The 56,893-nt window shown below is 66.5% G+C and carries 53 protein-coding genes (2 of these 53 only partly in view); 26 read left to right on the top strand and 27 right to left on the bottom strand.

Translation table 11 applies throughout. The features are described from left to right. The 5 genes from GK109_RS10700 to GK109_RS10720 form a co-directional block, all read left to right on the top strand. Positions 1–628 carry the 3' portion of an ABC transporter permease gene (locus GK109_RS10700; RefSeq protein WP_157240320.1) on the top strand. 356 nt of this gene lie to the left of the window's left edge, so the window shows 628 of its 984 coding nt (coding positions 357–984); the start codon falls outside the window, past its left edge; its stop codon occupies positions 626–628. A 2-nt stretch (positions 629–630) separates the two neighbouring features. After that, the gene (locus GK109_RS10705; RefSeq protein WP_321214751.1) at positions 631–1,620 is read left to right on the top strand and encodes an ABC transporter permease; all 990 of its coding nucleotides are present in this window, start codon (positions 631–633) and stop codon (positions 1,618–1,620) included. After that, the gene (locus GK109_RS10710; protein WP_157240322.1) at positions 1,617–3,854 is read left to right on the top strand and encodes an ABC transporter ATP-binding protein; all 2,238 of its coding nucleotides are present in this window, start codon (positions 1,617–1,619) and stop codon (positions 3,852–3,854) included. Before GK109_RS10705 ends, GK109_RS10710 begins: the two co-directional genes overlap by 4 nt. A 52-nt stretch (positions 3,855–3,906) precedes the next feature. Continuing rightward, positions 3,907–5,610: an ABC transporter family substrate-binding protein gene (locus GK109_RS10715; protein ID WP_157240324.1), complete on the top strand. Its 1,704-nt coding sequence runs from the start codon at positions 3,907–3,909 to the stop codon at positions 5,608–5,610. A 178-nt stretch (positions 5,611–5,788) separates the two neighbouring features. After that, the gene (locus GK109_RS10720) at positions 5,789–6,853 is read left to right on the top strand and encodes a Gfo/Idh/MocA family oxidoreductase (RefSeq protein ID WP_157240326.1); all 1,065 of its coding nucleotides are present in this window, start codon (positions 5,789–5,791) and stop codon (positions 6,851–6,853) included. A gap of 69 nt (positions 6,854–6,922) precedes the next feature. Here GK109_RS10720 and ald read toward each other — a convergent pair whose 3' ends face one another. After that, on the bottom strand, positions 6,923–8,041 hold the full coding sequence (gene ald / locus GK109_RS10725; protein WP_157240328.1) for an alanine dehydrogenase: 1,119 nt from the start codon (positions 8,039–8,041) through the stop codon (positions 6,923–6,925). A 233-nt stretch (positions 8,042–8,274) separates the two neighbouring features. Between ald and GK109_RS10730 the strand changes: the two genes are divergently transcribed. Next, positions 8,275–9,495, top strand: coding sequence for a CdaR family transcriptional regulator (locus tag GK109_RS10730; protein WP_157240330.1), 1,221 nt, complete (start codon positions 8,275–8,277; stop codon positions 9,493–9,495). Between the two features lie 12 nt (positions 9,496–9,507). Here the strand turns inward: GK109_RS10730 and GK109_RS10735 are convergent, their stop codons facing one another. Further along, positions 9,508–9,915 carry a helix-turn-helix domain-containing protein gene (locus GK109_RS10735; protein ID WP_157240331.1) on the bottom strand — a complete coding sequence of 136 codons (408 nt, stop codon included), beginning with the start codon at positions 9,913–9,915 and terminating at the stop codon, positions 9,508–9,510. A gap of 48 nt (positions 9,916–9,963) precedes the next feature. On the opposite strand from GK109_RS10735, the gene GK109_RS10740 reads away from it, so the two are divergent. After that, positions 9,964–10,746: an alpha/beta fold hydrolase gene (locus GK109_RS10740; protein WP_157240333.1), complete on the top strand. Its 783-nt coding sequence runs from the start codon at positions 9,964–9,966 to the stop codon at positions 10,744–10,746. Positions 10,747–10,770: 24 nt separating this feature from the next. Here the strand turns inward: GK109_RS10740 and ptsP are convergent, their stop codons facing one another. Continuing rightward, positions 10,771–12,456 carry a phosphoenolpyruvate--protein phosphotransferase gene (gene ptsP / locus GK109_RS10745; RefSeq protein WP_370460536.1) on the bottom strand — a complete coding sequence of 562 codons (1,686 nt, stop codon included), beginning with the start codon at positions 12,454–12,456 and terminating at the stop codon, positions 10,771–10,773. A 161-nt stretch (positions 12,457–12,617) separates the two neighbouring features. On the opposite strand from ptsP, the gene GK109_RS10750 reads away from it, so the two are divergent. The 4 genes from GK109_RS10750 to GK109_RS10765 all read left to right on the top strand — a co-directional run bounded on the left by GK109_RS10750 (position 12,618) and on the right by GK109_RS10765 (position 17,246). Beyond that, on the top strand, positions 12,618–13,346 hold the full coding sequence (locus GK109_RS10750; RefSeq protein ID WP_157240335.1) for a TetR/AcrR family transcriptional regulator: 729 nt from the start codon (positions 12,618–12,620) through the stop codon (positions 13,344–13,346). 75 nt (positions 13,347–13,421) lie between these two features. After that, positions 13,422–15,413, top strand: coding sequence for a PTS mannitol transporter subunit IICBA (locus GK109_RS10755; protein ID WP_157240337.1), 1,992 nt, complete (start codon positions 13,422–13,424; stop codon positions 15,411–15,413). After that, on the top strand, positions 15,413–16,576 hold the full coding sequence (locus GK109_RS10760) for a mannitol-1-phosphate 5-dehydrogenase (RefSeq protein ID WP_370460537.1): 1,164 nt from the start codon (positions 15,413–15,415) through the stop codon (positions 16,574–16,576). Before GK109_RS10755 ends, GK109_RS10760 begins: the two co-directional genes overlap by 1 nt. A 178-nt stretch (positions 16,577–16,754) precedes the next feature. Then, positions 16,755–17,246 carry a GNAT family N-acetyltransferase gene (locus GK109_RS10765; protein WP_157242853.1) on the top strand — a complete coding sequence of 164 codons (492 nt, stop codon included), beginning with the start codon at positions 16,755–16,757 and terminating at the stop codon, positions 17,244–17,246. An 83-nt stretch (positions 17,247–17,329) separates the two neighbouring features. Here the strand turns inward: GK109_RS10765 and GK109_RS10770 are convergent, their stop codons facing one another. From GK109_RS10770 to rraA, 3 genes are all read right to left on the bottom strand, one after another. Continuing rightward, positions 17,330–18,769, bottom strand: coding sequence for a sugar porter family MFS transporter (locus tag GK109_RS10770; RefSeq protein WP_157240339.1), 1,440 nt, complete (start codon positions 18,767–18,769; stop codon positions 17,330–17,332). 203 nt (positions 18,770–18,972) lie between these two features. After that, positions 18,973–20,625, bottom strand: coding sequence for an MDR family MFS transporter (locus GK109_RS10775; protein ID WP_157240341.1), 1,653 nt, complete (start codon positions 20,623–20,625; stop codon positions 18,973–18,975). A gap of 117 nt (positions 20,626–20,742) precedes the next feature. After that, positions 20,743–21,234, bottom strand: coding sequence for a ribonuclease E activity regulator RraA (rraA, locus tag GK109_RS10780; protein ID WP_157240343.1), 492 nt, complete (start codon positions 21,232–21,234; stop codon positions 20,743–20,745). Between the two features lie 122 nt (positions 21,235–21,356). On the opposite strand from rraA, the gene GK109_RS10785 reads away from it, so the two are divergent. The 6 genes from GK109_RS10785 (at position 21,357) to GK109_RS10810 (ending at position 26,922) form a co-directional block, all read left to right on the top strand. Further along, complete coding sequence (locus GK109_RS10785) at positions 21,357–22,643, top strand: MFS transporter (protein ID WP_157240345.1); 1,287 nt, start codon at positions 21,357–21,359, stop codon at positions 22,641–22,643. A 129-nt stretch (positions 22,644–22,772) separates the two neighbouring features. Beyond that, positions 22,773–23,381: a TetR/AcrR family transcriptional regulator gene (locus GK109_RS10790; RefSeq protein ID WP_157240347.1), complete on the top strand. Its 609-nt coding sequence runs from the start codon at positions 22,773–22,775 to the stop codon at positions 23,379–23,381. Between the two features lie 284 nt (positions 23,382–23,665). Next, positions 23,666–24,865, top strand: coding sequence for an NADP-dependent malic enzyme (locus GK109_RS10795; protein ID WP_370460538.1), 1,200 nt, complete (start codon positions 23,666–23,668; stop codon positions 24,863–24,865). A 115-nt stretch (positions 24,866–24,980) separates the two neighbouring features. Beyond that, a complete protein-coding gene (locus GK109_RS10800) occupies positions 24,981–25,484 on the top strand; it encodes a DUF456 domain-containing protein (protein ID WP_157240349.1) in 504 nt (167 codons plus the stop codon). Between the two features lie 39 nt (positions 25,485–25,523). Beyond that, on the top strand, positions 25,524–25,898 hold the full coding sequence (locus GK109_RS10805; RefSeq protein ID WP_157240351.1) for a nuclear transport factor 2 family protein: 375 nt from the start codon (positions 25,524–25,526) through the stop codon (positions 25,896–25,898). A 46-nt stretch (positions 25,899–25,944) separates the two neighbouring features. Next, complete coding sequence (locus GK109_RS10810; RefSeq protein ID WP_157240353.1) at positions 25,945–26,922, top strand: hypothetical protein; 978 nt, start codon at positions 25,945–25,947, stop codon at positions 26,920–26,922. A 6-nt stretch (positions 26,923–26,928) separates the two neighbouring features. Here GK109_RS10810 and GK109_RS10815 read toward each other — a convergent pair whose 3' ends face one another. Next, complete coding sequence (locus tag GK109_RS10815; protein WP_157240354.1) at positions 26,929–27,576, bottom strand: LysE family translocator; 648 nt, start codon at positions 27,574–27,576, stop codon at positions 26,929–26,931. A 105-nt stretch (positions 27,577–27,681) separates the two neighbouring features. Here GK109_RS10815 and GK109_RS10820 point away from each other — a divergent pair, with 105 nt between their 5' ends. Further along, positions 27,682–28,137: an Lrp/AsnC family transcriptional regulator gene (locus GK109_RS10820; RefSeq protein ID WP_323058025.1), complete on the top strand. Its 456-nt coding sequence runs from the start codon at positions 27,682–27,684 to the stop codon at positions 28,135–28,137. A gap of 15 nt (positions 28,138–28,152) precedes the next feature. Here GK109_RS10820 and GK109_RS10825 read toward each other — a convergent pair whose 3' ends face one another. Then, positions 28,153–28,620, bottom strand: coding sequence for an Lrp/AsnC family transcriptional regulator (locus tag GK109_RS10825; protein ID WP_157240358.1), 468 nt, complete (start codon positions 28,618–28,620; stop codon positions 28,153–28,155). A 343-nt stretch (positions 28,621–28,963) separates the two neighbouring features. On the opposite strand from GK109_RS10825, the gene gluQRS reads away from it, so the two are divergent. Both gluQRS and GK109_RS10835 read left to right on the top strand, forming a co-directional pair. Next, entirely contained in the window at positions 28,964–29,845 is an 882-nt protein-coding gene (gene gluQRS / locus GK109_RS10830; protein WP_157240360.1) for a tRNA glutamyl-Q(34) synthetase GluQRS, read from the top strand. Between the two features lie 9 nt (positions 29,846–29,854). Continuing rightward, on the top strand, positions 29,855–30,532 hold the full coding sequence (locus tag GK109_RS10835; protein WP_157240361.1) for an HD domain-containing protein: 678 nt from the start codon (positions 29,855–29,857) through the stop codon (positions 30,530–30,532). On the opposite strand, the gene GK109_RS10840 is transcribed toward GK109_RS10835, so the two are convergent. The 4 genes from GK109_RS10840 to GK109_RS10855 all read right to left on the bottom strand — a co-directional run bounded on the left by GK109_RS10840 (position 30,510) and on the right by GK109_RS10855 (position 34,603). After that, on the bottom strand, positions 30,510–31,769 hold the full coding sequence (locus tag GK109_RS10840; protein WP_157240363.1) for a low temperature requirement protein A: 1,260 nt from the start codon (positions 31,767–31,769) through the stop codon (positions 30,510–30,512). The genes GK109_RS10835 and GK109_RS10840 overlap by 23 nt on opposite strands. 9 nt (positions 31,770–31,778) lie before the next feature. Continuing rightward, a complete protein-coding gene (locus tag GK109_RS10845; protein ID WP_157240365.1) occupies positions 31,779–33,095 on the bottom strand; it encodes an ATP-binding protein in 1,317 nt (438 codons plus the stop codon). 147 nt (positions 33,096–33,242) lie between these two features. Then, a complete protein-coding gene (locus tag GK109_RS10850) occupies positions 33,243–33,491 on the bottom strand; it encodes an SCO4226 family nickel-binding protein (RefSeq protein ID WP_157240367.1) in 249 nt (82 codons plus the stop codon). A 164-nt stretch (positions 33,492–33,655) separates the two neighbouring features. Beyond that, on the bottom strand, positions 33,656–34,603 hold the full coding sequence (locus GK109_RS10855) for an L-lactate dehydrogenase (protein WP_157240369.1): 948 nt from the start codon (positions 34,601–34,603) through the stop codon (positions 33,656–33,658). A 182-nt stretch (positions 34,604–34,785) separates the two neighbouring features. Between GK109_RS10855 and ggt the strand changes: the two genes are divergently transcribed. Continuing rightward, the gene (gene ggt / locus GK109_RS10860) at positions 34,786–36,624 is read left to right on the top strand and encodes a gamma-glutamyltransferase (protein WP_157240371.1); all 1,839 of its coding nucleotides are present in this window, start codon (positions 34,786–34,788) and stop codon (positions 36,622–36,624) included. Between the two features lie 107 nt (positions 36,625–36,731). On the opposite strand, the gene GK109_RS10865 is transcribed toward ggt, so the two are convergent. From GK109_RS10865 to GK109_RS10880, 4 genes are read right to left on the bottom strand one after another with little or no spacing between them, the layout of a single operon-like run. Next, positions 36,732–38,246 carry an amino acid permease gene (locus GK109_RS10865; protein ID WP_157240373.1) on the bottom strand — a complete coding sequence of 505 codons (1,515 nt, stop codon included), beginning with the start codon at positions 38,244–38,246 and terminating at the stop codon, positions 36,732–36,734. 16 nt (positions 38,247–38,262) lie between these two features. After that, entirely contained in the window at positions 38,263–39,684 is a 1,422-nt protein-coding gene (locus tag GK109_RS10870; RefSeq protein WP_157240375.1) for an aspartate ammonia-lyase, read from the bottom strand. 6 nt (positions 39,685–39,690) lie between these two features. Beyond that, positions 39,691–40,749 (bottom strand): asparaginase, encoded by a 1,059-nt coding sequence (locus GK109_RS10875; RefSeq protein WP_157240377.1) that lies wholly within the window; start codon positions 40,747–40,749, stop codon positions 39,691–39,693. A 30-nt stretch (positions 40,750–40,779) separates the two neighbouring features. Further along, complete coding sequence (locus GK109_RS10880) at positions 40,780–41,481, bottom strand: FadR/GntR family transcriptional regulator (RefSeq protein WP_321214728.1); 702 nt, start codon at positions 41,479–41,481, stop codon at positions 40,780–40,782. 89 nt (positions 41,482–41,570) lie between these two features. On the opposite strand from GK109_RS10880, the gene GK109_RS10885 reads away from it, so the two are divergent. From GK109_RS10885 to GK109_RS10895, 3 genes are all read left to right on the top strand, one after another. Further along, positions 41,571–41,984 carry a hypothetical protein gene (locus tag GK109_RS10885; RefSeq protein ID WP_157240379.1) on the top strand — a complete coding sequence of 138 codons (414 nt, stop codon included), beginning with the start codon at positions 41,571–41,573 and terminating at the stop codon, positions 41,982–41,984. A 110-nt stretch (positions 41,985–42,094) separates the two neighbouring features. Then, a complete protein-coding gene (locus GK109_RS10890; protein ID WP_157240381.1) occupies positions 42,095–42,367 on the top strand; it encodes a helix-turn-helix transcriptional regulator in 273 nt (90 codons plus the stop codon). Further along, on the top strand, positions 42,364–43,614 hold the full coding sequence (locus GK109_RS10895; RefSeq protein ID WP_370460539.1) for a type II toxin-antitoxin system HipA family toxin: 1,251 nt from the start codon (positions 42,364–42,366) through the stop codon (positions 43,612–43,614). The genes GK109_RS10890 and GK109_RS10895 overlap by 4 nt, the downstream gene beginning before the upstream one ends. 43 nt (positions 43,615–43,657) lie before the next feature. Here the strand turns inward: GK109_RS10895 and GK109_RS10900 are convergent, their stop codons facing one another. The 3 genes from GK109_RS10900 to GK109_RS10910 all read right to left on the bottom strand — a co-directional run bounded on the left by GK109_RS10900 (position 43,658) and on the right by GK109_RS10910 (position 47,386). Continuing rightward, complete coding sequence (locus GK109_RS10900) at positions 43,658–44,920, bottom strand: MFS transporter (RefSeq protein WP_321214725.1); 1,263 nt, start codon at positions 44,918–44,920, stop codon at positions 43,658–43,660. Between the two features lie 75 nt (positions 44,921–44,995). Beyond that, on the bottom strand, positions 44,996–45,613 hold the full coding sequence (locus GK109_RS10905) for a uracil-DNA glycosylase (protein ID WP_323058239.1): 618 nt from the start codon (positions 45,611–45,613) through the stop codon (positions 44,996–44,998). A gap of 312 nt (positions 45,614–45,925) precedes the next feature. Beyond that, positions 45,926–47,386, bottom strand: coding sequence for an HNH endonuclease signature motif containing protein (locus GK109_RS10910; RefSeq protein ID WP_157240382.1), 1,461 nt, complete (start codon positions 47,384–47,386; stop codon positions 45,926–45,928). Between the two features lie 113 nt (positions 47,387–47,499). On the opposite strand from GK109_RS10910, the gene GK109_RS10915 reads away from it, so the two are divergent. Next, positions 47,500–48,006: a hypothetical protein gene (locus GK109_RS10915; protein WP_157240384.1), complete on the top strand. Its 507-nt coding sequence runs from the start codon at positions 47,500–47,502 to the stop codon at positions 48,004–48,006. A gap of 12 nt (positions 48,007–48,018) precedes the next feature. Here GK109_RS10915 and GK109_RS10920 read toward each other — a convergent pair whose 3' ends face one another. The 6 genes from GK109_RS10920 to GK109_RS10945 all read right to left on the bottom strand — a co-directional run bounded on the left by GK109_RS10920 (position 48,019) and on the right by GK109_RS10945 (position 53,841). After that, complete coding sequence (locus GK109_RS10920) at positions 48,019–49,482, bottom strand: amidohydrolase (protein WP_157240386.1); 1,464 nt, start codon at positions 49,480–49,482, stop codon at positions 48,019–48,021. Then, positions 49,479–49,862 (bottom strand): RNA-binding S4 domain-containing protein, encoded by a 384-nt coding sequence (locus GK109_RS10925; RefSeq protein WP_157240388.1) that lies wholly within the window; start codon positions 49,860–49,862, stop codon positions 49,479–49,481. Before GK109_RS10925 ends, GK109_RS10920 begins: the two co-directional genes overlap by 4 nt. 57 nt (positions 49,863–49,919) lie before the next feature. Continuing rightward, positions 49,920–51,047 (bottom strand): sulfite oxidase, encoded by a 1,128-nt coding sequence (locus tag GK109_RS10930; protein ID WP_157240389.1) that lies wholly within the window; start codon positions 51,045–51,047, stop codon positions 49,920–49,922. Positions 51,048–51,164: 117 nt separating this feature from the next. Continuing rightward, on the bottom strand, positions 51,165–52,019 hold the full coding sequence (locus GK109_RS10935) for an SDR family oxidoreductase (RefSeq protein ID WP_370460540.1): 855 nt from the start codon (positions 52,017–52,019) through the stop codon (positions 51,165–51,167). A 7-nt stretch (positions 52,020–52,026) separates the two neighbouring features. Then, the gene (locus tag GK109_RS10940; RefSeq protein WP_157240392.1) at positions 52,027–53,031 is read right to left on the bottom strand and encodes an aldo/keto reductase family protein; all 1,005 of its coding nucleotides are present in this window, start codon (positions 53,029–53,031) and stop codon (positions 52,027–52,029) included. A gap of 27 nt (positions 53,032–53,058) precedes the next feature. Then, positions 53,059–53,841, bottom strand: a complete 783-nt coding sequence (locus GK109_RS10945; RefSeq protein WP_370460541.1) for a hypothetical protein — start codon at positions 53,839–53,841, stop codon at positions 53,059–53,061. 163 nt (positions 53,842–54,004) lie between these two features. Here GK109_RS10945 and GK109_RS10950 point away from each other — a divergent pair, with 163 nt between their 5' ends. After that, a complete protein-coding gene (locus tag GK109_RS10950; RefSeq protein WP_231754844.1) occupies positions 54,005–54,403 on the top strand; it encodes a YchJ family protein in 399 nt (132 codons plus the stop codon). Here GK109_RS10950 and GK109_RS10955 read toward each other — a convergent pair whose 3' ends face one another. Further along, entirely contained in the window at positions 54,404–55,243 is an 840-nt protein-coding gene (locus tag GK109_RS10955) for a YrzE family protein (RefSeq protein WP_157240394.1), read from the bottom strand. It abuts the gene before it with no gap. Between the two features lie 64 nt (positions 55,244–55,307). Continuing rightward, positions 55,308–56,893: the 3' portion of an acyl-CoA dehydrogenase family protein gene (locus GK109_RS10960; RefSeq protein WP_157240396.1), read on the bottom strand. Its footprint extends 460 nt past the window's final position; the window shows 1,586 of its 2,046 coding nt (coding positions 461–2,046); its start codon lies off the right edge, out of view; the stop codon is at positions 55,308–55,310.

Raw genomic sequence — 56,893 nt, forward strand, 5'->3', positions numbered from 1 at the left:
GGGGGTCTACTCGGCCGCACGCCAGTACAAGTTCCAGGACCGGGCCATCACTTCGTACAGCTACCTTGCCTACATCGTTCCCGCCCCGATTGCCTACTTCCTGGTGCAGCTGGGTGCCATTAACATCAACGAAACCGTGGGCGAGCGCATCTTCTTCGTCACCGGCATCTCCACACCCGGCATAGAGCCGGGCTGGGCCCAGTTCATCGACATGCTCGCGCACTACGCCGTTCCCACGGTGGCCATCACACTGGTGGGCTGGGGGTCCTACCAGATCGCCCAGCGCCAGTACCTCCTGGACAACGTTAACGCGGACTTCGTCCGGACGGCCCGCGCCAAGGGGCTCACCCGCAACCAGGCCATCTCCCGGCATGCACTGCGTGTCTCCTTCATCCCGGTGGCCCAAAGCATCGCCTTCACCATCCCGGCCATCTTTGCCGGCGGCTTCTTCGCCGAGAAGATCTTCGCGTGGCCGGGCGTGGGTTCGTGGAGCATCGACGCCATCTCGCTCCAGGACGTGAATGCCGCCACCGCCACCCTGGCGTACGGTTCGGTCATCTTCGCCCTGGGCGCCATCCTGGCGGATTTCGCCACCACCCTTGTTGACCCGAGAGTGCGGGTGCAGTAGCCGTGACCAACCTCAATGCAGTGGATCCGGCCGCCGTCGCGCAGGACGCGCACCTGGAGAACGCCGACGTCGTCATTGGCAAGAACACCATCATCTTCCGCCGCTTCATGCGGAACAAGACGGCCGTGGCGGGCCTTGGCATCTTCCTTGCCCTGACCCTCTTTTCCTTTGTGGGCGGATACTTCACCCAATGGGACAAGGAAACCATCGACCCGTTCAACATCGGCATGCCGCCGTCAGCCGAGCACTTCCTGGGGACCTCCCAGGCGGGCATAGACCTCTACGCGATGACGGTGGAAGGCACGCGGATCTCCATCCTGATCGGCCTGATTGTCGGTCTCGTTTCTGTCCTCGTCGCCGCCGTCTATGGCTGCACCATGGCCTACTTCGGCGGCAAGGTGGACAAGGTGATGCTCTTCATCCTGGAAGCGCTCATCATGATGCCGGCCCTCCTGGTAGTGGCGGTGGCCACCAGCGGCGGAGGTGAGGGGCTCAGGCGGAACCTGCCGTCGTGGCTGCTGCTCATCATCGTGCTGCTCGTCTTCAGCTGGATGGGCACGGCACGGCTGATCCGGTCCATGTCCATGTCACTGATGCAGCGGGACTTCGTCAAGGCAGCCCAGTACATGGGCGTCCCGGCGCGCAGGATCGTGTGGCGGCACCTGGTCCCCAACATCGGATCGCTGCTGGTCCTGGACATCACCCGCGGCGTTACCGGTGCCATCCTCGCGGAAGTGGCCTTCTCCTTCATCGGCATCGGCATCAAGGTTCCGGATGTGAGCCTCGGCGTGCTGATCGGCGGCGCAACGTCCCAGGTGCAGACCTTCCCCTGGATGTTCTGGGTGCCGCTGACCGTCATGTTCCTCCTCACCGGGTCCCTGGCCATGATGAACGACGGCCTGCGGGACGCCTTCGACCCCAGCTCAAGTTCATCCGGCAGCGCCAGGAAACGCACCGCCCTGAAAACCCGCGTAAAGGGGAACGCCTCATGAGCAGCGAAACTGCCGCCGGACCGGTTGGACAGCCCCAGTCAGCGGTGGAGCGGCTGCACGTCGCGGGCCTGCACGCGCCCACGGACGCAGTCCTGTCCGTCCGGGACCTGAACGTCCGCTTCAACACCGAGAACGGCGTGGTGCATGCCGTCCGGGGAGTGGACTTCGACCTGATGCCAGGAAGGACGCTGGGCATCGTGGGTGAGTCGGGCTCCGGCAAGTCGGTGACGTCCCTCGCCATCATGGGCCTGCTCCCTGCCACAGCCGAGGTCACCGGTTCGGTCCGGCTCAAGGGCAAGGAACTGCTGGGGCTCAGCGACAAAGCCATGTGCGGGTACCGCGGCAATGAGCTGGCCATGGTCTTCCAGGATCCGCTGTCTTCCCTGACGCCCGTCTACACGGTGGGCACGCAGATCATCGAGGCGCTGACCATCCACAACCCCACCTTGAGCAAGCAGGCGAAGGAGGCGCGCGCCGTCGAACTTCTTGCCATGGTGGGCATCCCCAGCCCCAAGGAGCGGCTCAGGGCCTTCCCGCACGAGTTCTCCGGCGGCATGCGCCAGCGGGTGATGATCGCCATCGCCATCGCCAACAACCCGCGGGTCCTCATCGCGGATGAGCCGACGACGGCCCTGGACGTGACCATCCAGGCCCAGGTGCTGGAGGTGCTGCATACCGCGCAGGAGGAGACCGGCGCCGCCGTCGTCATGATCACGCACGACCTCGGCGTGGTGGCCGGCATGGCTGACGACATCATGGTGATGTATGCCGGCAGGCCGGTGGAGACGGGTGCAGTGGATGACCTCTACTACAACCCGCGGATGCCCTACACCATGGGCCTGCTCGGCGCCGTACCCCGCGTTGATGTCGCGGAAAAGGCATCGCTGGTCCCCATTGAGGGAATGCCGCCCAACCTGGTCCACACACCCACCGGCTGCTCGTTCGCCCCCCGCTGCCCGCTCGCGGAGGACGCGTGCCTCGATGGCGAACCGGCGCTCCTCCCGGTACCGGGCAGCGCGTACCACAGCGCGGCCTGCATCAAATCGGAGTCCCTGGGCGGTGACGTTGATGCCCACGATGTCTTCGCCGCCCCGCCCGTGCCCGTCTCACGTTTCGACGCCATCCCGCGGGAGGAGCGCTCAACAGTCCTGCAGCTCAAGGACGTGCGCAAACACTTCCCGCTGACCCGGGGCGCGCTGCTCAAGAAGCGGATCGGCACCATCAAGGCAGTGGACGGACTGACCTTCGATATCCGCGAAGGGGAGTGCTTCTCCATCGTGGGGGAGTCCGGCTCAGGCAAGACCACCACGCTGCTGGAAATCATGGAATTCCACAAGGACCAGGATGGCGAAGTGGTGATTGGCGGCATCAGCAACAAGCAGGCCGCCGATGCCCGGACCAAGAGCGCCATGCGCCGTGAACTCCAGATGGTGTTCCAGGACCCCACCGGCGCACTGGATCCGCGATTCACGGTCTATGAAGTGCTCGCCGAGCCGCTCCAGAACGCGGGCATGGACCGGCAGGCCATCAAGAAGCGCATCATGGAGCTCATGAAGCTGGTGGGCCTGCAGCCGGACCACGTCAACCGCTTCCCCAACCAGTTCTCCGGCGGCCAGCGCCAGCGCATCGGAATAGCCCGCGCCCTGGCCGTGAACCCGAAGCTCGTTGTCCTGGACGAGCCTGTCTCCGCCCTGGATGTCTCCGTCCAGGCCGGCGTCATCAACCTCCTCGACAAGCTCCGCGCCGAACTGGGCCTCAGCTACCTTCTGGTGGCCCACGACCTCTCCGTGGTCCGGCACATCTCCAACCGGGTAGCCGTGATGTACCTGGGGAAGATCGTGGAGATCGGCGAGGTGGACCGCGTGTTCGACAACCCCCGCCACCCCTACACCCGCGCCCTGCTCTCGGCCATCCCGGTTCCGGACCCGCAGCTGGAACGCACGCGGGAACGCATCATTCTCCGGGGGGAGCTGCCCTCGCCGCTGGACGCCCCCAAGGGCTGCAACTTCGCCACGCGCTGCCCCGTTTTCGCAGCGCTGCCGGCGGCGAAGCAGGAAAAATGCCTGACTCTTGAACCACCCCTGGAGCTTGTACCGCCGTCGCCGGCGGCCCAGGCCTTGGCGGCGCACCCGCTGCCCGCCCTGGACCAACGCTTCGCCTGCTTCTTCCCCGACGGGGAGCTGGACGAGGACATGCTGGTGGTCCATGACGCGGCGGACCACCATGCATCCTAGGTTTTACCGGCCCATCACCAGCACCACCACTCGCACCAACGAAGGGAACACCATGAGGAATCTGAACAGGATCGGCGGAGCGGCGGCAATTGCCGCAGCTCTGGCGCTGACTGCCTGCGGCGGCGGTGGCGGGTCCACCGGGCCGGAAACGGCCAAGGGCCAGGAGGCAGGCAGCGACCTGACCAAGCTCATCAGCATCAATGAGAAGCCTGCGGCCGATCTTAAACAGGGCGGCAAGGTCACCCTTCCGCTGGGCAACATCGGCCCGGACTTCAATGGGTTCTCCAACAACGGCAACAGCGCGGACAACACCGCGCTGCACCGTCCCATCGACCAAGCGGGAACCTGGGGATGCTGGGACATTGCCTTCGACGGAAAAGTGACTCCGAACAAGGACTTCTGCGAGTCCGTGGAAAACAAGGTAGAAGACGGCAAGCAGACCATTACCATCACGGTCAATGAGAAGGCCGCGTACAACGACGGCACGCCGATTGACGTCAAGGCCTTCCAGAACACCTGGAACATCCTCAAGAGCCCGGACGCCGGTTACGACATTGTCAGCTCAGGAAACTACGAGTTCGTTGAATCCGTGGAGGCCGGCAGCAATGACAAGGAAGTCATCGTCAAGACGAGCCGGCCGGTCTACCCCCTGGACTCCCTCTTCACCGGACTGATCCATCCGGCCGTGAACAGCCCCGAAATCTTCAACGAGGGCTTCAACGGCGAACTGCACCCTGAATGGATGGCAGGGCCCTTCAAGGTGGACCAGTACGACGCCGCCGCAAAGACGGTATCCCTGGTTCCCAACGAGAAGTGGTGGGGCAACAAGCCGGTGTTGGAGAGTGTCGTGTTCCGACAGCTGGAAACCAGCGCCCAGATCGCAGCCTTCAAGAACGGCGAGATCGACGCCATGTCTGCCAACACCATCTCCCTCTACAAGCAGCTTGACGGCACCAAGGACTCCGAGGTCCGCCGCGGCCAGCGCCTGTTCGCCGGTGGCATGAACCTCAACGCCCAGCGCATCACCGACGTGGCTGTCCGCGAGGCGATATTCGCCGCCGTTGACCGCGAAGCCCTCCGGAAGGTCCGCTTCAACGGCCTTAACTGGGAAGAGCCCAGCTCCGGCTCCATGATGCTGCTGCCCTTCTCCGAGTACTACCAGGACAACTACCCCGTGAAGGAAACCGGTCCGGACGCCGCCAAGAAGGTACTGACCGACGCCGGCTACACCGCGAATGCAAACGGCATCATGGAAAAGGACGGCAAGCCTGCCGCCTTCAAGATCAGCAACTTCGGTGACGACCCCACCACCCTAGCCTTCACCCAGACCCTGCAGAAGCAGCTGCAGGCCGGCGGCATGGATGTTGGAATCGACCAGCGGGCTTCTGCCGATTTCGGCAAGGTGCTGGGTTCCCGGGAGTTCGATATGAGCGTTTCCGGCTACACCGTCAGCGCGGACGCCACTGAAGCCGTCAAGCAGTACTACGACTCCAAGACCAACGAGAACCAGTTGGGCGACGCCGAACTGGACAAGAAGATTGCCGACCTGGCTTCCATCGAGGACAACGCCGAGCGCAACAAGGCGGCCATGGAGGTGGAGAAGGAGCACATGGCGAAGTACTTCTCCATGGGCGTGGTCATGAACGGCCCGCAGATCTCCTTCGTCCGTACCGGCCTGGCCAACTACGGCCCGTCCCTTTTCCGCAGCCTGTCCCAGGTTCCGGACTGGACCGCCATCGGCTGGGAAAAGAAGTAGACCCCACCCGCTCTGTAGCGAAGGCCGACACTCCCTGGGGACAGGGGGTGCCGGCCTTCGCCGTCTGCCCGAACCCTCAACGCTCTCTCACTTAACGTGGGTTTCTTTGGGATGCTCTCTCACCTAAGGCCCCCATTTCGGCGCCTCGCATCCAGGCCTGCGGGAGTAGCGTAGGAATATGACCGGGGACCCAGCTTCGCAGCGCACCATCCGTACCGCCGTCGTGGGTTTCGGGCTTTCGGGAAGTGTGTTCCACGCTCCCCTGATAGCGGCGGACCCCCGTTTTTCGCTGGACCTCATTGCCACCTCCAACGCCGGAAGGGACGCCGCGGCAACCGCCCGGTATCCGGGGGTGAGGACAGTGCCGGACGGCCATGCGGTCCTTGCCCGCGCGGACGAAGTGGACCTCGTGGTCCTGGGAACGCCGCCTGCCACCCACTACCCGTTGGCCAAGGCTGCCTTGGAGGCAGGCCTGGATGTTGTGGTGGACAAGCCGTTCGCCGTGACCAGTGGACAAGGCCGGGAGTTGATCACGCTGGCAGGGGAGCTGGGGCGGGTCTTGACGGTGTTCCAGAACCGGCGGTGGGACGGCGACTTCCTGACGGTGCAAAAACTCCTGTCCGCTGACGCGCTGGGCAAGGTCACGCGGTTCGAGTCCCGCTTCGAGCGGTGGTCCCCGGCCATCGCGAAGGCTTGGAAGGCGCGTGCCACGGCGGCGGAGGGCGGCGGTACCTTGTTCGATCTAGGCAGCCACCTGATCGACCAGGCACTCCAGCTCTTTGGCCCGGCCTCCGTGGTCCACGCAGAGTTGAAGGCACGCAGGTCGGACGAGCGGGCGGACGACGACGTGTTCCTGGTACTTCGGCACGAATCCGGTGTTTTGAGCCACCTGACCATGAACATGATGTGCGCCCAGCAGGGACCGAGGTTCCGGGTGCTGGGTTCCGTTGGCGGATTCACCAAGAAAGGCGTGGACCCGCAGGAGCCGTACATTGCCGCGGGCGGCAGCCCGTTGGACGCCGAGTACGGCGAGGAGGCGCCGGAGTGGGCAGGACTGCTGGGCCGCGATGGCCACCTCGACCCCCTGCCCACCGAACGCGGCGCCTACCCCGAGTTCTACCGGATCCTCGCGGACAAGATCCTCGACGGCGGCACGGCATCAGCCCTGCCGCTTCCGGTGAAGCCGGAAGACGCCGTCGAGGCCCTCAAACTAATAGAAGAAGCACGGAAGCTCGCGCATTAAGCATCGATTGCTCCGTAAGTGTCGTTCAGGGGGTTCAAAACGACGCGTACGGAGCAATCGATGGACTACTTAAGCCGAAACCAGTTCGTGCCAGTCGGCGACGAGCGGCAGGTTGTGTGCCTCGGACACGGAGTGGTGTGCCACGTGGCCGGCGGCGATGTTCAGGCCTGCGGCCAGGGCGGGGTCGCGGTCGAAGGCGGCCTTGACGCCCAGGTTGGCCAGGGACACCGCGTAGCGCAGCGTGACGTTGGTCAGCGCGTACGTGGACGTGTTCGGCACGGCGCCGGGCATGTTGGCCACGCAGTAGAAGATGGTGTTATGCACCTTGTACGTGGGTTCCTGGTGCGTGGTGGGGTGGGTGTCCTCGAAGCAGCCGCCCTGGTCCACGGCGATGTCCACGAGGACTGAGCCGGGCTTCATGCGGGCCACGAGGTCGTTGGTGACCAGCTTGGGGGCCTTGGCGCCAGGGATCAGGACGGACCCGATCACCAGGTCGGCATCCACCACGGATTTCTCGATCTCGTACTTGTTGGACGCCACCGTCTTGAGCCGGCCCTGGTACTGGGCGTCCAGCTCGCGCAGGCGGTTGATGTTGATGTCCATGATGGTGACGTCGGCACCCAGGCCCAGTGCCATGGCTGCGGCATTGGTTCCCGCAACGCCGGCGCCCAGGACAACCACCTTGGCGGGGCGGACCCCGGGAACGCCGCCCAGCAGCACGCCCTTTCCGCCGGCGGGTGCCATCAGGGAAGCGGCGCCCACCTGGACGGACAGCCGGCCGGCTACCTCGGACATGGGGGCCAGCAGCGGGAGGGTCCGGCCTTCCTGGACGGTCTCGTAGGCGATGGCGGTGACGCCGGAGTTGATGAGCTCGCGGGTGAGTTCGGGCTCCGCGGCGAGGTGGAGGTAGGTGAAGAGGATCAGGCCCTTGCGGAAGCGGTGGTACTCGGCCTTGATGGGCTCCTTGACCTTCATGACCATGTCGGCGCGGGCCCAGACGTCGTCAGCCTCATTGACGATCTCGGCACCGGCAATGGCGTATTCCTCGTCGGTGATGCCGGAGCCCAGCCCTGCGCCGCGTTCCACCAGAACGGTGTGGCCGTTGCTGCGGAATTCGTGGACTCCGGCGGCGGTGATGGCCACCCGGAACTCGTTGTTCTTGATTTCTTTGGGGACGCCGATGATCATCGTGGGCTCCAGGTTCTCGGCTTGATAAGCCGGAAAGTGCGGAAGGATTTCGTGTATCAACGATAAATCCGGTTGTGAGCCAGCCGACACGAGACCAAGCAGCCGCCAGCGAAGAAACCGCGTATTTCCGGGAATTTTCCTCCTATCAGCTGGACATTTGTCGAGCCGTGGGGCGGCAGGTGTCGCCTCGTGTCCGTTCGTCCCGGAGGCTGCCCAGGCAGTAATGTTGGCCCATGCAGCAGCAGGGTGTGGAACAGCTGGTTGAACAGGTGGCTCAGAAGTTGGGCCGTGGCCTGTCACTGGAGGACCTGGACGGGGTGCTGCTGGCTTACAGCTCCAACCAGTCCCACGCGGACCGGGTGCGGGTCAACTTCCTGCTGAGCAAGAAAGTCCCGGCCGACGTCAGCGCCTGGCAGCTCTCGCACGGCATCGCCACCGCCGTCCGTCCGGTGGTGGTGCCGGCCAACCAGGACCTGGGCATGCTGGGCCGGGTGTGCGTACCGCTGATGGTGCGCGGCTTCCGGGTGGGGTACCTGTGGGTGCAGCAGGACTCCGCCGATGAGAATCCGACGGCGATCCTCACCCAGTTGCCGGCCGTCAACCACGAGCTTGAAACGCTCTCCGGGCTCCTGCTCGATTCGAACACGGCCGAGTCTGAATTCCGGCGGGGGCGTGAACGGGAGTTCCTGGCCGCCTGCGCCGGCGAGCCCAACGCCGTGGCCGCCATTGCAGGCTGGAAGGAAATCCAGGGCCGCGGTCCCTGGCAGGTGGTGACAGTGCTCGACGCCGATGGCTGGTCCGGCGGATCCGACCCCATCGCCTCCACCCTCATCCACCGCTCTGCCGCGCTCCAGGCGACCATCGGCGTCGACGCTGCCCTGTTCAGCGCCGGCACGGACACCCATTCCGTCGTGCTGTTCCGCGAATTGTCCGGCCGGGCCAACCACGCCCAGGTGCTGGTCCACTACCAGCTGGAGCTTGCCAAGCGCTCCGGCCGTCCGGTGCAGCGCATCATTCTGGGCATCAGCGAGGGCTTCGGCCGGCCGCGTGAGCTCGCCGCGGCGTACCGCCAATCCAAGCTGGCGGCCCAGGCTGCCGCCGTGGACCCGCAGCTCGGGGAACTCGTGGACTGCAGGGCCACGGGCGTCTACCAGCTGCTTGCGTCCGCGGGGGGAGGCGCGAGTGCCTGGGCTGACTCGGCGTCGGTCTACTTCCGCATGCTTGAGGACCAGGACCGGAACGGTGAGCTGCTTCCGGTCCTAGAACTCCTGTACGACAACGACGGCTCCGTCCAGGACGTGGCCACCAAGCTCCACCTGCACCGCAGCAGCATCTACAACCGGCTGGGCCGGATCCGCCAGCTGCTCGGCGTTGATCCGCTCAAGGGGATGCCCCGCCTGGAGCTCCATGCAGCGTTGAAGATGCGACGCTGGGCGGGCCGGCCACGGATCTAGGGCGGGCAGAACCTAGGCGTCCTTCCCGGGACCCTCCGCGTCGTCGCCCTGTTCGGACTTCTTCTGCCCCTCCAGCCAGGCCATGACGGCGGCCCGCGGTATCCGCCGGTGGGTGCCGCGATATTCCACCGGGATCTCCCCGCGGTCCGTCATGTTGCGCAGATACGTGTGGGAAATACCCGCCAGCTCGGCTGCCTTGGACGTGGTGAGCATGTCCTCCACGCTGCTGACGGTCACCGCTTCGCCGCGGCTGAAGCGGTGCAGGAGGTCGACGACGGCGTCCCTCGCCAGTGGCGGCAGCCGATGGACCGTGCCGTCCACGAAGACGGTGATGTCATCGCTGCCCGCAAGCGCCCGGCCCAGCTTCTCAGCATCCTCCGACGGGAGGGCGCCAGTTACCCGGGGAGCTATCAGTGCCATGCACCCAGCCTACCGGCGGCCACCCCGCCCCGGGGGTAAGCTCGGCAAATGGAACTTACTGGCGGCCGGGACGTGGAAGCGGGCGGACTCCGGGGCAGGCTGTACGCCTCAGTCCTCCCCGCGGGAGCCCCGAACCGGCCTGCCTACGTCCTGCTGCACGGCATCGGAGTTTCGCACCGTTACCTGGCCCGGCTCCATCTTGAGCTGGCCGAGGAGGCGGACGTCTATACGTTCGACCTCCCGGGTTTCGGCAAGGCTTCAAGGCCGCCCCGCCAGCTCCAGATCGATGATTTTGCGGAGTTCGTGGGCGCTGTCCTGGCTGACTCCGGCGTTTCCAGCTATGTGGTTGTGGGTCATTCCATGGGCACGCAGTTCGCAGTGGAACTGGCGCTCCGGGAACCTGCCAGGGCGGCCGGTGCCGTCCTGATGGGGCCGGTGGTGGATTCCCCCAGGAAGACCGTCACCAGGCAGGCGCTGGCCCTTACCCGCGATGCACTCCTGCGGGAGAGCCTGACATCGAACGCCCTCGTGTTCAGCGACTACTTCAGGGCGGGACCGCGCTGGTACCTCACGGAACTTCCGGTAATGATGGACTACCCCATGGAGGAAAGGCTGGCCGCCGTCAGCCAGCCCGTCCTGGTCCTTCGCGGCGCCAAGGATCCCATTGCGCGCCGCCCCTGGTGCGAACGCCTCGCCGCCATTGCGCAGCAGGGCACAATGGCTGAAATCCCGGGACAAGGCCACGTTTTGCAGCACACCGCCCCCGGAACGGCGGCCGAGACCATCAGCGGCTGGGTCCGTGCCCTGGATGGCTTCGGCGTGACCGCCTAGGACGGCACGAGCCGGACGGCGCCGCTAGAGCCCGAGTTCCTCCAGGACCGGCAGCTTCTCCCGGACCCAGGCCCGCGCTTCCGTGGCGCTGGGAGCGGACAGTGCCAGCTTGGCCAGCTGCTGGGCTTCCTCGAGTGTGACGGTCTTCAGCACTGCTGCCACGGCAGCAAGGGAGCGGGCCGTCATGGACAGGGTGCTTACGCCCAGGCCGGTAAGGACGACGGCGAGGGCAGGGTCGGCAGCCGCCTCACCGCACACGCCCACGGGTTTGTTGTTCCCTTCCGCGCGGGATCCTTCAACGGTCAGGCCCACGAGGCGCAGGACGGCCGGCTGCCAGGGCGTGTTGAGGTTGGCGAGCGGGCCGAGCTGGCGGTCTGCGGCCATGGCGTACTGGGTGAGGTCATTGGTGCCCAGGCTGGCGAAGGCAACTTCGCGAAGGATGGCCTCGGCGGTCAGGGCGGCGGAGGGGACCTCCACCATCACGCCGGGGGTCTTGATGCCGGCGTCCGCGCACATCGCGGCAAACCGGGCGGCCTCTTCCGCCGTCGAAATCATGGGGGCCATGACCCAGACGTCCGCTTCGGACTGCTTCTCCGCAAGTGCGATCGCCTCCAGCTGGCGGTCCAGAACACCGGGGGTGGTGAAGTCCGTGCGGTAGCCGCGGACACCCAGGGCAGGATTCGGCTCGGTGGAGTCGGTCAGGAACGGGAGCGGCTTGTCGGCCCCGGCGTCGAGGGTGCGCAGGACCACCTTCTTTCCCGGGAAGGCGTCAAATACGCTCTTGTAGGCCGCGGCCTGCTCTTCGACGCTGGGTTCGGTGTCGCGCTCCAGGAAGCAGAACTCGGTGCGGAAGAGGCCTACGCCCTGGGCGCCCAGCTTGGCGGCCGCCTCGGCATCCTTGCCCCCGCCCACGTTGGCGAGCAGCGGCACCAGGTGGCCGTCCGCCGTCGCGCCCGTGCCGCTGAACTCGGCCAGCAGGGAAGCCGTGGCCGCCCACGCCTCCGCTGCTGCGCGCAGGGATTCGTCCGGTTCGGAGGTGATGTTGCCGGCGGCGCCGTCCACATAGACTTCGGTGCCGTCGGGGAGCTCATCAACACCCACGGCGGCAACAACGGCGGGGAGGCCGAGGGACCGGGCGATGATGGCCGTGTGGGACTGCGGGCCGCCGCCTGCGGTGACGAGGGCGAGGACCTTGTTCGGGTCCAGGGTGGCGGTGTCCGCCGGGGCCAGGTCCTCCGCCACCAGGACGAACGGGGTGCTGGATGCCGGGATGCCGGGTGCCGGCACGCCCCGCAGCTCGGCGACAATCCGGGCACGGACATCAAGGACGTCAGTGGCGCGTTCTGCCATGTAGCCGCCCAGGTTGTGGAGCATTTCGGAGACCGACGAGCCGGACTCCCAGATGGCGCGCTCGGCGGATGTGCCGCGGGCAACCAGCTTGGCGGCACCCTTGATCAGCATGGTGTCCTTGGCCATCAGTGCGGTTGCTTCGAGGACGGCCTTGCCGTCACCGGTGGCGTGGGCTGCACGGTGCTTCAGTTCATCGTGCACGGCCTGGGATGCCGCCTTCAGGGCTGCGGTTGCTTCCTCCGCGGTGGTCCCTGCCGCCAGCTGCTCGCCGGCAGGAGGTTCGCTGATGGGTTTGGGCATCTGCCGGATGGTGCCGATGACGCGGCCTGGGCTGACGCCTACTCCTGGGAAGTTCTGCACTGAAGGTCCTCATTCTCTGCCGGTTGCCAGGCCCGCCGATACGTCCGGCGCCATGCCGGTCCGCCGGAGGACTGCTTAGTCCGGAGGCGGGAAACGTGCCTGAAAAAAATTGTATGTGATTCAGTTCATATAGCAATGCTATAGGTGCTAGGGTAGCGGTTATGAGTTTGGATGGCCAGCTTCCCCCCAAAATGCGACTGCTCCGTGCTGCCGCGGAGCTGCTGGCAAACTCAGGGGGCGCTCCCGTCTCCACGCGCCAGATCACGCAGCTGGCGGGGGTTACAGCACCCACCCTGTACCACCACTTCGGTGACAAGGAAGGTCTGTTTGACGCCGTCGTCACCGCAGGGTTTGAAGAATATGTAGCGGGCGAAAGGGACTTCGCCCCCTCCGGGCAGCCGCTTGAGGACATCCGGAGAATGTGGGACAACCACGTGCAGTTCGGGCTGAAACAGCCGGAACTGTACTTGGTCATGTTCGGCAACATCCGACCGGAAAGCCGCCCGGCAATCGTCGCAGATGCCGAGGCGCTCATGGAGGAGATGCTGAACAAGGCAGCGGCGGCAGGCCAGTTGAACGTCCAGCCCAGGGAAGCGGCCAGGTCAATCCTGGCGGCCAACGTGGGGGTGACGCTGATGCTGATTGCGGAGCCCGCCTCCGAACGGAACCTCGAACTGTCCACCATGACCCGGGACGCCATGATCTTTGCGGTGTCAGCCGAGCCCGCCAGCGGCCCGGCCCCGGGCGACGCCGGGAAATCCTCGGTAGTGGTGGCAGCGATCGCCCTGAACGCCGCACTTCAGGCCTCGCACTCTGACCAGCTTTCAAGCTCGGAACTCAAGCTTTTCCTCGAATGGCTCCACCGCATCTCCACCAGCCCGGCCGGCTGAATCCAGGCCGGCACTACGTCGTCGTAAGTATCGGACCATCCTGCGGAGCAGCAGGAATGACGGTTAGGAAATCACATGGCAACAGAGACAGTTGCAAAGCCCCGCACCAGCGCGCGCGTGCACGTCCAAAAGTTCGGGACCTTCCTGTCCGGAATGATCATGCCCAACATCGGCGCTTTCATTGCCTGGGGCCTTATCACCGCCCTGTTCATTGAAAAGGGCTGGCTGCCCGTGCCCCAGCTGGGCGGTTTTGGCGAGACTGGCGGAAAGCCGAACACCGGCCTCGTCGGGCCGATGATCACCTACCTGCTGCCCCTGCTGATTGCGTACACCGGCGGCCGGATGGTCTACGACGTCCGCGGCGGCGTGGTGGGCGCCATCGGCACCATGGGCGTGATTGTGGGTGCCGGCATCCCCATGTTCATCGGGGCCATGATCATGGGCCCGCTGGGCGGCTGGACCATGAAGAAGATCGACTCGATCTGGGACGGCAAGATCCGTCCCGGCTTTGAGATGCTGGTCAATAATTTCTCGGCCGGCATCTGGGGCGCCCTGCTGGCCATGCTTGGCTTCTACGGCATCGCCCCCCTGGTTTCGGCGTTCAGCACAGGCGCCGGAAACGTGGTCCAGTTCCTGGTGGACAACGGCCTGCTGCCGCTTACCAGCATCTTCATCGAACCCGCCAAGGTGCTGTTCCTCAACAACGCCATCAACCACGGCGTGCTCACCCCGCTGGGCGTCCAGCAGTCGCTGGAGCAGGGCAAGTCCATCCTGTTCCTGCTCGAAGCCAACCCGGGCCCCGGCCTGGGCATCCTGCTCGCCTACATGTTCTTTGGCCGTGGAGCCGCAAAGGCTTCCGCCCCGGGTGCCGCAATCATCCACTTCCTGGGCGGCATCCACGAAATCTACTTCCCGTACGTCCTGATGCGCCCGCTGCTGATCCTTGCTGCGATCGCAGGCGGCATGACGGGCATCGCCACGCTGGCCATCACCGGTTCGGGACTGGTGGCGCCGGCCGCCCCCGGTTCCATCTTTGCCGTGCTCGCCCAGACCTCCCGCGACAGCTACCTCGGAGTGATTCTCGCGGTCCTGCTGGCCACGACGGCCTCCTTCCTGGTGGCCTCCATCATCATGAAGACCACCAAGCACAGCGACGAAGTGGACCTCAGTGACGCCACCTCAAAGATGGAACAGATGAAGGGCAAGAAGAGCTCCGTGGCCTCCACCCTGACCGGCGCCGGTGCGGCTGCCGGCGCGGGCGGTGTGGCCGTCCTGGCCGGTCCGGTGCGCAACATCGTGTTCGCGTGCGACGCCGGCATGGGCTCCAGTGCCATGGGCGCCTCGGTGCTGCGGAACAAGATCAAGGCGGCCGGGTTCCCGGACGTCAAGGTCACCAACGCGGCCATCGCCAACCTTCGCGACGACTACGACGTCGTGATCACCCACCAGGACCTGACCGAACGCGCCAAGCCGGCCACGTCCAGTGCCGTCCACTACTCGGTGGACAACTTCATGAGCAGCCCGCGCTACGACGAGATCGTGGAACTGGTGCGGGAGAGCAACACCGAGGGCGGCCAGGCGGGCGGTGCCGAGGCAGCCGAGGCTCCGGTGGCAGCCGCCCCCGGTGCCGGCACCCATGAGATCCTGGCCCGCGAGAGCGTGGTGCTGGAGGGATCGGCCACCACGCGCGACGCCGCCATCGACGAGGCCGGCCGGCTCCTGCTGGACCGCGGTGCCGTGGACGAGGGCTACATCGCAGCCATGCACGAGCGGGAGCAGTCGGTGTCCACGTACATGGGCAGCTTCCTGGCCATCCCGCACGGCACCAATGCCGCCAAGGACCACATCCGGAAGTCTGCGGTGTCCGTGATCCGCTACCCGGAGGGCATCGACTGGAACGGCAAGCAGGTCAAGTTCGTCGTCGGCGTCGCAGGAGTCAACAACGAACACCTGCACATCCTGTCCTCCATCGCAAAGGTCTTCACCAACAAGGAACAGGTTGCCCGGCTTGAGGCTGCCACCTCCGTGGATGAAGTCCTGGAGCTCTTCGGAAAGGTCAACGCATAGTGAAGGCTGTACATTTCGGAGCTGGAAACATCGGCCGCGGCTTTGTTGGGCTGCTCCTGCACGACGCCGGCTATGAGGTGGTGTTCGCGGACGTTGCCGAGGACCTCATCAACCAGCTCGCTGCAGCGGACAGCTACGCGGTCCACGAGGTGGGGGAAAACCCTGCAGTCCGGACAGTCACCAATTTCCGGGCGCTGAACTCCACCACGCAGGAAGCGGAGCTCGTCGCGGAAATCGCGACGGCGGACATCGTCACCACCGCGGTGGGCCCGCACGTCCTGAAGTTCGTGGCACCCGTCATTGCCAGGGGCATCGTGGCACGGGAACCCGGCCTACCGCCGCTGCAGGTCATGGCGTGTGAAAACGCCATCAACGCCACGGACATCCTTGCCAAGGAGGTGGCCTCCCAGCCGGGGGCCGCCGCCGGGGCGCTGGACGGGAAAGCCGTGTTCGCCAACACAGCCGTGGACCGGATCGTGCCCAACCAGGAACCCGGGCAGGGCCTGGACGTCACCGTGGAGACCTTTTACGAATGGGTCATCGACCGCTCCGCCTTCGGTGATTCCGCACCGGTGATCCCGGGCGCCACCTTTGTGGATGACCTCTCGCCGTACATCGAGCGGAAGCTGTTCACCGTCAACACCGGCCACGCCTCGGCCGCCTACTTCGGGTTCGAGGCGGGCCTGGAGAAGATCTCCGACGCCATGGCTGACCAGGACGTGGCCGAGGATGTCCGGGCAGTGCTGGAGGAAACCAAACAGCTCCTGGTCAGCAAGCACGGCTTCAGCAACGACGAGCAGGAAGCCTACGTCCAGAAAATCCTGGTCCGGTTCTCCAACCCCTACCTGCCGGACACCGTCCACCGGGTGGGCCGTGCCCCGCTGCGGAAGCTGAGCCGGCACGAACGGTTCATCGGCCCCGCAGCAGAACTCGCGGAACGTGGCATTGTGCCCGAGGCGCTCCTGGGCGCCATCGCGGCGGCACTGCGCTTCAATGATCCCGCCGACGCCGAAGCGACGGAACTCGAGGGGATCCTGGCGTCCTCCAGCCCGGCGGAGGCCACCGCCCGCATAACCGGCCTGGAACCGGACCATCCGCTGTTCAACGCCGTGGCAACGCTGGTGGAAGAGCGGCAGGCAGAGGCGGCCAACGCCCCGGCCTGAACGCTCTCGCACTTCCTGCGGCCTTTTCGCCAACCCTCTCGCAGATAACGCGGGTTTTCCCCCAACCCTCCTGCAATCACGACGCCGACACTCACCCGAGTGCCGGCGTCGTGATTTGTACTGCCCCCACCTGTGGAATGCTGGTCCGGTGATTCGCAACCCAGGTGCCCAGCCCTTCCTGTTGACCGCCGGCGTCGACGGCGGGACCTTCCGCCTCCGCCCCGCCGCACCCGCAGACCTTCCCGCCATCGTGCAGCTGCTCGCGGATGATTCGCTGGGCGCAGGGCGGGAGCGCCGGGAAGACATGGCGCCTTATGGGCGCGCCATGGAAGCGATCGACGCCGACCCCTGCCACCTGCTGGTCGTGGGGGAGTTCGTGCCGGACGGCGCAGCGGACGGTCCCCTGGTGGCCACCTTCCAGCTGAGTTTCCTCCCGGGTATGTCGCGGCAGGGCGCCTGGCGCTCGCAGATCGAGGGCGTGCGGGTGGCCGCGGGCCTCCGTGGCAAAGGTCTCGGGAACCTGATGGTGCGGTGGGCCATCGATGAATCCCGGCGCCGCGGCTGCACACTCATGCAACTGACCACCCACAAGACGCGGACAGGGGCGCACCGGTTCTACGAGCGCCTCGGCTTTGAAGCCTCCCATGAAGGCATGAAGCTTCCGCTCTGATCGCTGCGCACCCACAAACGGGCATTGCACCCGGGCGTTCCGGGGTGCAATGCCCGTTGAAGGGTGCAGAACGGGGGCGGGCGCTAGGCCTTCTTCGAGCCCTTGGCCACGAACAGGGTCTCCGCCTGCTCCAGGGACATGCCGTTGGTCTCCGGCACCTTGAACATGACAAAGAAGAACGACGCCGCGGCGAACAGCGCGTACATGGCATACGTCAGCGGCAGCGAGCCGGCGGCCATCACGGGGAAGCTGAGCGTGATCACAAAGTTCGCCACCCACTGCGCGGCCGCAGCCAGGCCAAGGGCGCGGGCACGGATCCTGGACGGGAAGATCTCGCCCAGGAGCACCCACACCAGCGGTCCCCAGGACGCGCCGAAGCTCACCACAAAAACATTCGCAGCCACCAGGGCCACCGGACCCCACGCGCCGGGCAGGGAAATCTCGGAACCGGAGCCCACGGCGGTGGAGAAGGCAAGGGCCATGGCGCCCAGTGATACGGCCATGCCCACGGAACCGGCCAGCAGGATGGGCCGGCGGCCGATGCGGTCCACCAGGGCAATGGCCACCAGGGTGACGAGGATGTTGGTGACGGACGTGGCCACCGAGATGGCCAGGGAGTCCTTCTCCTCGAAGCCCACGGCCTTCCACAGGGTGGTGGAGTAGTAGAAAATCACGTTGATGCCCACGAACTGCTGCAAAACAGACAGGACGATGCCCACCCATACCACTGCCTGCAGGCCAAAGGTCCTGCCGCGCAGGGAGCCCTTCTGGCCCGCCAGCTTGTCCTCCTCGATGGCGTCCTGGATCTCCCGGATGTGCCGGTCTGTGTCCTCTGCCGGAGCAATCGAATCAAAGACCGCACGCGCTTCATCCTCCTTGCCCAGGAACACCAGGAAGCGCGGGGACTCGGGAAGGGTGAAGGCGACCCAGCCGTACACCACGGCGGGCAGGGCTGCGGCCAGGAACATCCAGCGCCAGGCCTCGATCCCCAGCCAGTAGGGCTGGTCCGCGCCGCCGGCGCTGGTGGCCAGGAGCGCATCGGACAGCAGCGCTGCGAAGATACCCGTGGTGATGGCCAGTTGCTGCAGCGAGGCCAGCCGGCCCCTGACGTGCCGCGGGGAGATCTCCGAGATGTAGGCGGGGGCGATCACCGAAGCCAGGCCGATTCCGAGCCCGCCCACCAGGCGCCAGAAGATCAGGTCCCAGACGCCGAAGGCAAAGCCGGTGCCCAGTGCGCTGACCAGGAAGAGCAGCGCACCAAGCTTCATGGCGGGGATGCGCCCGTAGTGGTCCGCCACCTTGCCCGCAAGGAACGCGCCGGCAGCGCACCCCAGCAGGGCGATGGCAACCGCGAAGCCGGTCACGGCCTCGGACAGTGCGAACTCGTCCTTCATGGCATCCACCGCGCCGTTGACCACCGACGAATCGAAGCCGAACAGGAATCCGCCCACCGCCCCTGCGAGCGCCAGCCAGATCACCCGCTGCGGTATCCGTGCGGTTGTCTGCTCCTGTGCAGTGGGCATGGTTCTCCCTTGGTCTGGGTTTAGGTGGATGCGGTGCGGACGTCGTCGGCTGCGGTACCGGCCGAGACGGCCGGCGCACACGCGCTACACAGTGTGGCACGTCACCGCCCGCGGTTCCACTTACGGACTGTCGCCCTCCGAAACAGAAGACGACGACGGCGGTGCGCGCCGCCGTCGTCGTCCCCTGTTTGGTGCGGGTCAGCTTAGTGGACCGCCGCGGGCTCCTGCGGGGCAGCCAACTGGTCCGTGAGCTTCTTGTCGGGCAGGGCGAAGCTGATGAGGAACGCGACGCCGGTGAGCACCGCCGCGGTGAGCATCACTGCGTCGATGGCGTAGGCGAAGCCCTCCGTGATGGGACGGGTCAGCGTGCTGTTGGCGGTGTGGAGCCAGCTGGTGTCGTTGAGGGACTCGTTGGACGCGCCGTTCCGGAAGAATTCGTACAGCTTGGCGTTGGCGGGGTCGGCTGCGACGGACGGGTCGCGGAGCACTGCCTGGTAGTCCGGGCTCTCCATGGCGGCCCGCATGCTGTCCGCGATCCGGCTCGCCGCCAGGCTGAACAGCATGGAGATGAACACGGCAGTGCCCACCGCGCCGCCCATGGAGCGGAAAAACGCCGCTGAGGAGGTGCCCACGCCCATGTCGCGGCGCGGCACGGACACCTGCATGGCCAGGGTGAGCGGCTGCATGCAGAAGCCCAGGCCCATGCCGAAGAACACCGCGATCACGCCGGGAACCCACAGTCCGGTGTCCACCCCGAGGGACAGTCCCATGACCGTGGCGGCAGCCGTGAGGATGGCCGTGCCCAGGATGGGGAAGATCCGGTAGGTCCCGGACGAGGAGATGGTGCGCCCGGCCGTGATGGACCCGGTGAGGATGCCCACGGTGAAGGTGATCATCATCAGGCCGGCCTCGGTGGGGGTGAGGCCCTTCACCAGCTGCAGGTACATCGGCAGCATGGCGATGGCGCCGAACATGCCGATGCCGATGATGAAGTTCAGCAGCGAAGACAGGCCAAACGTGGCATTCCGGAAGAGCCGCAGGGGAATCAGGGCGTAGTCGCCGGCACGCTTTTCGGCCAGCAGGAACCAAGCAATGCCCACCACACCCAAGCCGTAGCAAAGGAAGGAGTTGAAGGAAGCCCAACCCCAGCTGCGGCCCTGCTCCGCCACCAGCAGCAGCGGCACGATGGCCAGGGTGATGGCCGCCGCGCCCCAGTAGTCGATCTTCTGCTTCACGTGCTTGGCCGGCAGGTGAAGGAAGAGGAAGACCACTGCCAGCGCTGCCAGGCCGATGGGCAGGTTGATGAAGAACACCCAGCGCCAGCCGTCGAACCCCAGGATGGTGGCGGAACCGGCGAACGCGCCGCCCACCACAGGGCCGAGCACGGAGGAGATGCCGAACACGGACATGAAGTAGCCCTGGTACTTGGCACGGTCCTTGAGGGACACGATGTCGCCGATGATGGTCAGCGCGAGGGCCAGCAGGCCGCCGGCACCCAGGCCTTGGACACCGCGGGCGATGGCCAATTCTGTCATCGAGTGCACTGAGCCGGCGTACAACGAGCCGGCCAGGAAGATCACGATGGCGATCAGGTACAGCGGGCGGCGGCCGAAGATGTCGCTCAGCTTGCCGTACAGCGGGGTGCTGACCGTGGAGGTGATGAGGTAGGCGGTGGTGGCCCAGGCCTGGAGCGAGAGCCCGTCCAGGTCGTTGGCGATGGTGTAGATGGACGTGGACACGATGGTCTGGTCCAGCGACGCCAGGAACATGCCCAGCATCAGGCCCACCATCACAGTGACAATCTGGCGCTGCGTCAGGGTTTCTCCGGCGGCGCGCGCGGCGGGGGTTTTGGACATGGCTGCTCCAAGGGTAAGGAAGAGGATCAAGCATTGATAGTTGCTTTCAGTAACTATCTTACGCCGGGTCCTATTCCTGGCAGCCGAAAAAACTTCCTGCGCCCGGGGCCCGGGACGCTACCGTTCGACCAAAATGCCGTCAGGGTCGCACCAGATCATGGCGCCGGTCCGGATCGTCACGTCGCCGATCTTCACATCCACGTCAACTTCGCCGGCTCCTGCCTTGGCGCTCTTGCGGGGGTTGCTGCCCAGGGCCTTTACGCCGAGGTCCAGCCGGGCGATCGCTTCCCGGTCACGGATTGCCCCGTTGATGACGACGCCGGCCCAGCCGTTGGCCACCGCGCTTTCTGCGATCATGTCCCCCATCAGGGCCGTGCCCAGCGAGCCGCCGCCGTCCACCACCAGCACGCTGCCGTTGCCCGGCGTGGCCAACGTGGATTTCACCAGCGCGTTGTCCTGGAAACAGCGGATGGTCCGCGCCCGGCCACTGAAGTGCGAGCGGCCGCCCAGGGACTGGAACTGCAACGAAATCGATGCCAGTTCGTCGCCGCGTTCGTCGTAGAGGTCTGCGGTGTTGATGGCCTCCGCGGGCGTGGACGCTTTGCTCATGTGGTTCTCTCCCTGATCCTCGGTGAAGCTTGTGGCGCCGTTCCGGTGTAAGGCACGGCCGCACGCTTACGCCCACGATAGTCTGATTCCGTCGCCTGTCAGCCGTCCCCGGGGAGCACGTCATGAGCCTGTCCGATACTCCCGCGCCGCTGGATCAGGGCGCAGGGACGCAGAGTACGACGGCGGCGCTCGCCGAGCCAACCCAAAAGGTCACCGCGCGCTGGGTCGCAGGGCTGGTGCTGGTCAACGTCGGTATCAACGCCGCATTCTTCGGCCCCATTAACGTCTTCATCGGGCAGCAGGCCATCAGCATCGATGCGCCCAGCAAGGAAGCCATCCTTTCCCTGGTCACTGCCTGCGGCGCTGCGGTATCCCTGGTGGCCAATCCGCTCTTCGGCGCGTTGTCGGACCGGACCACGTCGCGGTTCGGCCGCCGTTCACCGTGGATCCTGGCCGGTGCCGTGCTGGCTGCCGCCGCACTCCTGGCCATGTCCGGAGCCCCCACCGTGGCGCTGATGGTGATCTTTTGGTGCCTGGTACAGCTCGGCGCCAACGCCGCGTACGCCGCCATCACCGCCGCTGTGCCGGACCGCGTGCCGGTCACGCAGCGCGGCGGAGTGGGCGGTCTGGCCGCCATGGGCCAGACGCTGGGAATCCTGACCGGCGCCGTCTTCGGAGCTGTTGTGGCCGGCAACTTCATGGTGGGCTACTGGCTGTGCGCTGTGGCATTGCTGCTGTCCGTGCTTCCCTACCTGTTCCACCGGAACGATCCCGCGCTGCCACGGGGGGAGCACCCGGAGTTTCGGCTGCGGCAATTCCTCCGGGGCTTCTGGATCAGCCCGCGGCTGTATCCGGATTTCGCGTGGGCCTGGCTGACCCGCTTCCTGGTGAACGTGGGCAACCAGCTGACCATCGTCTACCTGCTCTTCTTCCTTCGCGACATCATCAGGCACGAGGACCCGGCGGCGGGAGTGCTGGTCCTCACCGGCATCTATGCCGCGATGGTGATAATCACTGCGGTTGTGGCCGGGCCTTGGAGCGACAGGGTTGGCCGGCGCAAGCCGTTTGTCATAGGTTCCTCAGCCGTCATCGCCATGGCCGGCATGATCCTGGCCTTCTTTCCAGTGTGGCCCGGAGCGCTGGTGGGCGCGGCTGTCTTGGGAATTGGCTTCGGAGCGTACCTTGCGGTGGACTTCGCGCTGCTGACCCAGGTCCTGCCCCAAGCGGCCCACCGCGGCAAGGACATGGGAGTCATCAATGTGGCCGCCTCGCTGCCCCAGGTGGTGGCACCGGCGCTGGCGTTCGTGGCGGTACGGTATGCCGGCGGCTACGTCTCGCTGTTCATCACTGCAACCGTCATCGGGCTGCTCGGGGCCGTCTTTGTAGTGAAGATCAAGAGCGTCCGCTGACGTTCTGACGGGCCGGAAGTAAGGCACCTGACTGATTAGGGCATATTGGTGTGCCGTATAGTTGAACCGGACTGCAGGCGGTCCGGCATGGGGAGGACCGCACCATAGGAACACAACCCCGGAATGCTGATGCCCGAGATTCTTCCAGACCATCCGCCCATGGCCCCCAGGCCCACCGCACCGCGCCAGCGGTTCCGCTACGCCAAGATCCTGGAAGCTGCAGGAGGCTTCGCGCGCAAGGGCCTGGACTCGGTTGACCTTCCTGAGGTGGCCGCCAAGGCCGATGTCCCGCTCGGCACGCTTTACCGCTACTTCCCTTCCCCCACCCACCTGATGCTCGCCCTGTACCGCCACCAGCTGGAGGAACTCCAAGGGCCGGCCGGGACCAGCGCCGCCCGTTTCCGCGGCCGGGCGCTCGCCGGGCTGGTGATGGAGATCTTCCACATGCGCGTCATGCAGCCGGCTGTGGAGCAGTGCCTGACCCGCGGCGTCTACCTCCCGGACAGGGACACCACCGGCCTCCTCCGTGAGATCGATGCCTTGGGGGAGAAGGCACTGACTGCGGCGTGCGGTGATGCCACGGCCGCCCGGGTGCTGCTGCTGACTGTCACTGGTCTGGTCCAGTCCGTGCGAAACCGGCGGCTGTCCCTCTTCGAGGCCGAGGAAGACCTCAAAAAAGCCTGTGCACGCCTGTCCGGAACCGGCCAGCCCGGCTACACACTTCACCAAAGCGCGTAACAGGTCTAGACCAATCCGCCATTAAATCAGCCATATTGGCGTGGCGTACCTCACAAAAAGCCGTGCTAAAACGTTGTGGCACTGGTGTCTTGCCGTCAAATCGGATCGGCGTCCCTTCTGTCCCGCCTACCATGGTTCAAACGGAGCAGCAGGGACCATCCCCCAAGCTCCCACGGACCCGCCACCCCTTGGGTTTCCTGCCGCACCATCGCCACTGCCTCGAGCCGTTCCGGACTTGAGCCCCACGTGCCGTGCGCCCACGGCCAGCACCAGGAGACAACGACGTGTCCATTGACGCATTTGCAGCCACTGACAATTCCGCAGCCACCGCCCTGAGCGAAGCCGAGATCTTCGACGCCCACCAGGGCGGCAAGCTCTCCATTGCCAGCACCGTTCCGCTGTCCAACAAACGCGATCTTTCCATCGCCTACACGCCGGGAGTGGCCGAGGTCAGCCGCGCCATCCACGCCAAGCCCGAGCTCGCCCGCACCCTCACCTGGGCCCAGCGCCTGGTGGTGGTAGTCAGTGACGGCACTGCCGTCCTGGGCCTGGGCAACATCGGGGCCAGCGCTTCCCTGCCCGTCATGGAGGGCAAGTCCGCCCTGTTTAAGACCTTCGGCGACCTCGACTCGATCCCCCTGGTCCTCAACACCACCGATGTGGACGAAATCGTGGAGACCCTGGTCCGCCTGCGCCCCAGCTTCGGAGCCGTCAACCTCGAGGACATCTCCGCGCCCCGCTGCTTCGAGCTGGAAGAGAAGCTCATCGAGGCCCTGGACTGCCCCGTCATGCACGATGACCAGCACGGCACCGCCGTCGTCGCCCTTGCTGCCCTGACCAACGCCGCCAAAGTCACAGGCCGCGCCCTGGAGGGCCTGCGCGTTGTGGTCTCCGGCGCAGGGGCAGCCGGCATCGCCGTCGCTGAAATCCTGCTCGCAGCCGGGATCTCGGACGTCGTCCTGCTCGACTCCCGGGGCGTCATCAACAGCGGCCGCGCCGACCTCGCCGCGGACACGGCCAGCAAGAAGGCTGACATCGCGGCCCGCAGCAATCCCCGCGGGGTGGAAGGCGGCCCGGCCGAGGCCCTCGCCGGCGCGGACGTGTTCATCGGCGTCTCCTCCTCCAAGCTGGACGAGGAACACCTGAAGCTCATGAACCAGGACGCCATCGTCTTCGCGCTCTCCAACCCGGACCCCGAAGTCCTGCCCGAGGTGGCAGCCAAGTACGCTGCCGTCGTCGCCACCGGCCGCAGCGACTTCCCCAACCAGATCAACAACGTGCTTGCCTTCCCGGGCATCTTCCGCGGCGCCCTGGATGCCGGCGCCCGGCGCATCACCCCCGCCATGAAGCTGGCCGCGGCGTACGCCATCGCCGAGCTCGCGGCGGAGGACCTGTCGGCCGACTACATCGTGCCCAGCCCGCTGGACCCGCGCGTTGCCCCGGCGGTCACCGCCGCCGTCGCAGCTGCGGTGGAAGCGGAGTAGCAGCCCTTCCGCTGGCAGACCTACCCCTTAGTGGAATGTACGACGGCGGTGCCTCCCCTGCGCGGGAGGCACCGCCGTCGGGGGTTGACAGGGCGCCAACCATAGACTGGAGTCCATGACCTCCGAAACTGTCGTGACCATCCTGTGCGGCCTGGCTATCCTCGTAGGCGTGGCGGGGACAGTCATTCCGGTGCTTCCGGGCAGCATCCTGATTGGCGCAAGCCTGCTGGCCTGGGCAATCTGGGGCGGCGCCGGCACCGCGGGCTGGGTGGTGTTCGCGATTGCCATGATGTTCGTGGTGGCGGGCATGGCTGCCAGCGCTGTCCTTACCGGCAGGAAACTGAAGGAACATTCCATCCCCAGCCGAAGCATCGTGGCCGCGCTGGTGGCCGGCGTGGCGGGAATGTTCATCATCCCCGTGGTGGGACTCTTCGTGGGCTTCGCCGCCGGACTCCTGCTCAGCGAATTCCTCCGCACCCGGAACGTGGGTTCCGCCGCGACCTCCAGCTGGGCAGCCCTCAAGGCCACCGGCCTGGGCATGCTCGCCGAGTTCGGCCTGGCATGCCTGGCGGGCAGCACCTGGGTGATCGGCGTGTGGATCGCTGCCGCAAGCGGCTGAGCGCTTGCGGGCCGGGACTGCGGGGCGTAGAACGGCACCATGACTGAACCAACTTCAGCACGCGAGCACGTGCAGGGCTGGATGGACAAGTACCAGGCCGCCTGGACCAGCAACGAGCCCGAGGACATCCGGGCCCTGTTCACGGAAGATGCGCGGTATGAAACGCGGCCGGGCGATCCGGACCCGTGGCTGGGCCAGGACGGCATTGTGGAGGGCTGGCTCGCCGCCCGGGACCAACCGGGCGACTGGACGTTCAGCTGGGAGCTGGCGGGGGCCGACGCCGACACCGCTTTCGTGCAGGGCGTCACCGTTTATTCGGGCGACCGCCCCAGCTACGACAACCTCTGGGTCATCCGGTTCGACGGGGCAGGCCGCGCCGCTTCCTTCACCGAATGGTACATGGAGCGGGCCTAGGCGCTGGCGGCATCCGCGCGGGGCAGCCGCCGGTTAGCATGGAAAGATGACCGCCGGGGATACTGCACCGATCTACTGGGACAGCCGGGACCTCACCCCCTTCGGACAGCCGCAGCTGCGCACGCCGGTCCATGAACTTGCCGGGGGAGTGGGCGACATTCTCAGCGGCGTGCTGGGTGGACGCCACCCGGCCCTGCTGTCTGTGGACGGGGAGATCCCCCGGCTCAAGCGGATGCTGCCCAAGCCCGCCAAAATAGTTCACGAGGCCATCTTCACCAGCCGGGAGCCCGAACGGCTGATCACCCTGGCGCGTGCCTATCCCGGCTGGGCCGGGATCTGCTACCTGATGTCAGGCCTGCTCGTCTACAAGCACGGCGGCTATCTCCGGGCTTCGGAACTGCTGCAGCGCGGGCTGACCACCAGGAACGACGACGACGCCAACCGCTACTCGTCCACGTACCTGACGCGGATTGTGACCCGGATCGAACTCGCCGAACGCGTGGAGGTGCCGGTCCTCTTCAGCGAGGAGTCGGTGTTCCTGGCACTCGCCCATGCACTGCGCGAGACGGGCCGCGCCGAAGCCGCACTGGACGCACTGGGCGGACTGCCGCCGTCGCTCCCCATGGCATTGGCGCGCTGCTCGCTGGCGCTGAGCCTGGGCCGCAGCCGTACGGTGATCGACTGGACCGAAGGCCTCCTGAACGCGGACGACCTCTCGGCAGCGTTGCTGCTGGTCCGGGCCCGCGCCCTGCGCAGGGAAGGCCGGCTGGAGGCTGCCCACCAGGCGATCGCCGAGGTGCTGCGCCGGCGCAAGACCCATATGGTGCTGCGCAATGACGCCCTCACGGACCGCGCGCTGCTTGTGCTGGATTCCAGCAGGCGCTCGCTCAACCCGCGCGACTGGGGGCGTCGCCGCGAGGACCCGGTGCCGCAGAAGGAGATCGCCGCACCCGTGCCCATCCGCAAGGACGAAGAGATGCGCCGGATCTGGGAACAGGACTGGAAAAGGCTCAGCGACGAGTAGCCCGGCCTAGCCGGCGGCCGGGCCGGCGAGCACCGGCAGCAGCTGTTCACCCAGCAGCACCACGCCCAGGGCCACCATGATCACCCCGCTGGCGAGCGTCACCGTGCGGGCGGCGCCCGGCCGGCTTTGCAGCAGGGTGCGGGACAGCAACGCGACGGCGGTGTACACGAGTCCCGCGAGCAGCACGAAGGTCATGCCCAGCAGGCCGGACTGCACCGGCACGGGCAGCGGCGCCTCTGCGCTCACGAACTGGGGGACGAGCGCCACATAGAAAAGCAGGCCCTTGGGGTTGATGCCGCTGGTGCCCATACCCTGCAGGAAGGTGCGGAGCCGCGTCTGGCCGTCACGGCCCGGCCTGGCCGTGAAACTCGCCCCGCGCCAGGAGCGCAGCGTATTGATGCCCAGCCACATCAGGTAGCCGGCGCCGGCCAGGGTTATCCAGCCCAACACCCCGGGCGCTCCCGTCAGGACGGCAGCCAATCCCGCCACCAGCAGGACCGTGTGGAGCACGTACCCGCCGCACAGCCCTGCCACCGCGGGGACGAAGCTGCGCTGCCGGAGGCCCGCCGCGATGGAGTACGCCCAGTCCACCCCGGGCGTGCAGGCCAAGGCGGCCGCCACCAGCACAAAGGCCAAAAACAGCTCCGGGTTCATTCTTTCTCCTGCCACGAGGTCCGACAGAAGAAACCCTAGATACTTCGGCTCCGGAAGTGCTGTCCTTTTTCGCCCGCTAAAGCACCAAGAATGTAAGATTCTTGCGTGATAGACCATATCGACAGAAATATCTTGCGTTACCTCAAGGAGGACGGCAGGATGACGGCCACCGCGCTCGCCGCCAAGGTGGGCTTGACTGTGGCGCCGTGCCACCGGCGGCTCCGGGACCTGGAAAAATCGGGCGTCATCCGGGGCTACAAGGCGGACATCGATCCTGCCGCCGTGGGGCTGGGGTTTGAAGCGATTGTTTTTGTCACGCTGCGCCAGGTGGACCAGGCCACCATGGCGATTTTCGAGAGCCGCGTGGCGGAGAACCCCAACATCGTGGAGGCCCAGCGCCTCTTCGGCTCGCCTGATTACCTGCTCAAGGTCATCGCCGAGGACCTGCCCGCGTACCAGCGTTTCTACGACGCCGAGCTTACGTCCCTGCCCGGCGTTGAGCGCCTGACGTCCACGCTGGTGATGAAGAACCTGAAGTCCAACGCTGGACCCCCGGTGTAGCGCGCCGGATTGCTGCTAGTCCCTGAGCAGCCCGGTGGTGCGGTAGGGGATGACCTCGCGCAGGAACATGCTGGTGGAGGTGCGCACAATGCCGGGGCAGAGCCTGATTTCCTCCGACACGCGGTAGAGGTCGTCCGGACTGGTGGCCACCACCCGGATGAGGAGGTCGGTGTCGCCGGCCGGCGCGTGGCATTCCAGGACTTCCGGGATTTCACGGAGGGCGGCAATGGCCTCGTTGAGGTGGCTCTGGTCCAGTTCGGCACTGACGGCCGCCGCCACCCCGCGCCCGAGCGCTCCGGGAACCACCCTGCTGCTGTTGGGCCTTAACGCCCCGGATGAGGACATCCGCTCGAGCCGGGACTGCACCGTGCCCCGGGCCAGCCCCAGCCGCTGGGCCAGCACCATGATGGGAACGCGTGGATCCTCGTCCAGGGCCCTCAGGATCCGCTTGTCGGTGGAGTCCAGTTGCTGCAATCTGATCATTTCCTGTCGGTTCGGGGGGCGGCGGGTGGTCAAACTGATCAATAACGCGCCTGCCGGTTGCACCAACTGTAGGTCTGCTGGTCAAATGTTGGCAACGGTCAGGCTACCGCCGGCCCCGTAGGCTACCGCTTCCCGGCACACCACCCGGACGGCGGAACATCGTTTCCCGCAAGGAGACTGCCCTGATTGACTCTTGTTCACACCATGGTCACTCTGCATACACGGCAAGAGCCCCTGAGCTACCGGCGTCGGATTCCCGAAAGTCATCGGTAGCTGAGGGGCTCTTGTGCTGTCCCCGACACCGCGCCGCCCGCATAGTGTGCCGCCCGCATAGTGTTGAGCCATGACCCCAGCCGGCCGCTTTGCCCCCAGTCCCTCCGGCGAGCTGCATGTAGGCAACCTCCGGACGGCCGTCCTTGCGTGGCTGTTTGCCCGCTCCACCGGCCGGAGGTTCCTCCTCCGGGTGGAGGACCTGGACCGTGCGAGGGCAGGTGCGGAGGCGGTGCAGCTGCGCGACCTGACAGCCGTCGGCGTGACCTGGGACGGCGGCATCGTCCACCAGACGGGCCGCGGAACCCTTTATGCCGCGGCGATCTCCAGGCTGCAGGATGCAGGCCTCACCTACGAGTGCTTCTGCACCCGCAGGGAAATACAGGAGGCCCCGTCCGCTCCGCACGCGCCCCAGGGGGCGTACCCGGGGACGTGCCGGAACCTCGGCCCGGCAGAGCGGGAATTCAAGCGCTCCACCCGCCCCGCTGCCATCCGCCTGCGTGCCGACGTCGCGGAGTACCGCGTACATGATGTGCTGCATGGGGAGTTCACCGGAATAGTGGATGATTTCGTGCTGCGCCGCAACGATGGAGTGACCGCCTATAACCTCGCCGTGGTGGTCGACGATGCCGAGCAGGGCATCGACCAGGTGGTCCGCGGCGACGACCTCCTGCCCTCCACTCCCCGCCAGGCGTATCTGGCGTCGCTGCTGAATATTCCTTCTCCGGAATATGCCCACGTGCCGCTGGTGGTGAATAAGGACGGCGCCAGGCTGGCAAAGCGCGACGGTGCGGTTACGCTTGCAGACCTTGCGGCGTTGGGTGAGGATGCGGCCGCCGTGCGGGACCGGCTGCTGGAGTCCCTTGGCCTGCCTTCGGGTCCGCTGTCCACGGCGTTGGCCGCATTTGATCCGGCTGCCCTGCCCAAAGCGCCTTGGGTTTGGTCCGGCCCGTAGGCTGGAGTCATGCCAGAAACCACGGAACAACCGCCCGCCAGCAGTTTCACACCCGAGACGGCCAAGGTGCTGGCCGAGGTGGCGCACAACCGCCAGAAGGACAAACTGAAGCGGCCCTACAAGGACCACGTACTGGCGGTGGGGGACGCTCTAGCTGATTTTGACGACGACATCCGCATCGCAGGCTATCTCCACGACATTGCCGAGGACACCCCAATGACCAGGCAGGCCCTGCTGGACATGGGCGTCTCCGACCGGGCCGTGCAGATCATTGAACGGGTCACCAGCCGCCTGCACAGCAACCCGGACGACTACCAGGCCGTCATCCGCGAGATCGCCGAGGACCATGACGCTGCGTTGGTCAAGATTGCGGATAACGCGCACAACTCGCTGCCTGAGCGCGTCCAGGCGCTGGCCGAGAAGTGGCCGGACAAGCCGCCGGTTACCAAATACCGTGACGCCCGCCCAGTACTCTATGCCGCCGTCGAGGTTGACGAGGTGCGGAAGATCCTGGCCCGGGTGAATCCGTGGCTGCTGGCGGAATTCGACGACCAGTTGGATGAGGAAGACACCACGGACTACGAGAACCTGTCCTATGAGGAGCCGGATGCCGCCGGCGGGGCTGCTCGGCAGGCGGACGCAGGGGAAAGGGAGGCTCCCGGCGCTACGCCCTCCGGGGAGCGGTAGTTCCTGCCTCCAGCTTCTGAAGGGCAAGGTGTAGCCGTTCGGAGCCGTGGCGTTCGTCGATCACGATAGAGGCGCCGAGCGCCAGCACAATCACGAAGAGGCTGACGGGGACTGAGGCGCCCGCCGCGGCCAGGCCAACGGCAGCAGCCATTGCTGCCAGTACGCCGCCGGCCACAGTGATCACGGTGCGGTCTGCTCCCACCATGACGCTGTACAGCCATGTTATGGAGCCCTTGAACAGTGCCACCGGAATGGCAATGCTGGCCACGGCCGCGGCGGCGCTGATCCGGGCCTCGTGGTCAATATAGTAGGCGGCCACGTGGAGGCCGGCGCCGGTGGCTGCGATGGCGGCGAAAACGGGGATGTGGCCGTAGCCGAAGAGGAACGACCGGTGCCGGCGCAGGTGCAGGGCGCGTCCGGCCGGCAGCATGAAGTAGATCCACCACATGGCAAACGCCAGGGCCGTGCCGCCGAAGCCCACCAGCGCCGCATCAACACTCCAGCCGTGGTTGGCCACGATGGCCCGAAGCGTTTCAATGGCGCCGATCAGGCATTCGCCCAAGGCAATGATCGCCAGCAGCCCGTACCGTTCGGCAATGTGGTGTGCGTGCCAAGGGGTCCTGGTTTTCCGTTCGGCGGCGAAGGGGGTGGCCATCTCCAGGGCAACCAGCGGGACGATCATGAGGAACGAGGTCAAAACGTCCGCCTCGATCACGGCCACCGCGATCCACCCCAGCTGCACCAGTGCCAGGTATCTGGCGTACCGCAGGCAGGTGTCGCGGTGGGCAGGATCCTGCCGCGCGGCCCGGAGCCACTGCGACACCAGGGCCAGCCGCATGATCACGTAGCCTCCCACAATCACCGCGTTGTCCACGTGCTTGCCCTCCACCAGCGAATGGAACATGGGCTCAATGCCCATGGCGAGGATCAGGACCCCCACGATCTGGACCATGGTGACCACCCGGAAGATCCAGTCATCGGTGTCGTAGGCGCTGGCAAACCAGGTGAAGTTGATCCATGCCCAGACCACGGCGAACATCGCGAAGGAGAACCCCAACAGGCCGGGGACGACGTGGGCTGCCGCGATCTCGTGGGCAAACTGGCTGCCCGCCACACCGAACGCGATCACAAACGTCAGGTCGAAGAAGAGTTCAAGCGGGGTGGCGGCGCGGTGCTTCTCATGCGGGTCGCGGCCGCCCATCCGCGCCATGGCATGACGGAGGGGGTTGGAGGACATACATAAAAGCTACACGCGCCCCAAAGCGTCGATGTCCTCCAGGAAGTCCTGGTGCACTTCGGCGCTGACGGTGGTCCGGGTGTCGGCGATGGCGTCGAGGTAATCCTGCGTGGAGGGCCCCTTCCGGACCGCCTCGCGGACGGAGGCCGTGCCGCCGGAAGCCAGCCCGCCGTCGTCGTACACTGCTTTTTCCAGCGCACGCTGGGACGCGCTGCGGGCCGCATACTCGATATCCGCGGGGGAGAAGCCTTCGGTTTTGTCCACCAGCAACTCCACGTCCACGGCGTCCACCACGGGGGCAGGGATGAAGCGCTGCCACATGGCTTCGCGGGCCTGCCGGTCCGGCAGCCCGATGGGAATTACGTAGTCGAACCGGCCGTGCCGCAGGAAGGCGGAATCCAGGGCGCGGATAAAGTTGGTGGCGCACACCAGCAGCCGGCCGGGCTGTTCGCGGAAGGCCGGGATGATCTTGAGGAGCTCGTTGGTGACGCCCTGCAGGGGTGACGGCGGCTCGCCCGAGCGCTGGGCGGCGATCTCTTCCACCTCGTCGATGAACACCACGGCGTGCTCCAGCTCGGCGATTTCCAGGAATGTTTCGCGCAGTGCCCCGGCCAGGCCCTGCGGGTCGGCCGCGAGCCGGGAGGGGAACACCTCAACGAAGGGCCATTCCAGGCGGGAGGCGATGGCTTTGGCGAAGGTGGTCTTGCCGGTGCCGGGCGGGCCGAAGAGGACGACGGCGCGCGGCGGCACTACGCCGAATTCATCGGCTAGATCGGCCTCGGCCAGGGGAAGGACCAGGCGGCGTTCCAGCAGTTCCTTCTCCTTGCGCATGCCCGCCACGTTTTCCCACAGGTCCCGGGCCAGCACGCGTCCGCCGAGCTGGCCCAGCGCGCCGAGTTCCTGCCGCTGGACGGGAATGGTGCGCTCGAAGTAGCGCAGGTTCTTCTTCAACGCGAAGCCCCGGCTGAGGAATGCCTCCACCCGGGTTTCCGATTCCGGCATGAGGGCCGAGAGCTTGTTCAGGCCGTGGGGCGCCATCCGGTTTTCGACGGCGGCGAGCAGCGAGGTGCCGATGCCCCGGCCGCGGTACTCGGGCAGCGTTGCCAGGAAGACAATCCAGCCCTGGTCGTGGGCGGCGCGTCCGACCGCGGCGCCCACCACCTGCTCGCCCTGCACCGCCACCACGGCATGGTCCTTCTCACAGGAAGCCAGCACCTCGGAGAGGGCATAGACGGGTTCCACATTGTTCGCTTTGAGGGTCTCCCACAGGTGAAGGATCCCGTCCAGGTCCGCCGAGTGGAAGTCCCTGATCCGCCAGTTGGTCATGCCGTGTCTCCCGGGTGGTTCGTCGTTGAACTGCGTCGCTGGCTTGCACAGAGCAGCAAGGTAAAGCGCTCTGCTGAGCATAGGCGATCAGCCCGCGACGAAGGGTTGCGGGGACGTTGCATTACATGGCGGCCAACGGGCCAGTGGTCAGACCTTGATCGGAACAGGATGTACTTCGTCTGCGGGGTGGCCCGCGCGCTCATGGATACGACGCACAGCGTCAGCAGAGGGGGCTTCTGACAGGCAGTAGACATAACCTGATTCGGGATCGGCCCAGGCCGATTTGAAGTCAACGCTCTCGTCGCCTTGGATGGCAAGGTCCGCGTTGTGGGCCTCCTGGAGGGCCTCCTTGGTGATTCCGACCATATTGTGGTGGACGTCCATGAATTCCGGCATGCTGGCTGTGCTCCTTAACTAGGTTCATCGTTGAAACAGCAGGATGTGCCCGAGGCTAGACCTAAGCCCGCGGGCCGTCAACAGGGTGGACGTGTTGACTCAAAGAATGCCTCTGGCACGAGGGCCTCTTGGAGGACAGGGAGGGGGCAGGCCGGTCAGATCCCTCAGATCCCCAGGGTGCCCAGCGTGTTCCGGAGGGTATCCGCGGAATGCTGCAGGGCCGCCACTTCACCGTCGTCCATGGGCATTTCGAGGACGGTGCGGACGCCGCCGCGTCCCACGATGCTCGGCAGGGAGAGCGCCACCCCTGAGATTCCGTGCTGTCCCGCCAGGACCGTGGACACGGGCAGCACCGCGTTCTCGTCCCGAAGGAGCGCTTCCACGATGCGTGCGCCGGAGAGGCCGATGGCGTAGTTGGTTGCGCCCTTTCCGGCAATGACCTTGTAGGCCGCCTGCGTCACTTCGCGTGCCGTTTCGGCAAGGTAATCGGGGGTGAAGACGCGCTCGCCGTCCACCTTCCAGTCGCGGACCGGGATGGGGCCGATGGTGGCGGTGGACCAGGCCGGGAACTCCGTATCTCCGTGCTCGCCAATAATGCTGGCGTGGACGCTGGCCACGGCCACGCCGGCACGGCGTGCCAGCAGCCACCGCAGTCGGGAGGTGTCCAGGACGGTTCCTGACGAAAAGATGCGTCCCGTTGGAAGTCCGGAGATTTGCTGCGCTGCCACCGTGAGCACATCGCAGGGATTGGTGACCAGGACGTAGACGGCGTCCGGGGAGCGCTCGAGCAGCCGCGGCATGAGGTCTTCCAGGATCCGGACGTTGGTTCCGGCCAGGTCCAGGCGCGTCTGGCCCGGCGCCTGCTTGGCCCCGGCGGTGATGACGACGACGTCCGCACCCTCCGTCACGGCGATGTCACCGCCGCCGGTCACGGACGCAGCGGCAGCAGCGAACTGGGTGCCGTGGGCGAGGTCCAGGACTTCGGCGTCGGCCTTGGCGGCGTTGACGTCGAACAGGGCGATGTTGCCGGCTGAACCGCGGATGAGGGCGGCGTACGCCAGGGAGGTGCCGACGCTCCCCGCGCCGACGATGGCGAGTTTCGATCCTGACATGGAGTACCTCGTCTTCCCCGGCCCTGTGGCGCGCCGGCGCTGATGGTCCTGCTGCCCGCAATGGCTTTCATGCTACCGAGCGCGGCAGCCTGCGGGGCAAGAGCGTGGGCGGCACCGTTGAGAGTGTCATGCCCGAGGAGTAGCGTGTGACCCACCTCACCCACACCCATTCAGGAGCAACCATGCCATATCCGGGACGCCGGCTCGCTGCCGTAACCGCAGCGCTGGCGATGAGCGTGACCACCGGCGCCATCATGAGCCCCGCCGCTTCCGCTGACGAGCGGCAAACCCAAAAACAACCCGTGGCCACCGGCTACGGCGGTGCGGTCAGCACCGTGGACCCTGAAGCCTCGGCGGCGGCCATCGAAGTCCTCCGCGAGGGCGGCAACGCCGTCGACGCCGCCGTCGCGGCAGCAGCCACCCTGGGAGTCACGGAGCCGTACAGTGCCGGTATCGGCGGCGGCGGCTACTTTGTGTACTACGACGCCGACAGCGGCAAAGTCAGCACCATCGACGGCCGCGAGACGGCCCCGGCCGCCATGCCCCGGGATGCATTCATTGACCCTGTCACGGGTGCGGCATACCCGTTCCGCAAGCAGGCCACGAGCGGCATGTCAGTGGGCGTTCCCGGCACGCCTGCCACATGGGAACGCGCACTCGAGCGCTGGGGGAGCGTCAGCCTGGAGGAGGCCCTTGAGCCGGCCATCGAGGTTGCCACCAGGGGCTTTGTTGTAGACGCCACATTCCAGCAGCAGACGCTGGACAACAAGGACCGGTTCCAGCCCTTCACATCCACCAGTGAGCTCTTCCTGCCGGGTGGCGACGCACCGGCCGTGGGGACAATCTTCAAGAATCCCGGCATCGCCGATACCTACCAGCTCCTGGCCAAGAAGGGCATGAAGGCCTTCTATAAAGGTCCCCTTGCGAAGGAGATCGCGGAGACAGTCCAGAACCCGCCGATGGTTCCCGGTTCCGCCCTGCCCGGCCCGGCGGGGGTCATGACCACCAAGGACCTCAAGGACTACGAGGCGCTGGACCAGGAGCCCACCCATGTGAACTACCGCGGCTACGACGTCTATGGGATGGCCCCGTCCAGCAGTGGAGGAACCACGGTGGGTGAGGCGTTGAACATCCTGGAGGTGTTCGATCTTCCGTCCCTGAAGGCTGACGTGCCCAAGGTGCTGCACCACTACCTCGAAGCCAGCGCGCTTGCCTTCGCGGACCGCGCCAAGTACGTCGGCGATCCCGCCTTTGTGGACGTTCCCACGAATGCGCTCCTGGACCCGGTGTTCGGCAAGGAACGGGCCTGCGAGATCAATCCGCTGGCGGCGGCCGTCAAGCCGCTGCAGACCGCCGGAGACGTCACGTCGTACGACGGCGTGTGCCCGGTGAAGCCGGCAGCGCTCGCCGATGAGAAGGACACCGAGAACATCTCCACCACCAACCTGACCGTTTCAGACAAGTGGGGCAACGTGGTGGAGTACACCCTCACCATCGAGCAGACCGGCGGTTCCGGCATCGTGGTTCCCGGCCGGGGATTCATCCTCAACAACGAGCTCACGGACTTCTCGGTGGTGTACAGCGAAACGGATCCCAACCGGATCCAGCCGGGCAAGCGGCCCCGCTCGTCCATGTCGCCCACCATCGTCCTGAAAGAGGGCGAACCTTTCGTGGCACTCGGCTCGCCGGGCGGTTCCACCATCATCACCACCGTCCTGCAGACGCTCATCAACCGTATTGACCTGGGGATGACCATCTCGGAGGCCCTGGCTGCTCCCCGCGGCACCCAGCGGAACACGGAAAATGTTGTGGCTGAACAGGCCTTCATCGATGCGTACGGGCCCGTCCTGGCGTCGACGTACAAGCACAAGCTTGTGGCAGCGGGCGCCCCCGGAACCTCGGCGGCAGAAATTGGCGCCGCCACGGCGATTGAGTTCCTGGATGACGGACTGGTGGTCGCCGCGGCCGAGCCGGCAAGGCGCGGCGGCGGATCGGCGATGGTGGTGGATCCCGCCAAGTAACTGGTCCGCCGGCCGCCTCAAGCGTCGAGCTTTAAACCGCGACGGCGGCACACAGGTTCTGCAGCTCCAGAACCTGCGTGCCGCCGTCGGACGTAAAGGACGGTGGCTTACTTCTTGAAGGCGGCCGCCGGCGGGTTGGCGACCACGGGGGAGAGGCCGGTGAAGCCTTCGCGGGTTTCGGCGATTTCGCGGATGCGGGTGCGGCAGGCGTACCAGCCTGCGACCATGAGGGCGGAGGCGATGGCGGTGACGAGCATGGTGAGGGGGGAGTCGATGAAGACCATCACGAGCACGCCCACGAGGAAGAGCAGGGAGAGGTAGCCGGTGTAGGGGGCGCCGATCATGCGGAAGGTGGGGCGTTCGAGCCAGCCTTTGTCGGCCCAGCGTTTGAGCTGGATTTGGCATAGGACGATGGTTGCCCAGGTCATGATGATGCCCACGGAGGCGACGTTGAGGACGATTTCGAAGGCCTGGGCGGGGACGAGGTAGTTCAGGGGGACGCCCAGGAGGGAGACGGCGGCGGTGATGGCGATGCCGCCGTAGGGGACGCCTGCTTTGTTCATGCGGGAGGCGAAGCGCGGGGCGGAGCCGTTGACGGACATGGAGCGCAGGATGCGTCCGGTGGAGTAGAGGCCGGCGTTGAGGGAGGACAGGGCGGCGGTGAGGACGACGAGGTTCATGATGACGTCCACGCCCTGGATGCCGATGGAGCCGAAGAACGTGACGAAGGGGCTGACGCCCTTTTCGTAGGAGGTGTAGGGCAGCAGCAGGGCCAGGAGGATGACGGAGCCGACGTAGAACACGGCGATGCGGAAGACTACGGAGTTGATGGCTTTGGGCATGATTTTTTCGGGGTTTTCGGTTTCGCCGGCGGCGGTGCCGACGAGTTCGATGGAGGCGTAGGCGAAGAGGACGCCCTGCATGAGGATGATCATGGGGAGCAGGCCGTTGGGGAAGATGCCGCCGTTGTCCGAGAGGAGGCTCAGGCCGACTTGCTGGCCGTCCACGGGGGTGCCGAAGATGACGAAGTAGGTGCCGGCGATGAGGAAGATGACCAGGGCGGCGACCTTGATCAGGGCGAACCAGAATTCCATTTCGCCGAAGACCTTCACGGAGACGAGGTTCAGGGCGAGGACCACGATCAGGGCGGTCAGTGCCCAGGCCCATTGCGGGACGGCTGCCATCCAGGGGATGTAGTTGCCGAAGAAGTTCATGTAGAGGGCGGCGGCGGTGATGTCCACGATGGTGGTGGTGGCCCAGTTGATCCAGTAGAACCAGCCGGACACGAAGGCGGCTTTTTCGCCGAAGAATTCGCGGGCGTAGGAGACGAACGAGCCGGAGGAGGGGCGGTGCAGGACCAGTTCGCCCAGGGCGCGCAGGATCAGGAACGCGAAGAACCCGCAGACGGCGTAGGCGATGACCAGGGACGGGCCCGCGGCGTTGAGCCGGCCGCCGGCGCCGAGGAACAGGCCGGTGCCGATCGCACCGCCGATCGCGATCATCTGGATCTGCCGGGGCTTGAGGTTCTTGTGGTAGCCCTTGTCCTCGGCATGCAGGGCGGTCTCGGAGGCATGGGCGTGCCCGCCGTCAATGATGTGGTCTGGGATGGGGGGATTCGTCATGGGGTGTCCTTAATGGCTACTTGCTGAGGTTGGCGAGGCGTTCGGGGCTGAGGAGCTCCTGGAGCTGCACGTCCGTGAGGAGGCCGTGTTCCAGGACCAGTTCGGCTACGCCCTTGCCTGTTGCCAGGGCTTCCTTGGCGATGGCGGTGGCGGTGGCGTAGCCCAGGTGGGGATTGAGGGCCGTGACCAGGCCGATGGACTGTTCCACCGTGCGGCGGAGGTGTTCGGTGTTGGCGGTGATGCCCCGGATGCAGCGGGCCGTAAGGGTGCGGCACGCGGCTTCCAGGTGGGAGATGCTCTTGTGGAGGCTGTGGACGATGATGGGTTCGAAGGCGTTGAGCTGGAGCTGCCCGGCTTCGGCGGCCATGGTGATGGTGACGTCATTTCCGATGACTTCGTAGGCCACCTGGCTGACCACTTCCGGGATCACCGGGTTGATCTTGCCGGGCATGATGGAGGAGCCGGACTGGACGGCCGGGAGGTTGATTTCGCCGAATCCGGCGCGGGGGCCGGAGGAGAGCAGGCGGAGGTCGTTGCAGATCTTGGACAGCTTCACGGCCACGCGCTTGAGTACACCGGACAGGTGGACGAAGGCGCCCACGTCCTGGGTGGCTTCGATCAGGTCCGGTGCGGTCACCAGCGGCAGGCCGGTGACTTCCGCCAGGTGGCGGCATGCTGCTGCCGCATAGCCGGCGGGGGCATTCAGGCCGGTGCCGATGGCGGTGGCGCCAAGGTTGATCTCGTGAATTAGCAGTTCGGCCTCGGCGAGGCGCAGCCGGTCTTCGCCGATGGTGATGGCGTAGCTGCCGAATTCCTGGCCCAGGGTCATGGGGACCGCGTCCTGCAGCTGGGTGCGGCCCATCTTGACCACGGTGCGGAATTCCAGGGCCTTCGAGGCGCAGGCCTCCTCCAGTTCCGCCAGCGCGTCCAGCAGTTCCCGCGCAGCGAAGATGGTGCCCAGCTTGACCGCCGTGGGGTACACGTCGTTGGTGGACTGGCTGAGGTTGACGTGGTCATTGGGGTGGAGGCGGGCGTAGTCGCCCTTGGGGTGGCCCAGGATTTCGAGGGCGCGGTTGGCGATGACCTCGTTGGCGTTCATGTTCGACGACGTCCCGGCACCTCCCTGGATGACGTCCACCACGAACTGGTCGGCCAGCTGTCCGTCCAGGACATCCTGGCAGGCCTGCTCGATGGCGTCCGCGCGTTCGGCGTCCAGCAGGCCAAGTTCGCGGTTGGTGCGGGCGGCGGCCAGCTTGACCGCTGCCAGTCCGCGGACCAGGTGCATGTTGGACGAGAGCTTTTGGCCGGTGATGGGGAAGTTTTCCACGGCCCGGAGCGTGTGGACGCCCCAATAGGCGTGGGCGGGGATGTCGCGGTCGCCGAGCAGGTCGTGTTCTGAGCGGCTCGGTGCTGGGGCGGTTGTCTCGACGGTGGTCATGTGTCCTTACGGGGCTTCGTTGACGGGTGTGGACAGGAAAGGTTCGGAGAGGAAGCCGGTGGCCTGCAGCAGGCCCACCTGGCGGCCTCCGCCGAGGACCGGGGCGGTTGCGAGGGCAGCCAGCGGAGCGGTGTCCACGCCCAGTGCCTCCAGCAGCTTGACGGTGGCCGGCATCCGGGCGCGGTCGCCGCCGTCGGAAATCTTCACGCCCACGGACCGGCCATCCGCCAGGCCCACCAGCTGGACGCCTTCAAAGCCGTCCTTCGCCACCGCGCCTGGAAGCAGGCGCATCAGTTCGGTGACGTCGCGGCCTTCGCCGGCCACCATCTCCGGGTGCTGCTGCATGGCGAGGCCGACGGCGGCTTCGGCGTCGTGTGCACCAACGCCGGCGTCGTCCTCCGCGGCGGCGCGGGCAATCAGCCCGAAGGCGCGGGCCATGCCGGACAAGGTCAGGGCAAACAGCGGTGTTCCGCAGCCGTCGGTGCTGAGGCCGAGCGGCTCTTCCCCGGCCAGTTCGGTAACGGTCTCCGCAACCAGCCGCTGCAGCGGGTGCGACGGATCCAGGTAGCCCTCGACGGGCCAGCCGTTGATGACGCACGTGGCTGCCATGGCAGCGTGCTTGCCGGAGCAGTTCTGGGTGAGCTGCGTGGAACGGCCCCCGGTGCGCAGCCATTCTTCGCGCTCGCTTGCGCCGTAGGGGAGATCCCTGCTGTTGCCGAAGTCGCTGACGCTGAGCCCGTGCTGTTCGAGGATCCGCAGCGCTCCCTGGCGGTGCATTGCGCCGCCCGAGTGGCTCGCGGCGGCCAGGGCCAGGAGGTCTGCCGGGAGCTCGAGGCCGGCGCGGACCATGGCGACGGCCTGGAGCGGCTTGAGGGAGGACCGGGGGTAGAACGGCGCCGAGGGTGCGCCTGCCGCCGCTGCCATAGTGCCGTCCGCTTCGAGGGCGATGGCCGATCCGTAGTGGATGCTTTCCACCAGTCCGTCACGGGTGGCGGTGACCAGGGGAGCGTGCTGCGGAAGCAGCGCAGCAGCGTCGCGGGCAGCAGAAAGCACAGGGGAGGGCATGGATTCCTTGGGTGGGGTACTTGGTTGTGGCTAGTTGTTGAGGATGGAGTCGAGGGCCTGGCCCACGGCGTGGAGGTGGTAGGCCATTGCCTTGCGCGCCGCTTCCGGGGAGCCGGCCTCTATGGCGGCGAGGATCTCCTGGTGTTCCACGTCGGAGGCGTGCTGCCTGTCTGCCACCATGTTCAAGGTTTCGGACTGATGCGCCAGGGCTCCGCGGATGTCCGCCACCACGCTTGCGAACACCTTGTTTCCGCTGGCGCCGGCGATGGCCGCATGGAAGGTGGAGTCCAGGGCAACCCAGGATTCCGGATCTGTCTCGGTGGCCATGGCGGCCACCAGGTGGCGGAGGGTTTCCAGCTCCTCCTCGGTGCGCCGTTCGGCGGCCAGCCCGGCGGCAGGGACTTCGATGTGCGGCCTGGCTTCGGTCAGGTCGCGGGCGGAGTACTGGCCGAGCATGAGGTCGTTGGCCACCTTGTCCGCGACGACGAACGTCCCCTTCCCGGTCTTGGTGACCGTCAGGCCCAGCGCGGTGCAGGAGCGCAGGGCTTCGCGGATGACCGAGCGGCTTACCCCGTACTGCTGCGAGAGGCTGGCCTCGGAACTGAGCTTGCTGCCCACCGGAACCAGGCCGGACTCGATGTCCTGCCGGATCGCGTTGAACACCGCTTCGGCAGCGCTGAGCCGCGCAAGGGGTGCAGGCTGTCCTGCTGTCCGGCTGTCTGACAGGTTCACGCTTTAAATATGGCAGGGGTCACAGCGCGTGTCAATGTAGGGCCGCCGTCGCTATTCTTTTCCTCTGCCCGGCCCGTTAGCCTCCTGCTATGGACGAATACTCGGAGGAACTCGTCAACCTTGCATTTATGGCACTGGATCACGCCATTGATTCGGTGGTCTCGTCCGGCACGGACCTGGTCCCGTTTGTCATCCGGGAGCATGGGGGGCAGCGCAGCCTGCAGCGTTATCTTGTGGATGGCCAGCTTGAGGCAGGTGTTGCGGCCGCCCGGGAGTCGGTTTTGCAGGAACCGCTGCCAGATCGCGTCGCCCTTGCCTGGGACGGTTTCATGACAACGTCGGAGGGGCGGCAGGAGGCCGTCTTCGTTGAGTCCTACGAGCAGGGCACGCCCGCCGGGTTCATCATGGCGCAGCGGTACCAGCGGGCCGGATTCCTCAGGAAGAAGCGGGAATCGGTAGGCAATCCCGCCCTGGTGGAGAAGAACACCGCACCGCTCTTCTAGCGCTCGTCTATCTCAGGGGTAGGATCGGCACGCTCGTACCGGAAATGCTGTGTACGGGTGCCCTCTGGCCGGAGTAGGCTTCTGGTGACGACTAACCGCCACGTTCGTACCTGAGGAGGCTTCCCACGCGTTCCTTTTCCGAGCAGCTCGCCGCCGAGGTGCGCGCCCGGCGCACGTTCCTCCGCCTGACGCAGCAGGACCTCGCCCACATGGCAGGCGTCTCCGAGCGTTTCGTGCGCTTCGTGGAGCAGGGCAAGCCAAGCGTCCAGCTGGATTCCCTCGTTGCGCTCCTCGAAACCCTTGGGCTGGAGCTGCAGATCGCCACGCGCACCAGCCAAGCCGTACGTGCGGTCGCCGGTCCGGAGAGCAGCGCCGAGCAGTGAGGCACCGCATCGCGGACATCTACAAGGCCGGCGTGCTCGCTGCCCGGCTCGAAAGGCACGACGGCGGCACGCGGTTCAGCTACCTGCCCGCCTACCTCCGAACCGGGGGACCCGCCGTCGCGACTTCCCTGCCGCTCACCAGCGAACCGGTGCTGTCCGCGGCAGGGGCCGCCCCGCCCTACTTCACCGGCCTGCTGCCCGAGGGCCGGCGCCTTAATGCGCTGCGGCGGTCCATCAAGACCAGCGCTGATGACGATCTCTCCCTGCTTATCGCGGCCGGCGCCAATCCTGTGGGTGATGTGCAAATCGTGGGCCACGGGGAGCCGCTGGATCCGGATGACCATGCGGTCCGGGTTGATCCAAAACAAGCCGTGGATTTCGACCAGCTGCTGGGCGACCCCGATCTGATCGACCCGGTGGCACTGGCCGGGGTGCAGGACAAGCTGTCGGCCGGAATGATCTCGGTGCCGGTGGCCGGCGCCGGTCGCCAGTTCATCCTCAAACTCAACGCCCCCGAGTTCCCGCATGTGGTGGAGAACGAGCTGGTGATGTTTCGTTACGCGGCCAAGCTGAGGATTCCGCTGAGCCGCGTCCGGCTGATGCATGATGTTGCGGGCCGCCCGGGGCTGCTGGTGGAGCGCTTCGACCGCGTTCCCGTGCCCGGCGGCGGATCGGATGGGGTGCGGCGGCTGGCCGTCGAAGACGGTGCGCAGGTGCTGAAGCTCTATCCGGCGGACAAGTACAACGTCAGCTATTCACAGGTCTGCCGCGCGCTCGCGGACCACTGCACGGCACCCCTTCCGGCCCTCAGGAACCTTGCCATCCAGGGCGCCTACGCGTGGCTGACGGGAAACGGGGACCTGCATGCCAAGAACGTCTCGATGGTCCAGCTGCCTTCCGGCGAGTGGACCATCGCGCCCGTCTACGACATCCCCTCCACAGTGGTCTACGGCGACAAGACTCTGGCGCTGGCCATGAATGGCAAACGGACCGGGATTTCCCGCCGCCACTTCCTGGGCTGGGCGACGGAGCTCGGACTCACCGGGCGGACGGCTGCCCAAGTGCTGGAGATTGCCTTAAAGGCGTCAGGACCGCTTTTGGCGGACCTGGAATCCGGGACGGCTTTCCGCGGCCTGAACGGGGCCGGACAGAAGAATAACGACGACGGCGGCTCGCCGTTCCCGGACCTCGTCACCAGGGCGTGGGTCAAGGAGTTGAAGCACCGGAGAAGACTGCTGGAAGGCTGATCCGCGCTGCGGGCTGACCAGATGTGGCGCGGGGCCTGAGATCTCAGGAGCCGGACGCATGGTGGGGCCGGACAATGACGAAGACGGCCAGGGCCGCGGCTTGGATGACGGTCAGGGTAACGGCGAGGGCGAATATTGACCGTTCGTACAGAAGTCCGATGAGGACGCTCCCGGCCAGCCATGCGATGCCGTAGCAGGCGGTGAAGATACCGTAGGCACTGCCACGCCGTCCTGTAGGTGCCAGTTCGGAGACGGCTGCACGCATGGTGCTTTCCTGAACGCCCATGGCGGCTCCCCACATCAGCACACCCGCGACCGCCAGTGCGGTGTGGTTGCTGAAACCGAACCACGGGATGGCCGCTGCGAGAAGTGGGAGGGCGATGAGGACCTTCAAGCCGATTTTGTCGTAGAGCCAGCCGGATGCCAGAGCTGCCACGGCATCGACCGCCATGGCTACCGCATAGAGGACAGGCACCACGGCAGGCGGCAGGAGCCCGGTGGCTACGAGGTGGAATGACAGGAGCCCGAACGTTGCATAGCCGAACATAGTCAGGCTGCTGAATGCTGCGTACATCCAGAATTGCCGGGGAATCCTGGACGACGCCTGGGGAGTCGCCACTGCCGGACCCGGGGTGGCTGATCCCGAGTGGCTGACGGAGCCGTCGGGGGGCTGGTGTTGTTCATAGAGGGACGGGTCAGGGACGCGTTTACTGAGCCAGACGAGGAGCAGCATTGCTGCCACTCCGGGAAGAGCAAGCAGGAGGAACCCCGGGCCGTAGCTGCCGGAGAGCGAGAAGGCCACACCGATCAGGAGCGGGCCGAGGAAGGCTCCCGCCTGGTCGAGGGCTTCGTGGAAAGCAAAGGTCTTGCCGCGGCCCAGCCGGGTGCCGGCTTCCGCGAGCATGGTGTCCTTTGCCGGGCTCCGCACGGCTTTGCCCAGGCGCTCCATCAGGACGAGCAGGCAGGCAATCCACAAGGCGCTGGTGATCCCCAGAAGGGGCACCGAGAGCGCGGTGAGTCCGTAGCCCGTGAGCGCCAATGCCCACCTTAGCCGGGGCCGGTCCGCCAAGCGTCCGAAGACCGGGCGCAGAACGAGGGCGACTGCCTCACCGGCGCCCGTGATGACACTGATCAGGAGGGCCGAGGCGCCAAGCGCGCCCAGGAAGGGGCCAGTGACGCTCCTGGCACCTTCGTAGACCATGTCCATCAGAGCGCTGACAACGCCGAAGACCAGAATGAAGCGGAAGGCCGTCAGCGGCGGTCCCGCCACCCTCCGGCTGCCGGCGTTGCCGGTGGTGCTCTTCACGCTGGGAGGCCTGGTCGTGTCAGGTCCTGAATCATTCATGGCGAGCGTCGGCGAGGACTCTCTGGACCTGCCAGGCTAGAGGTGCTGGATCCCGGCCCGTTGCATGGCGTCCTTGTAAACATCCACGTTCTTGGCCAGGAGCTCTTCCTGTTTCGTTTCGGAAACGGCGAAGGCCCGTCCTCCCAAGGCGGTGGCCTTGTATATCTTGATGCCGCTGTTTTTCAGGGACTGGTGGTAGGTCTTCTCGAAGAGGGTGAGGAAGGTCGATGCATCGGTACCGTGGGCGATGATTGCCGAGACCCGGGAGTTGATCTTCAGGAACTGCCGGAACGGGCGCAGACCGTCCGTTTTCTCCTGCACATTCAGGGCGGAGGGCATGTCCGGGTCGCGGACCCAGGGATAGGCGTTCCACGGCATCACATAGCGGGGATCGAGTTCCGCCAGTTCATAGATCTGGGTGGCGCGGCGGGCGGCCTCGTCGTCGTTGTAATGCGAGACGAAGCCGGACTCGGTGCCCTTCCCGGGGCTGACCTGCAGGCTGACAATCCGGCACTCATCCTCGTCATGCACAGGGTCGATATAGGGGACGACAGACCCTGGCTTCTTTTCCATCAGTTCATCGCACAGCTGCGTGACCTTGGCAATGTTCGGTTCCTGTAGCAGGGCCTTTTTCTCGTCCCAATCAATCGTCACGATTTCTCCCTCAGCAGCAAGGCGTCCAGAATCAGGCGTCTTATGCCACTCTACGCTTCCGGGCTGAAGGGTGGGCAGGGGAAGTTCTCTCTCCCTTGTGCGCGGAGCACGCTAAAGAAGGCATTTCCGGTGATCCTTAGCGTGCTATGTCCTCACGCCGTCAGGGATTGCCTGTGGCGGGCGCGCTTGGCTGCTTTGGCCCGTCGGTGGTGTTTTCGGCGATGGCGCCACGGCAGCCCGTCAAGTGCCGGCCCGGATGCCGGCCCCGCGCTCACTTGCGTGCCAACTGTTGCGGTGTCGGCCAGTGCTGTGTCAGATAGGGGGTGTATTAGCCGGGGCGGTGCCCGGCAGCGGCGGCGCTGTGGAGTGGTAGGTGTGGCCGGTGGGGGTTTGGAGTTCCACTGTGTGACGCTGTCCAGGTTTGGTGATTGGTGTGGCGGTCCAGCCGGGTGTTTCCTTGGTGTGGTTGCAGGTTTCGCAGAGGCCTTGGCCGTTGGTGCTGGTGGTGGGTCCGCCCTGGTGCCAGGAGATGATGTGGTCGTGGTGGCGGATCGGGGCGTCGCAGTAGGGGGTGCGGCAGGTGTTGTCGCGGATCTGGAGGAAGCGGCGGATCCCGGGCGGGAAGAGCCGGGCTTTGGAGTCCATGGCCAGGAGGTCCCCGGCGCCGGGGGCGGTGTAGAGCCGGCGGAGCCAGACCTGATATTGGGCATCGTCCGCGCCGCTGGCAGTCTTGGTTGCCGGGCGTGCTGATCCTGAACCCAGAGATCCGGCACCCGTGAATCTTGGACCAGCCGCTCCAAGGCCCGCTAACTTCGAGCCGGCCGCCGAGTCGAGGACTGCTTTTCGGGCCCAGTGGGCGGGGACGGTGCCGTAGCCGGTGAGGCGGGCGGGTTCGCTGTCGCCCTGGAGGAGGGTGCGGTCGGTCATGACGAGCTGGACTTCGATGCCGCTGATCCCGGCCGGGGTGCCGGTGACGCGTTCAACGAGTTCATCGGCCATGATCGCGCCCCGGGACCGGTCATCCCCAGCGGACTTCACCGTGTCCGCGTGGCGGGTCAGGGCCGCGTAGGCGGCGACGCCCTGGCTGACCGGGAGGAGTGCGGTCAGGTAGGTCATGGTGTCAGGCGCCGGCCGCAGGCTGACGCAGCGGTCCGTGACGGCACGGGAAGCGCGTTTAGCCACCGAGTGGGGGTCGCGCCGGTACGCGGCGGCGCGGACGGCGGCGGTGATGGCCCGGTCCCCGGCGCCGACCAGGGCGCCGGTGTCCGCGGCGATCTCCTCGTCCACGGCGCACCGGTCTGCGGCGGAAAGGCAGGCCGTTTCCTTCACGATGAGGGTGGCGCGCCATTCGTTCAGCTGCCCGGACCGCAAAGCGGCCAGGGTGCGGGGCATCTCGGTGGCCAGGGCGTTTGCCAGGCCCAGGAGCCTCGCGCCGCGGGCAGGGGGCTCCCGCCGCGCCAACGCAATTTCCGCCGCCACCCCGGTACCCTGTTCAGCGGCCGGGACACCGGCGGCGGCCTGCTCCCGGCGCCGGGTGAGGTCGAAAGCCGCGGCGATTTCGGCCTGCTTCGCGGTAGCCGCAGATTTCAGGTCCTCGAGTCCGCGGAGCTGGTCGATCATACCCGGGCCGTCAACGGCGGGACGGACGGCAGCCAACGCGCGAAAGGCATCGGCAACGCAAGGCCGCGCAAGGCCACCCGCCTCCAGCCCCGCAGCTGCCTCCAGCCCTGCTTTCGCCGCCAGGCCCGTTGCCGCTGTCGTCGCCGCTTCCATAGACAAAGTCTTCCAGCAGGGTGTGCCAAAATCCGGTCCGCCGGCGCGTATGTGGATAACCAAGGCAAGCCCCGCAGGCCGTACGGGCACAGGCCGTGCTGTTGAATGAGGATATGGAGTTCACCAAGAAGGGCCTGAAAGCGGAGGGCTTCGCCGGCTTCCGGCCAATCGGCGCGCTCGATGCCATGCGGATCCCCCAGGGAACCGGGCTCTTCGCCGTGCTGGCACCGGAAGGGTTCCAACCCCGCTTCCTCCAGAAAAGCACCGCCGGCGTCTTCAAGAAGAAGGACCCGTCGCTCCCCGAAGCAGCCCTGGCCGCCGAATGGGTGGACACCGCCGCGGCTCTTTACCTGGGCAAAGCCGGCCCCGGCAGTAAAGGCAACCGCGGCCTCAGGAGGCAAATCCAGGAGTTCCTGGACTTCGGGCAGGGCAAGCCGCCGGGGCACTGGGACGGCCGCCTGGTCTGGCAGCTCGCAGACGCCGAAATGCTGGTCATCGCCTGGAAGGAACTCCCCGCGGAACAGCTCACCACGGCCGAGGCGGACTATCACTCAGCCTTTGTTGACGTGTACGGCAGGTTGCCCTTCGCAAACCTCGTGAGGGCCCGCGCCAAAGGTTAGAAGGACCCGGAACTAAGCCAATCCGCCGTCGTAGGTAAAACGTCCGGCAAGCATCGTGGCCGCCACCGGCATCGCGACGAACTCCCCGTCCGGCACAGTCAGCGGATCCCCGTCCAGGAGCACCAGGTCAGCGGCGTCGCCAACACACACACGCGAGCGGCCCCGGGCGGAAGCCAGGAGGGCCTCCTCCCGCGTGATGGCTTCCTGCGGATGCCAGGGCCCGCGCCCGTCGCTGCGTGCCCGCAGGACAGCGGCGGACATCGCCAACCACGGTTCGAGCGGCGCCACCGGTGCATCCGAACCCAGCAGCAGCGAAGCCCCGGCATCGAGCAGTGACCGCAGCGGAAAGGCGCGGTCCGTCCGCCCGGCCCAGTTGGAATCCGCGGCGTCCCGGTCATCCAGTGCGTGGACCGGCTGGACGCTGGCCGCCACCCCCAGCGGCCCGAAACGCGCAAAGTCCTCCCGGCGGACGAACTGGGCGTGCTCGATCCGGCCGCCAACACCTGCACTTTCAAATGCATCAAGGGCCACCTGGTTGGCCGCATCCCCGATGGCGTGGACGGCGGGAACAAACCCCGTGTCCCGCGCCCGCCCCAGCAACGCCGCCAGCTCGCCAGCACTCACCGTTAGCAGCCCGCACCCGCCGAATGGGTAGGGATCCACGCAATAGGCAGTCCTGGTATTAAGGGAACCGTCAATGAGCACCTTAAGCGGTCCCACGCTCAGCAACCCGCCGCCGCCGTCGACCTCCTGCCCCGTCCGCATGCCTTCGGCCACGGCACGCTCAAGGTTCGCCGGATAAACACCGGCCTCCACCCGCAAAGCGTCAAACCCGCCGGCGATGCGCCGCAGCCACGGGTCCCGGTTCCACGTCATCTCAAAATCCACCACGCCCACCACGCCGCGGGCAGCAGCCGCCCGGGCGGCGTCACGGACCCAGCCATCCAGGACCGTGTCCGGCAGCCGCCCCAGCTCCCGGGTCAGGGCAAATGCGGGCTCCTCGCGCAGCAAACCAGAAGCCTCAACCCGCACTCCATACCGGCTGGCCGCGGCCGAGTTGAGCCATACGCTGTGCAGGTCGTGGCTGACCAGCGCCGTCGGCTGGCTGCCGGTGGCGGAATCCAGCAGTGCCAGGGAGGGCTCGTCCGGCCACAGCGCGTCCCGGAAGCCGACGCCGACGGCGGTCACCGACGGGTCGGCTCCGGACAAGAAGGAACGGACGACGGCGGCAGCTTCCCGGGCGGTTCCGGCAGCCGAGAGGTCAATACGGTTGGCGTGCAGCGCCCACTGGGTCATGTGGACGTGCTCATCCCACAGCCCCGGAATCAGGTGGCGCCCTTCCGCATCAATCACGGGGGCGGCGGAGGGGAATTCCGCAGCAGCCCCGATCCGGCTCACGCGGCCGCGGCTGATATGCACGCTGACGGGAGCGTCGTCCCCCGGTATCCGCACGTTCTCCAGGACAAGGTCGCTCATGCGGAACCGCGGAGCCGTTCCATCTCGCGGCGGTCCTTCTTTGTGGGCCTGCCCGCACCCCGGTCGCGCTGCGGCAGGCCAAGTGCCGGGGCAACCGGTCGCGGCGGCGTGTGGTCGGTGAAACAGTGGGAGGCCGCCTCGGCACCAACACGCTTGGCAATCAGCCGGCGCACTTCAAGGATGCGTTCGTAGCCGGACATCCGCACCGTCACGGTGTCGCCCGTGACCAGCGTCGCGGACGCCTTGGCCGGGCTGCCGTTCAGGCGGACATGGCCGGCGCGGCAGGCGGCGGTGGCGGCAGAGCGGGTCTTGTAGGCGCGGATGGCCCACAGCCACGCATCAATGCGGACACTGGCAGGGGAGGAAGGAAGGCTGGTCATGGCTGGCACCGAGTATAGCCCCGGCTCCATGGCGCAGAGGCCAGGCCGGCCAAACGGTTACTCCACGGTCACGCTCACCCGCTGCACCACGTTGTTGCCCAGCCCCTGGTAGTTCCAGTTCTGCTCCAAGGGCTGGGTTGCGCCGGTTTCATCCGTTGCGCGGCAGGAAAGCTCGTGCACGCCCGGGTCCGCCACCCACGGCATGGTCCACTTCCGCCACGCGTATCCGCCGGCCGGCTTCTCCAGGTGCGCGGGCTGCCAGGTGCCGTCGATCCCGACTTCCACGCCGGTGACCGCGCCCTTCCCGGACCAGGCCCTGCCCTGCAGGAGCACCGGCCCGGGCTTCAGGAGCCGCTTGCGGGTGAAGAAGTCCGGGATGCCCGGCGGAACCATCAGCGAACGCACCCTGATCCGCGAAACGGGAGTGCCGGCGTCGTCCGCTGAATCCTGGTAGCGGTACGCAACCTCCTGCTGGTAGCCCCGGAAGGGGGCCGTGACCACCTCAACGGATTCCAGCCACTTCACGCTGGCCATGCCGTACCAGCCGGGCACCACCAGCCGGAGCGGATATCCGTGCTGCGGCGGCAGTTCGCTGCCGTTCATTTTGTACGCGAGGACGACGTCGGGACGCATCGCTTCATGGATGGGCAGGCTCCGCGCGTAGCGCTGGGGGACGCCGCCCTGGACACCCTGGTCCGATCCTGTGAACACCACCTCGACAGCGTGCGGCAGGACGCCCGCCTTGCCCAGGAGATAGGCGAGCGGAACCCCGGTCCAGTGCGCGGTGCCGACGCCCTCCATGATCCACGGCTGGCTAAGCGGCCGCGGATTCAGGAGGGAGCGCCCGTTCCCCGCGCATTCCAAGGTGACCGGCACCGTGATGGCCGGGTCCCTGCGCAGGGCCGCCATGCTCAGTTCCAGGGCCATCTCAACCGCGCCGCCGATCCGGAGGTGCCACGAGGAGGCATCGACGTCAGGGATATCGAAATGCGTCAGCACGTAGTGGAGCCCGGGCGGAGTGATGTCCCGGCGGAGCGCCTCCAGCGGCATGGAGTGGTTGCGCGCACCCAGCTGGAGTTCCTCCGGGGTGAGCGGGCCCGTGGTGGGCGCGGCCGAGGGCGGCGCCGGACGCCCCGCCGCTGTGGCCGGACCGGAAGACTGCTGGTTCGTGTAGGTCTGTTTCATGGCGCTGCGACTCTTTTGACTGGGATTCTGCTCGGCGGGCTGGAAGCGCCCTTGCCTCAGGTCTACGCCCGCCCCGCCCGCCCGTCAACGGAGAGGCGCCGCCCGGGAGCGCAGGGGCTAGAGCTGCGGACGCGCCAGGAACTCGGCCAGGCTGATCGGGTCCTGCCCGGTGAGGCCATGGACATCGGGCGAAATCCCTGCCATCTCCCCGGCGGCAATGGCTGTATACGTGCTCACCCATGCGTCCACCTGCCAAGGCGGGGCGCCGTAGGACGCCCGGGATGCGTGCGCCTCCTCCACAGTCTCCGGATGGTAGGTGATGGTCCGCCCGGTTTGTTCGGTAATGATCCCGGCGGCCTGTGCCAACGTCAGTTCCTCCGGGCCGGTCAGATTGTAGGTGGTCCCCTTGTGGATGGCGGGGTCGCGCAGCACGGCAACGGCGCAGCGGGCAACGTCCTCGCGGGCAACCCCGGAGAAGACCCCGTTGCCGGCCGGACCGCGGATCACGCCGTCCTCCCCGGCCAGCAGCGGCAGGAAATCAAGGTAGAGGTTGTCCCGCAGGAACGTGAACTCCAAACCGGACGCCCTGATGTGCTCCTCAGTGGCGTAATGGTCCCGGGCCAGCGTGAAGGCGGCATCCGGCGCCGCGCCATAAAAGGACGTGTACACCACATGCTCCACGCCGGCGGCGGCAGCCGCATCCACGAAGCCGCGATGCTGCTGCACCCGGTCCTCGGTTTCCGCAGCAGACACCATGAACAGGACTTTCACTCCCTCGAGGGCGCGCCGGGCGGCTGCCGAATCCTCATAGCTGCACACGTCAGCCGTGGCGGCGTCCAGCTCAGGGGCGCGGGCGGCATCGCGGACCAGCAGGCGCTGGGCGGAACCCAGCCCGGCAAGCTGCCGCGCCACCATTCCGCCCAGCCCGCCGGTGGAACCCGTGACGGCTAAGTCCGGGAGTTCGGAAGCCACCGGCCGCCTATGCTTCCCGTTTGGCCGGGGACTTGGTCTGGGCGGGATCGCGCTCGGCCAGCGAACCGATGGCGTCATCGATCTTCTTCAGGACCTCCGGTTCAAGCTTCACGCCTGCAGCGCCCACGCTGTCCGCGATCTGCTCGGGGCGGGAGGCGCCCACGATGGCTGAGGCAACGTTCGGGTTCTGCAGCACCCAGGCCACCGCCAGCTGCGGCATGGACAGCCCGGCTTCCTCGGCAATGGGCTTGAGCTCCTGGACGCCGGCCAGGACGTCGTCGCGCATCCAGCGCTCGATCATCTTGGCTCCGCCCTTCTCATCCGTGGCGCGGCTGCCTTCGGGGGCGGGCCGGCCCGGAAGGTATTTGCCGCTGAGGACGCCCTGGGCCATGGGCGACCAGACTATCTGGGACACGCCCAGCTCCTCCGACGCCGGCACAACCTCCGCCTCGATGACCCGCCACAGCATGGAATACTGCGGCTGGTTGGAGATCAGCTGGAAGCCGAGTTCCTTGGACAGGGCGTGGCCTTCACGCAGCTGCTCCGCGGTCCACTCGCTGACGCCGATATACAGGGCCTTGCCCTGCCGGACAATGTCCGCGAACGCCTGCATGGTCTCTTCAAGCGGGGTTTCGAAGTCGTAGCGGTGGGCCTGGTAGAGGTCCACGTAGTCCGTTTGGAGCCGCCGGAGGGAGCCGTTAATGGACTCCATGATGTGCTTCCGGGACAGGCCAAGGTCATTCTTGCCCTTGGGACCGGTGGGTCCGTAAACCTTGGTGAAGATCTCGAGGGATTCGCGGCGCTCGCCCTTCAGGGCTTCGCCCAGGACGGTTTCCGCAGCCGTATTGGCATAGACGTCGGCGGTGTCGAACGTGCTGATGCCGGCGTCAAGGGCGGCGCGCACACACTGCGAGGCGACGTCGTTTTCAACCTGCGAGCCGTGCGTGAGCCAGTTGCCGAACGTGATTTCCGAGACTTTGAACCCGCTGTTTCCGAGGTATCTGAATTCCATGGGTTTCACGCTAGCCCAGATGGTTGCTCAGGGTAAGGGCTGTCTACCCTTTGAAGCGGAGCCCGTTCCTGGACCCTTGCCTGTTTCCGCTGCCGCCTTGCTGATGTGCGCCGGACCGGACAGGGACAGCAGCGAGCCGGTGTCCAGCGGAGCCAGGGGGCGGGGGACCTGCGGCTTCTTGAAGGACCGCGGCAGCTCGTGGGAAGGGCGGCTGTTATCAAGCGCGGACTCCACCAGCGGCGCCACTTCCGCCACCTTTTCAGCCGGCACTCTTGGATCAGGAAGATCGCGCACCGAGAGTTTTATTTGCGGCTTTGCTGCACGCGCCCTCGCCTTTGCGCGGGCGTCCGCATCCGCGACGGCGGCGGCCCAGTCCTCCGTCAGGACGGGCGGTTCGCGGCGGGCGGCAGCCAGCGCAGGGTGGTGTTCGACGGCGGTGCGCAGCGACGACTTTACGTGGGCGGGTTTCAGCGCGGTGCGCCAACCACGGGGCGTCTTCCCCGGCCGGCGGCGGAAGGCCCGCACGAGCAGTCCGGCGCGTGGCCGGCGCGCTGCGGATGCCGCGCCAGCAGCGTCGTCGGCCGTGCCCGGCCGGCTACCGGCAGGCCCGGTCAAGCGCACCAGCGGGAGTGATTCGTTTCCGGTGCCCCTGCCGAACAGGGCCAACAGCAAAACGGCGGCGAGCCGGCCTAGTCCTGCCAGGACCAAGGTGATGACCCCCAGCAGGAAGAGGACCAGGAACATCAGGAAGGCGACTCCCACGGTGCCCAAAAAAGTCAGGTTGAGGATGAGCGTATCCGGATTTTCCACGTCATCTCTCCTCTCTGCCTGCAGCGGGGCCGGGGGCGGCACCACTCTGCCTGCGCGCCGGCTCCTTCTCCACCTTACGGATTTTTGCGGGGCCGTGCCGCCGGGTGCCCGGCTGCTTCCCTGGTTGTAGCAAAGCTGTTACCCATGTGGCAGCATCGGTTGGATGACCGAGTCCAGGGACCACGAAAACTGCATGTGCCTGTCCGGAGAGCCGTACGCACAGTGTTGCGGGCGGTTCCACCGGGGCGCGGCGGACGCCGCCACCGCGGAGCAGTTGATGCGCTCCCGGTACAGCGCGTTCGTGCTCCTTGACGGTGACTACCTCCGGCGCACCTGGCATCCCCGGACAGCGCCGGCGGAGCTGGAACTGGACCCGGGGATGGAATGGCGGCGCCTGGATATCCTTTCCACGTCCCGGGGCGGGCCGCTGGATACCGAAGGGACCGTGGAGTTCAAGGCCTACTATCGGCACGGCGGCGAACGCGGGGTCCTGCATGAGAACAGCAGGTTCATCCGGGAACATCGGCGGTGGCTCTATCTGGACGGGAAGATGCTGGCCTGACTACTCGTCGTCGTAGTCGTTGTCCGGCGTGAAGCCGGCGCGGTCCACCTTCCGGTGGAAGTGCATGCCCGCGAGTCCGCCCAGTACTGCACCTACCAGGGCCACCAAGGCAACCACCACGGCGGCAATGATGCTGGTGGTGGTCAACTGGCCTTCATTGACGGGGATGCGCGGGAAGCTGTTCAGGTTGGCCAGGACGTTGAACTGCTGTCCGAACACGAGGCCAAGGATGGAAACGAGTACTGCCACGATCAGCGCCCAGATCCACACCATGACGCCCTGCTTGGCGCCGTTGAAGCGCGCCATTCGCCCTGCCACGTAGCCGCCGCAGTAGTAGGACAGGAACAGGATGACCAGCAGGACAATGATGCCCACCAGCCCCACCGTGCCCTGGTTCCGGGCAGCCTGGTTGACTGCCTCGTTGACATCCGTGTTGGTGGCAAGGCCAACAGCGGTTCCGGCCGCCGCCACAAGGGCTGTCAGCAGGACGGCCATGCCGGTGGCCGTGAGCCAGCCGAAGAACGCGGAGCCCACCTTGATGCCGCCGAACCGTTCCTTTTCCCGCGCGACGGCGGTCTGCCGGTCAGTGAGGTTCGGATCAACAGCAGCGGCAGGCGCCGTGGGGACGTAGTCCCGCTCCGCATGGGCGCCGGCCGGTCCTGTGTGTTCCGCGGGCATGCGGTCGTACGTGGAGGTGGGGGCTGCATCGCTTGCCGGCACCTGTTGGTAGGCGCGCGTGGGTTCGCCGCCGGCGGTATCGCCGCGATGGCTTCGGTTCCGGTCAGCGTCCTCCCGGGCTCGCCTCGGGGGCAGGTTGTCTGGGTCTGTTGAGCTGCTCATGGATCAACTCAACCATCGGCCCGGAGGGATAGCAAGGATGCTTACTATTTTGTGACCTGCAGTTCTACCGGTATCTGCGGTGCAGGTTGTCCTTTTGGGAGGGGCCGGGAGAGGCGTCGGCAATCCACGGACCCGTTCCTTCAGACTGGTCCAGCACGCCTTCCTCCAGCCAGGTGTAATCTCCGGCGAGGACCTTCCGCGTGAGGGCATGGTCGCCGTCGTCCGTGTTACGCCACAGCTGGTCGAAGTACTCGTCCACGCGCACCCTGGCCTGCTCGCAGTACGCCTCAGCGAGCTCGTAGGCGCTGGCGGCCTTTTCGGGAGCGGTGTGGAGCAGCATCTCCGCCCTGGCACAGCAGGCCGTCATGGCGAACAGCTCGGCGCCGATGTCCACCACCCTGCCCAGGAACGCCTGCTTCCTTTCGAGCCTGGCCTGCCAGCGGCCCATGGCGTAGAACGTCTGCCGTGCAAGGCGCCGGGACGAGCGCTCCACGAACCGCAGCTGCTTGGCCAGCCGGCCGAAGTCGCTGTACGAACGCGGGTCCATGCCGGCTCCGGCCACCAGCTTGGGGAGCCACTTGGCGTAGAAGCCGGAAGCGCCGACGGCGGCCTTCGCCTTATCGGACAGGCTTGCGTCCAGGGATGCCAGCTCGCCCGCGGCGGCCAGGTGGGCGTCCACCGCTTCCCGGGCGATCAGCAGCCGCATGATCTCCGAGGAACCCTCGAAAATCCGGTTGATCCTCAGGTCCCTCAGCTGCTGCTCGGCCGGGACGGCGCGCTCGCCGCGCGCAGCCAGGGAATCGGCGGTCTCAAAGCCCCGGCCGCCGCGGATCTGCACCAGTTCGTCGGCAATCCGGCAGCTGATTTCAGTGGCCCAGAGCTTGGCCAGGGCGGCTTCAATCCGCACGTCCTTTTGGCCGGCGTCCGCAAGTTCGGCCGAGAGTTCGAACACCGCATCCAGGGCGAAGGCGGAGGCCGCGATGAAGGCGATCTTCTTGCCCACGGCCTCGTGCTCGCCCACCGGCCTGCCCCATTGGGTGCGGGCGTTGGACCATTCCCGGGCAATCTTCAGGCTCCACCGGCCGGAGGCGACGCATAGCGCCGGCAGCGCGAGGCGCCCGGTATTGAGCGTGGTCAGTGCGATCTTCAGGCCCTGGCCTTCGCGCCCCAGCCGGTTGGCAGCCGGCACGCGGACCTGGTGGAACCGGGTGACGCCGTTCTCAATCCCGCGCAGGCCCATGAACGCATTCCGGTTCTCCACGGTGATGCCCGGCGAGTCCATCTCCACCACGAACGCGCTGATGCCGCCCTTGTGCACGGTGCCGTCCGCGTCCGTGTGGGCAGGGACCACGGCCATCACCACCACCAGTTCCGCAACCACCCCGTTGGTGGTCCACAGCTTGACGCCGTCCAGGAGGTACGCCTCGCCGTCGTCCGTTGGCGTCGCCGTGCTGCCCAGCCGGGCGGGATCGCTGCCCACATCCGGTTCCGTCAGCAGGAAGGCGGTGATGGCCCCGGCGGCGCAGCGGGGCAGGTACTCGCGCTTTTGCTCAGGGGTTCCGAAAACCTTGACCGGTTCCGGCACTCCGATGGACTGGTGGGCCGAGAGGAGGGCGCCGAGGCTTGGATGCACGCTGCCCAGGAGCGCCA

Origin of the sequence: Pseudarthrobacter sp. GA104 (assembly GCF_009741265.1) — a bacterium.
GTDB lineage: Bacteria > Actinomycetota > Actinomycetes > Actinomycetales > Micrococcaceae > Arthrobacter.

Bases quoted from the DNA above. Each gene is read 5' to 3' on its own strand.
- GK109_RS10710 (WP_157240322.1), top strand. From the start codon at position 1,617: ATGAGCAGCGAAACTGCCGCCGGACCGGTTGGACAGCCCCAGTCAGCG.
- GK109_RS10715 (WP_157240324.1), top strand. From the start codon at position 3,907: ATGAGGAATCTGAACAGGATCGGCGGAGCGGCGGCAATTGCCGCAGCT.
- GK109_RS10720 (WP_157240326.1), top strand. From the start codon at position 5,789: ATGACCGGGGACCCAGCTTCGCAGCGCACCATCCGTACCGCCGTCGTG.
- ald (WP_157240328.1), bottom strand. From the start codon at position 8,041: ATGATCATCGGCGTCCCCAAAGAAATCAAGAACAACGAGTTCCGGGTG.
- GK109_RS10730 (WP_157240330.1), top strand. From the start codon at position 8,275: ATGCAGCAGCAGGGTGTGGAACAGCTGGTTGAACAGGTGGCTCAGAAG.
- GK109_RS10735 (WP_157240331.1), bottom strand. From the start codon at position 9,915: ATGGCACTGATAGCTCCCCGGGTAACTGGCGCCCTCCCGTCGGAGGAT.
- GK109_RS10740 (WP_157240333.1), top strand. From the start codon at position 9,964: ATGGAACTTACTGGCGGCCGGGACGTGGAAGCGGGCGGACTCCGGGGC.
- GK109_RS10750 (WP_157240335.1), top strand. From the start codon at position 12,618: ATGAGTTTGGATGGCCAGCTTCCCCCCAAAATGCGACTGCTCCGTGCT.
- GK109_RS10755 (WP_157240337.1), top strand. From the start codon at position 13,422: ATGGCAACAGAGACAGTTGCAAAGCCCCGCACCAGCGCGCGCGTGCAC.
- GK109_RS10770 (WP_157240339.1), bottom strand. From the start codon at position 18,769: ATGCCCACTGCACAGGAGCAGACAACCGCACGGATACCGCAGCGGGTG.
- GK109_RS10775 (WP_157240341.1), bottom strand. From the start codon at position 20,625: ATGTCCAAAACCCCCGCCGCGCGCGCCGCCGGAGAAACCCTGACGCAG.
- rraA (WP_157240343.1), bottom strand. From the start codon at position 21,234: ATGAGCAAAGCGTCCACGCCCGCGGAGGCCATCAACACCGCAGACCTC.
- GK109_RS10785 (WP_157240345.1), top strand. From the start codon at position 21,357: ATGAGCCTGTCCGATACTCCCGCGCCGCTGGATCAGGGCGCAGGGACG.
- GK109_RS10790 (WP_157240347.1), top strand. From the start codon at position 22,773: ATGCCCGAGATTCTTCCAGACCATCCGCCCATGGCCCCCAGGCCCACC.
- GK109_RS10800 (WP_157240349.1), top strand. From the start codon at position 24,981: ATGACCTCCGAAACTGTCGTGACCATCCTGTGCGGCCTGGCTATCCTC.
- GK109_RS10805 (WP_157240351.1), top strand. From the start codon at position 25,524: ATGACTGAACCAACTTCAGCACGCGAGCACGTGCAGGGCTGGATGGAC.
- GK109_RS10810 (WP_157240353.1), top strand. From the start codon at position 25,945: ATGACCGCCGGGGATACTGCACCGATCTACTGGGACAGCCGGGACCTC.
- GK109_RS10815 (WP_157240354.1), bottom strand. From the start codon at position 27,576: ATGAACCCGGAGCTGTTTTTGGCCTTTGTGCTGGTGGCGGCCGCCTTG.
- GK109_RS10825 (WP_157240358.1), bottom strand. From the start codon at position 28,620: ATGATCAGATTGCAGCAACTGGACTCCACCGACAAGCGGATCCTGAGG.
- gluQRS (WP_157240360.1), top strand. From the start codon at position 28,964: ATGACCCCAGCCGGCCGCTTTGCCCCCAGTCCCTCCGGCGAGCTGCAT.
- GK109_RS10835 (WP_157240361.1), top strand. From the start codon at position 29,855: ATGCCAGAAACCACGGAACAACCGCCCGCCAGCAGTTTCACACCCGAG.
- GK109_RS10840 (WP_157240363.1), bottom strand. From the start codon at position 31,769: ATGTCCTCCAACCCCCTCCGTCATGCCATGGCGCGGATGGGCGGCCGC.
- GK109_RS10845 (WP_157240365.1), bottom strand. From the start codon at position 33,095: ATGACCAACTGGCGGATCAGGGACTTCCACTCGGCGGACCTGGACGGG.
- GK109_RS10850 (WP_157240367.1), bottom strand. From the start codon at position 33,491: ATGCCGGAATTCATGGACGTCCACCACAATATGGTCGGAATCACCAAG.
- GK109_RS10855 (WP_157240369.1), bottom strand. From the start codon at position 34,603: ATGTCAGGATCGAAACTCGCCATCGTCGGCGCGGGGAGCGTCGGCACC.
- ggt (WP_157240371.1), top strand. From the start codon at position 34,786: ATGCCATATCCGGGACGCCGGCTCGCTGCCGTAACCGCAGCGCTGGCG.
- GK109_RS10865 (WP_157240373.1), bottom strand. From the start codon at position 38,246: ATGACGAATCCCCCCATCCCAGACCACATCATTGACGGCGGGCACGCC.
- GK109_RS10870 (WP_157240375.1), bottom strand. From the start codon at position 39,684: ATGACCACCGTCGAGACAACCGCCCCAGCACCGAGCCGCTCAGAACAC.
- GK109_RS10875 (WP_157240377.1), bottom strand. From the start codon at position 40,749: ATGCCCTCCCCTGTGCTTTCTGCTGCCCGCGACGCTGCTGCGCTGCTT.
- GK109_RS10885 (WP_157240379.1), top strand. From the start codon at position 41,571: ATGGACGAATACTCGGAGGAACTCGTCAACCTTGCATTTATGGCACTG.
- GK109_RS10910 (WP_157240382.1), bottom strand. From the start codon at position 47,386: ATGGAAGCGGCGACGACAGCGGCAACGGGCCTGGCGGCGAAAGCAGGG.
- GK109_RS10915 (WP_157240384.1), top strand. From the start codon at position 47,500: ATGGAGTTCACCAAGAAGGGCCTGAAAGCGGAGGGCTTCGCCGGCTTC.
- GK109_RS10920 (WP_157240386.1), bottom strand. From the start codon at position 49,482: ATGAGCGACCTTGTCCTGGAGAACGTGCGGATACCGGGGGACGACGCT.
- GK109_RS10925 (WP_157240388.1), bottom strand. From the start codon at position 49,862: ATGACCAGCCTTCCTTCCTCCCCTGCCAGTGTCCGCATTGATGCGTGG.
- GK109_RS10930 (WP_157240389.1), bottom strand. From the start codon at position 51,047: ATGAAACAGACCTACACGAACCAGCAGTCTTCCGGTCCGGCCACAGCG.
- GK109_RS10940 (WP_157240392.1), bottom strand. From the start codon at position 53,031: ATGGAATTCAGATACCTCGGAAACAGCGGGTTCAAAGTCTCGGAAATC.
- GK109_RS10950 (WP_231754844.1), top strand. From the start codon at position 54,005: ATGACCGAGTCCAGGGACCACGAAAACTGCATGTGCCTGTCCGGAGAG.
- GK109_RS10955 (WP_157240394.1), bottom strand. From the start codon at position 55,243: ATGAGCAGCTCAACAGACCCAGACAACCTGCCCCCGAGGCGAGCCCGG.